General features: G+C 60.4%; 49 protein-coding genes and 2 pseudogenes (2 of these 51 only partly in view). 29 read left to right on the top strand and 22 right to left on the bottom strand.

Translation table 11 applies throughout. The features are described from left to right. The 14 genes and pseudogenes from JIO00_RS01800 to JIO00_RS01865 all read left to right on the top strand — a co-directional run. Nucleotides 1-646, top strand: partial view of an ABC transporter substrate-binding protein gene (locus tag JIO00_RS01800; protein WP_010464521.1) — the 3' portion only. It extends 323 nt beyond the left edge of the window; 646 of the gene's 969 nt are visible here — the last part of the coding sequence; its start codon lies off the left edge, out of view; the stop codon is at nt 644-646. 70 nt (nt 647-716) lie between these two features. After that, a complete protein-coding gene (locus tag JIO00_RS01805; RefSeq protein WP_010464518.1) occupies nt 717-1,568 on the top strand; it encodes an ABC transporter permease in 852 nt (283 codons plus the stop codon). Continuing rightward, nucleotides 1,565-2,395, top strand: a complete 831-nt coding sequence (locus JIO00_RS01810; protein WP_010464516.1) for a quaternary amine ABC transporter ATP-binding protein — start codon at nt 1,565-1,567, stop codon at nt 2,393-2,395. Before JIO00_RS01805 ends, JIO00_RS01810 begins: the two co-directional genes overlap by 4 nt. 133 nt (nt 2,396-2,528) lie before the next feature. Continuing rightward, nucleotides 2,529-4,052, top strand: coding sequence for a histidine ammonia-lyase (hutH, locus tag JIO00_RS01815; protein ID WP_200667497.1), 1,524 nt, complete (start codon nt 2,529-2,531; stop codon nt 4,050-4,052). Nucleotides 4,053-4,172: 120 nt separating this feature from the next. Beyond that, nucleotides 4,173-5,705: a histidine ammonia-lyase gene (gene hutH, locus JIO00_RS01820; RefSeq protein WP_010464511.1), complete on the top strand. Its 1,533-nt coding sequence runs from the start codon at nt 4,173-4,175 to the stop codon at nt 5,703-5,705. 132 nt (nt 5,706-5,837) lie between these two features. Continuing rightward, entirely contained in the window at nt 5,838-7,043 is a 1,206-nt protein-coding gene (gene hutI / locus JIO00_RS01825) for an imidazolonepropionase (RefSeq protein ID WP_102593472.1), read from the top strand. A 10-nt stretch (nt 7,044-7,053) separates the two neighbouring features. Then, nucleotides 7,054-7,857, top strand: coding sequence for an N-formylglutamate deformylase (gene hutG / locus JIO00_RS01830; protein WP_010464507.1), 804 nt, complete (start codon nt 7,054-7,056; stop codon nt 7,855-7,857). Nucleotides 7,858-8,168: 311 nt separating this feature from the next. Further along, complete coding sequence (locus tag JIO00_RS01835) at nt 8,169-9,125, top strand: choline ABC transporter substrate-binding protein (protein WP_083375236.1); 957 nt, start codon at nt 8,169-8,171, stop codon at nt 9,123-9,125. A gap of 137 nt (nt 9,126-9,262) precedes the next feature. Continuing rightward, nucleotides 9,263-10,180 (top strand): alpha/beta hydrolase, encoded by a 918-nt coding sequence (locus JIO00_RS01840; RefSeq protein ID WP_200667499.1) that lies wholly within the window; start codon nt 9,263-9,265, stop codon nt 10,178-10,180. 105 nt (nt 10,181-10,285) lie between these two features. Beyond that, the gene (gene pip / locus JIO00_RS01845; RefSeq protein WP_010464501.1) at nt 10,286-11,257 is read left to right on the top strand and encodes a prolyl aminopeptidase; all 972 of its coding nucleotides are present in this window, start codon (nt 10,286-10,288) and stop codon (nt 11,255-11,257) included. Then, nucleotides 11,254-11,691 (top strand): D-aminoacyl-tRNA deacylase, encoded by a 438-nt coding sequence (gene dtd, locus JIO00_RS01850; RefSeq protein WP_010464499.1) that lies wholly within the window; start codon nt 11,254-11,256, stop codon nt 11,689-11,691. The genes pip and dtd overlap by 4 nt, the downstream gene beginning before the upstream one ends. 276 nt (nt 11,692-11,967) lie before the next feature. After that, nucleotides 11,968-13,797: a glucan biosynthesis protein G gene (locus JIO00_RS01855; protein ID WP_010464497.1), complete on the top strand. Its 1,830-nt coding sequence runs from the start codon at nt 11,968-11,970 to the stop codon at nt 13,795-13,797. Continuing rightward, nucleotides 13,790-16,360, top strand: coding sequence for a glucans biosynthesis glucosyltransferase MdoH (gene mdoH / locus JIO00_RS01860; protein WP_010464496.1), 2,571 nt, complete (start codon nt 13,790-13,792; stop codon nt 16,358-16,360). The genes JIO00_RS01855 and mdoH overlap by 8 nt, the downstream gene beginning before the upstream one ends. Before the next feature lie 114 nt (nt 16,361-16,474). Continuing rightward, nucleotides 16,475-16,642, top strand: a pseudogene (locus JIO00_RS01865) (peptide ABC transporter ATP-binding protein); the annotation flags it as partial. Between the two features lie 126 nt (nt 16,643-16,768). Here JIO00_RS01865 and JIO00_RS30050 read toward each other — a convergent pair. From JIO00_RS30050 to ubiE, 11 genes and pseudogenes are all read right to left on the bottom strand, one after another. Next, nucleotides 16,769-17,641 carry a methyl-accepting chemotaxis protein gene (locus tag JIO00_RS30050; protein ID WP_370655189.1) on the bottom strand — a complete coding sequence of 291 codons (873 nt, stop codon included), beginning with the start codon at nt 17,639-17,641 and terminating at the stop codon, nt 16,769-16,771. 33 nt (nt 17,642-17,674) lie between these two features. Continuing rightward, a pseudogene (locus JIO00_RS30055) lies at nt 17,675-18,685 on the bottom strand (methyl-accepting chemotaxis protein); the annotation flags it as partial. Between the two features lie 238 nt (nt 18,686-18,923). Continuing rightward, nucleotides 18,924-19,631 (bottom strand): 16S rRNA (uracil(1498)-N(3))-methyltransferase, encoded by a 708-nt coding sequence (locus JIO00_RS01875; RefSeq protein ID WP_200667501.1) that lies wholly within the window; start codon nt 19,629-19,631, stop codon nt 18,924-18,926. Next, on the bottom strand, nt 19,628-20,434 hold the full coding sequence (gene tatC / locus JIO00_RS01880; RefSeq protein WP_010464487.1) for a twin-arginine translocase subunit TatC: 807 nt from the start codon (nt 20,432-20,434) through the stop codon (nt 19,628-19,630). The genes JIO00_RS01875 and tatC overlap by 4 nt, the downstream gene beginning before the upstream one ends. After that, a complete protein-coding gene (gene tatB, locus JIO00_RS01885; protein ID WP_077747609.1) occupies nt 20,431-20,880 on the bottom strand; it encodes a Sec-independent protein translocase protein TatB in 450 nt (149 codons plus the stop codon). The genes tatC and tatB overlap by 4 nt, the downstream gene beginning before the upstream one ends. A gap of 10 nt (nt 20,881-20,890) precedes the next feature. Beyond that, on the bottom strand, nt 20,891-21,169 hold the full coding sequence (locus JIO00_RS01890) for a twin-arginine translocase TatA/TatE family subunit (RefSeq protein ID WP_010464483.1): 279 nt from the start codon (nt 21,167-21,169) through the stop codon (nt 20,891-20,893). 25 nt (nt 21,170-21,194) lie between these two features. Next, the gene (locus tag JIO00_RS01895; RefSeq protein WP_008047820.1) at nt 21,195-21,527 is read right to left on the bottom strand and encodes a phosphoribosyl-ATP diphosphatase; all 333 of its coding nucleotides are present in this window, start codon (nt 21,525-21,527) and stop codon (nt 21,195-21,197) included. After that, nucleotides 21,520-21,921 carry a phosphoribosyl-AMP cyclohydrolase gene (gene hisI, locus JIO00_RS01900; protein WP_010464478.1) on the bottom strand — a complete coding sequence of 134 codons (402 nt, stop codon included), beginning with the start codon at nt 21,919-21,921 and terminating at the stop codon, nt 21,520-21,522. The genes JIO00_RS01895 and hisI overlap by 8 nt, the downstream gene beginning before the upstream one ends. A gap of 81 nt (nt 21,922-22,002) precedes the next feature. Beyond that, a complete protein-coding gene (gene ubiB, locus JIO00_RS01905) occupies nt 22,003-23,607 on the bottom strand; it encodes a ubiquinone biosynthesis regulatory protein kinase UbiB (protein WP_010464476.1) in 1,605 nt (534 codons plus the stop codon). Further along, on the bottom strand, nt 23,604-24,227 hold the full coding sequence (locus tag JIO00_RS01910; RefSeq protein ID WP_010464473.1) for a ubiquinone biosynthesis accessory factor UbiJ: 624 nt from the start codon (nt 24,225-24,227) through the stop codon (nt 23,604-23,606). Before JIO00_RS01910 ends, ubiB begins: the two co-directional genes overlap by 4 nt. Next, on the bottom strand, nt 24,227-24,997 hold the full coding sequence (gene ubiE, locus JIO00_RS01915; RefSeq protein ID WP_007948968.1) for a bifunctional demethylmenaquinone methyltransferase/2-methoxy-6-polyprenyl-1,4-benzoquinol methylase UbiE: 771 nt from the start codon (nt 24,995-24,997) through the stop codon (nt 24,227-24,229). The genes JIO00_RS01910 and ubiE overlap by 1 nt, the downstream gene beginning before the upstream one ends. A 155-nt stretch (nt 24,998-25,152) precedes the next feature. Here ubiE and JIO00_RS01920 point away from each other — a divergent pair, with 155 nt between their 5' ends. The 3 genes from JIO00_RS01920 (at nt 25,153) to JIO00_RS01930 (ending at nt 26,986) form a co-directional block, all read left to right on the top strand. Continuing rightward, nucleotides 25,153-25,428 (top strand): polyhydroxyalkanoic acid system family protein, encoded by a 276-nt coding sequence (locus JIO00_RS01920; protein ID WP_010464468.1) that lies wholly within the window; start codon nt 25,153-25,155, stop codon nt 25,426-25,428. A 243-nt stretch (nt 25,429-25,671) separates the two neighbouring features. Further along, nucleotides 25,672-26,094 (top strand): phasin family protein, encoded by a 423-nt coding sequence (locus tag JIO00_RS01925; RefSeq protein ID WP_010464467.1) that lies wholly within the window; start codon nt 25,672-25,674, stop codon nt 26,092-26,094. A 10-nt stretch (nt 26,095-26,104) separates the two neighbouring features. Beyond that, nucleotides 26,105-26,986 carry a phasin family protein gene (locus JIO00_RS01930; protein ID WP_200667503.1) on the top strand — a complete coding sequence of 294 codons (882 nt, stop codon included), beginning with the start codon at nt 26,105-26,107 and terminating at the stop codon, nt 26,984-26,986. A 200-nt stretch (nt 26,987-27,186) separates the two neighbouring features. On the opposite strand, the gene JIO00_RS01935 is transcribed toward JIO00_RS01930, so the two are convergent. From JIO00_RS01935 to JIO00_RS01980, 10 genes are all read right to left on the bottom strand, one after another. Next, nucleotides 27,187-27,807 (bottom strand): TetR/AcrR family transcriptional regulator, encoded by a 621-nt coding sequence (locus tag JIO00_RS01935; protein ID WP_010464462.1) that lies wholly within the window; start codon nt 27,805-27,807, stop codon nt 27,187-27,189. Nucleotides 27,808-27,866: 59 nt separating this feature from the next. Beyond that, a complete protein-coding gene (gene phaC / locus JIO00_RS01940; protein WP_200667505.1) occupies nt 27,867-29,549 on the bottom strand; it encodes a class II poly(R)-hydroxyalkanoic acid synthase in 1,683 nt (560 codons plus the stop codon). A 115-nt stretch (nt 29,550-29,664) separates the two neighbouring features. After that, entirely contained in the window at nt 29,665-30,519 is an 855-nt protein-coding gene (gene phaZ / locus JIO00_RS01945; protein ID WP_200667507.1) for a poly(3-hydroxyalkanoate) depolymerase, read from the bottom strand. 151 nt (nt 30,520-30,670) lie between these two features. Next, nucleotides 30,671-32,350 carry a class II poly(R)-hydroxyalkanoic acid synthase gene (phaC, locus tag JIO00_RS01950; RefSeq protein ID WP_200667509.1) on the bottom strand — a complete coding sequence of 560 codons (1,680 nt, stop codon included), beginning with the start codon at nt 32,348-32,350 and terminating at the stop codon, nt 30,671-30,673. A 256-nt stretch (nt 32,351-32,606) separates the two neighbouring features. Further along, nucleotides 32,607-32,978 (bottom strand): gamma-butyrobetaine hydroxylase-like domain-containing protein, encoded by a 372-nt coding sequence (locus tag JIO00_RS01955; protein ID WP_010464454.1) that lies wholly within the window; start codon nt 32,976-32,978, stop codon nt 32,607-32,609. A gap of 79 nt (nt 32,979-33,057) precedes the next feature. Further along, a complete protein-coding gene (gene hslU, locus JIO00_RS01960) occupies nt 33,058-34,395 on the bottom strand; it encodes an ATP-dependent protease ATPase subunit HslU (RefSeq protein WP_010464452.1) in 1,338 nt (445 codons plus the stop codon). 55 nt (nt 34,396-34,450) lie between these two features. Next, on the bottom strand, nt 34,451-34,981 hold the full coding sequence (gene hslV, locus JIO00_RS01965; RefSeq protein ID WP_007899242.1) for an ATP-dependent protease subunit HslV: 531 nt from the start codon (nt 34,979-34,981) through the stop codon (nt 34,451-34,453). Between the two features lie 232 nt (nt 34,982-35,213). Beyond that, nucleotides 35,214-35,921 carry an SPOR domain-containing protein gene (locus JIO00_RS01970; protein ID WP_010464446.1) on the bottom strand — a complete coding sequence of 236 codons (708 nt, stop codon included), beginning with the start codon at nt 35,919-35,921 and terminating at the stop codon, nt 35,214-35,216. A gap of 1 nt (nt 35,922) precedes the next feature. Continuing rightward, on the bottom strand, nt 35,923-37,659 hold the full coding sequence (argS, locus tag JIO00_RS01975) for an arginine--tRNA ligase (protein ID WP_010464443.1): 1,737 nt from the start codon (nt 37,657-37,659) through the stop codon (nt 35,923-35,925). A 236-nt stretch (nt 37,660-37,895) separates the two neighbouring features. Continuing rightward, complete coding sequence (locus JIO00_RS01980; protein ID WP_010464441.1) at nt 37,896-40,115, bottom strand: primosomal protein N'; 2,220 nt, start codon at nt 40,113-40,115, stop codon at nt 37,896-37,898. 288 nt (nt 40,116-40,403) lie between these two features. Here JIO00_RS01980 and rpmE point away from each other — a divergent pair, with 288 nt between their 5' ends. The 3 genes from rpmE (at nt 40,404) to JIO00_RS01995 (ending at nt 42,900) form a co-directional block, all read left to right on the top strand. After that, nucleotides 40,404-40,634 (top strand): 50S ribosomal protein L31, encoded by a 231-nt coding sequence (gene rpmE, locus JIO00_RS01985; RefSeq protein ID WP_010464439.1) that lies wholly within the window; start codon nt 40,404-40,406, stop codon nt 40,632-40,634. A 14-nt stretch (nt 40,635-40,648) separates the two neighbouring features. Then, nucleotides 40,649-41,452 (top strand): thermonuclease family protein, encoded by an 804-nt coding sequence (locus JIO00_RS01990; protein WP_083375229.1) that lies wholly within the window; start codon nt 40,649-40,651, stop codon nt 41,450-41,452. Between the two features lie 179 nt (nt 41,453-41,631). Continuing rightward, nucleotides 41,632-42,900, top strand: coding sequence for a malic enzyme-like NAD(P)-binding protein (locus JIO00_RS01995; protein ID WP_010464435.1), 1,269 nt, complete (start codon nt 41,632-41,634; stop codon nt 42,898-42,900). A 257-nt stretch (nt 42,901-43,157) separates the two neighbouring features. Here the strand turns inward: JIO00_RS01995 and JIO00_RS02000 are convergent, their stop codons facing one another. Next, nucleotides 43,158-45,602 (bottom strand): penicillin-binding protein 1A, encoded by a 2,445-nt coding sequence (locus JIO00_RS02000; protein ID WP_372241895.1) that lies wholly within the window; start codon nt 45,600-45,602, stop codon nt 43,158-43,160. A gap of 217 nt (nt 45,603-45,819) precedes the next feature. On the opposite strand from JIO00_RS02000, the gene JIO00_RS02005 reads away from it, so the two are divergent. The 9 genes from JIO00_RS02005 to gltB all read left to right on the top strand — a co-directional run. Further along, the gene (locus JIO00_RS02005) at nt 45,820-46,884 is read left to right on the top strand and encodes a pilus assembly protein PilM (protein ID WP_010464432.1); all 1,065 of its coding nucleotides are present in this window, start codon (nt 45,820-45,822) and stop codon (nt 46,882-46,884) included. Further along, a complete protein-coding gene (locus tag JIO00_RS02010; RefSeq protein WP_010464430.1) occupies nt 46,884-47,450 on the top strand; it encodes a PilN domain-containing protein in 567 nt (188 codons plus the stop codon). The genes JIO00_RS02005 and JIO00_RS02010 overlap by 1 nt, the downstream gene beginning before the upstream one ends. Continuing rightward, a complete protein-coding gene (pilO, locus tag JIO00_RS02015; RefSeq protein WP_010464427.1) occupies nt 47,447-48,070 on the top strand; it encodes a type 4a pilus biogenesis protein PilO in 624 nt (207 codons plus the stop codon). Before JIO00_RS02010 ends, pilO begins: the two co-directional genes overlap by 4 nt. Continuing rightward, entirely contained in the window at nt 48,067-48,594 is a 528-nt protein-coding gene (locus JIO00_RS02020) for a pilus assembly protein PilP (protein ID WP_010464425.1), read from the top strand. Before pilO ends, JIO00_RS02020 begins: the two co-directional genes overlap by 4 nt. A 13-nt stretch (nt 48,595-48,607) precedes the next feature. After that, a complete protein-coding gene (gene pilQ / locus JIO00_RS02025) occupies nt 48,608-50,689 on the top strand; it encodes a type IV pilus secretin PilQ (RefSeq protein ID WP_042932443.1) in 2,082 nt (693 codons plus the stop codon). Between the two features lie 4 nt (nt 50,690-50,693). Continuing rightward, nucleotides 50,694-51,212, top strand: coding sequence for a shikimate kinase AroK (aroK, locus tag JIO00_RS02030; RefSeq protein WP_010464421.1), 519 nt, complete (start codon nt 50,694-50,696; stop codon nt 51,210-51,212). Between the two features lie 151 nt (nt 51,213-51,363). Beyond that, nucleotides 51,364-52,464, top strand: coding sequence for a 3-dehydroquinate synthase (gene aroB, locus JIO00_RS02035; protein ID WP_102593630.1), 1,101 nt, complete (start codon nt 51,364-51,366; stop codon nt 52,462-52,464). 10 nt (nt 52,465-52,474) lie between these two features. After that, complete coding sequence (locus JIO00_RS02040) at nt 52,475-54,073, top strand: SPOR domain-containing protein (RefSeq protein ID WP_077747615.1); 1,599 nt, start codon at nt 52,475-52,477, stop codon at nt 54,071-54,073. A 351-nt stretch (nt 54,074-54,424) separates the two neighbouring features. Continuing rightward, nucleotides 54,425-57,671, top strand: the 5' portion of a protein-coding gene (gene gltB / locus JIO00_RS02045; protein WP_077747616.1) for a glutamate synthase large subunit. The gene runs 1,199 nt beyond the window's last position; 3,247 of the gene's 4,446 nt are visible here — the first part of the coding sequence; it begins with the start codon at nt 54,425-54,427; its stop codon lies off the right edge, out of view.

Here is a 57,671-nt window from a genome sequence, read left to right on the forward strand (position 1 = left end):
TGTCGGCGCTCCGGTCGTTGGCGCAATCGAAGGCTGGTACGTGCCGCGCTACGTGATCGAAGGCGACGCCAAGCGCAAGCTGGAGCCCAAGGCCCCGGACCTGAAAGCAATCGCCGACCTGGGTAAATACGCCGCCGTGTTCAAGGACCAGGAAGAGCCTTCCAAGGGCCGTTTCTACAACTGCCCGGCCGGCTGGACCTGTGAACTCGACAACAGCGAAATGCTGAAAAGCTACGGCCTGGAAAGTACCTACACCAACTTCCGTCCGGGCACCGGCCCGGCGCTGGATGCCGCGGTGCTGTCGAGCTACAAGCGTGGAGAGCCGATCCTGTTCTACTACTGGTCGCCCACCCCGCTGATGGGCCAGGTCGACCTGGTCAAGCTTGAAGAAAAACCAGGCGTGAACAAGGAAGTGACCATCAAGGTCGGCCTGTCCAAGACGTTCCACGAGCAAGCCCCGGAACTGGTGGCGGTGCTGGAAAAGGTCAACCTGCCGATCGACCTGCTCAACCAGAACCTCGGGCGCATGGCCAAAGAGCGGATCGAGTCGCCAAAACTGGCCAAGATCTTCTTGAAGGAACATCCTGAAGTCTGGCACGCATGGGTAAGCGAAGACGCAGCCAAGAAAATCGACGCGGCCTTGTAGGTTGGGCCTCTCCGACTGTCGGCAACGGCAGTCGGGTGCTTGATCGCAACCCCTTGATTGAGAGTCTCTTATGTTTCCCGAAAGCTTTACCTTTTCCATCGCCGACTGGGTCAACGGTTGGGTCGATTCGCTGGTCACCAACTACGGCGATGTGTTCCGGCATATCTCCGACACCCTGTTGTGGGCCATCGTCAATCTTGAAGGGTTGCTGCGTGCGGCGCCCTGGTGGCTGATGCTGGCCATCGTGGCGGGCGTTGCCTGGCACGCGACTCGTAAAGTGGTGACCACGGCAGTCATCGTCGGCCTGCTGTTCCTGGTGGGTGCGGTCGGCCTCTGGGACAAGCTAATGCAGACCCTGGCGCTGATGATGGTGGCCACGGTCATTTCGGTGCTGATCGGCATCCCGCTGGGCATTCTCTCGGCACGCAGCAATCGCCTGCGTTCGGTGCTGATGCCGTTGCTGGACATCATGCAGACCATGCCGAGTTTCGTGTACCTGATCCCGGTGCTGATGCTGTTCGGCCTGGGCAAGGTGCCGGCGATTTTCGCTACCGTGATCTACGCTGCGCCACCGCTGATCCGCCTGACCGACCTGGGCATCCGCCAGGTGGACGGTGAAGTGATGGAGGCGATCAACGCCTTCGGTGCCAACCGTTGGCAACAACTGTTTGGCGTGCAACTGCCGCTGGCCCTGCCGAGCATCATGGCCGGGATCAACCAGACCACCATGATGGCCCTGTCGATGGTGGTGATTGCCTCGATGATTGGCGCCCGTGGCTTGGGTGAAGACGTGTTGGTGGGGATTCAGACCCTCAACGTCGGACGTGGCCTGGAAGCCGGTCTGGCGATCGTGATTCTGGCAGTGGTCATCGACCGCATTACTCAGGCGTATGGTCGGCCACGGCATGAGGTGAGCAAATGAACGACGCAACCGTGAGCAAAATCGAAGTCAAAAACGTCTTCAAGATTTTCGGCAACCGCTCCAAGGACGCGCTGGGCATGATTGGCCAGGGCAAAACCAAGGATCAGGTGCTGGCCGAAACCGGCTGCGTGGTCGGCGTGAACGACTTGTCGTTGAGCATCGGCACCGGCGAGATCTTCGTGATCATGGGCCTGTCGGGTTCCGGCAAATCGACCCTGGTGCGCCACTTCAACCGCCTGATCGACCCCACCAGCGGCGCGATCCTGGTGGACGGCGTGGACATCCTGCAATACGACATGGAAGCCCTGCGCGAATTTCGCCGGCACAAGATCAGCATGGTGTTCCAGAGCTTCGGCCTGCTGCCGCACAAGACCGTGATCGACAATGTCGCCTACGGCCTGAAAGTGCGTGGCGAGAGCAAGCAAATGTGCTCCGAGCGTGCGCTGCACTGGATCAATACCGTGGGCCTGAAAGGCTACGAAAACAAATACCCGCACCAGCTCTCGGGCGGCATGCGTCAGCGTGTTGGCCTGGCCCGCGCCCTGGCGGCAGACACCGACATCATCCTGATGGACGAGGCCTTCAGTGCGCTTGATCCGTTGATCCGCGCGGAGATGCAGGACCAGTTGCTGGAACTGCAAAAGACCCTGCACAAGACCATCGTCTTTATCACCCACGACCTCGATGAGGCCGTGCGCATAGGTAACCGCATCGCGATCCTCAAGGACGGCCGCCTGATCCAGGTGGGCACGCCGAGAGAGATCCTGCATTCGCCGGCGGATGAGTATGTGGACCGGTTCGTCCAGCGTCGGGCGGCGGTGGTTTAAAGGTTTGCGGCGGTTGTGCCGGCCTATTCGCGAGCAGGCTCGCTCCCACAATTGGAATGCGTACCCTGTGGGAGCGAGCCTGCTCGCGAAAGCGTCGGCAAAGCTGCATCAATATTCAGGTAAGAGGTCAAAGATGTCCCAGGCTGAAAAAATCGTTATCGCCGACGCCCCGTTGCGTTGGCAGGATGTGGTTGCCGTCGCCCGTCATGGCGCTCAGCTTGAGCTGTCGGCCCAGGCCTGGGCGCGGATCGAGAATGCCCAGGCGATCGTCCAGCGCATCGTCGCCAGCGGCGAGCGAGCGTATGGCGTCAACACGGGCCTGGGTGCGTTGTGCAACGTCTCGCTCAAAGACGAACAACTGAGCCAGCTGTCGCGCAACACCTTGCTCAGCCACGCTTGTGGCGTTGGCGCTCCGCTGGCCGACGAGCAGACCCGTGCAATCATGTGCGCGGCGATCCGCAATTACAGCCATGGCAAATCCGGCATTCATCGCCGGGTGGTCGAAGCCCTCCTGGCGCTGCTCAATCGCGGCATCACCCCGCAAGTGCCGTCCCAGGGTTCGGTCGGTTACCTGACCCACATGGCGCACATCAGCATCGCGCTGTTGGGTGTCGGCAATGTCAGTTATCGCGGGCAGATCGTTACCGCCCAGCAAGCCCTGGCCGAAGAAGGACTGCAACCGGTTCAGTTGGGGGCCAAAGATGGCTTGTGCCTGGTCAACGGCACGCCGTGCATGTCCGGCCTCAGCTGTCTGGCGATTGCCGATGCGACGCGCCTGGTGCAATGGGCCGACGTGATCGGCGCCATGAGTTTCGAAGCCCAGCGTGGCCAGATCGCGGCGTTCGATGCCGAAATTATTGCGCTCAAAGCGCATCCGGGCATGCAGCAGGTCGGCATCAATCTGCGAGCGTTGCTGGATGGCAGTGAAGTGATTGCATCGAGCAAAGGCATTCGCACGCAGGATGCGTTGAGCATCCGTTCAATCCCGCAAGTCCACGGTGCTGCACGGGATCAACTGACGCACGCGATCCGCCAGATCGAAACCGAACTCAACGGCTGCACCGACAACCCGTTGCTGCTGGGTACGCCAGACAACTTCCGTGTCATGTCCCAAGCCAACCCGCATGGCCAATCCGTGGCCCTGGCGGCGGATTTGCTGGCCATCGCCATGGCCGAAATCGGCTCCATCGCCGAGCGTCGCCTGGACCGCCTGATCAACCCGCACGTCAGTGGTCTGCCAGCGTTTTTGGTGGCCAACCCCGGGGTAAATTCCGGAATGATGATCGTCCAGTACGTCGCCGCGTCGCTGTGCGCGGAAAATCGCCAATTGGCGCAACCGGCCGTGCTCGACAACTACGTCACCTCGGGCCTGCAGGAAGACCACTTGAGCATGGGCACCAACGCGGCGCTGAAGCTGCATCGTGCCTTGGAAAACTGCACGCAGATCCTCGCCATCGAGTACCTGCTGGCGGCCCAGGCGTTTGAATTTCTCAAGGAACAGCGTTTTGGCGCAGGCACCGATGCCGCGTGGCGTCTGCTGCGTGAACGCGTCCCGGCCTATGACCAGGACCGCTGGCTGGCGCCGGACATCGCCGCCGCTGCCGGCGTGTTGAAAGATCCGATTTTGCTGCACAAGGCGTTACCGAACCTCAACTGATTCCTACATCAAACCAGCGTGCCAAGGCGCCAGCCCCCCACGAGGCGGGAAGCGACGGACAACGGACATTTCCGGAGCGTCTGGTTAGTTAACAAAAAGACTCTCAAAAGGAGAATAAAAGTGACTGCGCTAAATTTGATTCCCGGCCAACTGAGCCTTGCCCAACTGCGTGATATCTATCAGCAACCGGTCAAAATCACCCTCGACAACAGTGCATCAAAGCAGATCGAAGCCAGCGTTGCCTGCGTGGAACAGATCCTCGCCGAGAACCGCACCGCCTACGGCATCAACACCGGTTTCGGCCTGCTGGCTTCGACCCGCATCGCCAGCGAAGACCTGGAAAACCTGCAGCGCTCGCTGGTGCTGTCCCATGCCGCCGGTGTCGGCGAGCCGATCAGCGACGCGCTGGTGCGGTTGGTCATGGTGCTCAAGGTCAACAGCCTGAGCCGTGGTTTCTCCGGCATTCGCCGCGTCGTGATTGACGCGTTGATCGCGCTGATCAACGCCGAGGTTTACCCGCACATTCCATTGAAAGGTTCAGTCGGTGCGTCCGGCGATTTGGCGCCTTTGGCCCACATGTCCCTGGTGTTGCTGGGTGAAGGCAAGGCCCGCTACAAAGGCGAGTGGATGGAAGCGACTGAAGCACTGAAAGTCGCCGGCCTGACGCCGTTGACCCTGGCGGCGAAAGAAGGCCTGGCGCTGCTCAACGGTACTCAGGTGTCGACCGCTTATGCGCTGCGCGGTCTGTTCGAAGGCGAAGATCTGTTCGCCGGTGCCGTGGCGATTGGTGCCCTGACGGTCGAAGCCGTGCTGGGTTCGCGTTCGCCGTTCGACGCGCGCATCCACGCCGCCCGTGGCCAGAAAGGCCAGATCGACGCCGCTGCCGCCTACCGTGATCTGCTGGGCGAGCGCAGTGAAGTATCCGACTCGCATCAGAACTGCGAAAAGGTCCAGGACCCGTACTCCCTGCGCTGCCAGCCGCAAGTCATGGGCGCCTGCCTGACTCAGTTCCGTCAGGCGGCCGAAGTGCTGGCCGTCGAAGCCAACGCCGTTTCCGATAACCCTCTGGTCTTCGCCGCTGAAGGCGACGTGATCTCCGGTGGTAACTTCCACGCCGAACCGGTGGCCATGGCCGCTGACAACATGGCCCTGGCTATCGCTGAAATCGGTTCCCTGAGCGAACGCCGCATCTCGCTGATGATGGACAAGCACATGTCGCAACTGCCGCCGTTCCTGGTGGCCAATGGCGGGGTGAACTCCGGTTTCATGATCGCCCAAGTGACTGCGGCGGCACTGGCTAGCGAGAACAAGGCGTTGTCCCATCCGCATTCGGTGGACAGCCTGCCGACTTCCGCGAACCAGGAAGATCACGTATCGATGGCACCGGCTGCCGGCAAGCGCTTGTGGGAAATGGCTGAAAACACGCGCGGTGTGTTGGCGGTGGAATGGTTGGCGGCGGTTCAGGGGCTGGATTTGCGTGAAGGTCTGAAGACTTCGGCGAAGCTGGAAAACGCCCGTGGGATTCTGCGTAAAGAAGTGCCGTTCTATGAGAAGGATCGCTTCTTTGCGCCGGACATCAATGCGGCGACTGAACTGTTGGCCACGCGTTGCCTGAATGAACTGGTGTCGGCCAGGCTTTTGCCGAGCCTTTAACCCCCACCCACCGATCGCTCCCACGCTCTGCGTGGGAATGCCGCCCGTGACGCTCCGCGTCACCGGACGCAGAGCGTCCCTAGAGGCATTCCCACGTGGAGCGTGGGAACGATCAAAGACGAGGAACTCGGGATGAAAACTCTCTGGCAACACTGCCACGTCGCAACCATGGCGCAAGGCGTCTACTCGATCATCGAGGATGCGGCCATCGTGACGTCCGGTGCGCACATTGAGTGGGTCGGCCCGCGCAGTGAACTGCCGTCGGGTGAGTACCCGGCGGTCAATGATTTGAAAGGGGCCTGGGTCACCCCGGGCCTGATCGACTGCCACACCCACACGGTGTTCGGCGGTAACCGCAGCGGTGAATTCGAACAGCGCCTGAAAGGTGTCAGCTACGCGGAAATTGCAGCAGCCGGTGGCGGCATCGCCAGCACCGTGCGCGCCACCCGTGCAGCGACCGAAGATGAGCTGTTCGCCAGCGCCGCCAAGCGTCTGAAAAGCCTGATGCGCGACGGCGTGACCACGGTCGAAATGAAATCCGGCTACGGCCTCGACCTGGCCAGTGAACGCAAGATCCTGCGAGTCATCCGTCGTCTCGGCGCCGAACTGCCGGTCAGCGTGCGCAGCACGTGCCTGGCCGCTCATGCGTTGCCACCGGAATATGCGGATCGCGCCGACGACTACATCGATCACATCTGCGCTGAAATGCTCCCGGCCCTGGCCGCCGAAGGGTTGGTGGATGCGGTGGACGCGTTCTGCGAATACCTGGCCTTTTCGCCGGCACAGGTCGAGCGGGTGTTCATCACCGCACAAGAACTGGGTCTGCCGGTGAAGCTGCACGCCGAGCAATTGTCGTCGCTGCACGGTTCGAGCCTGGCGGCGCGTTACCACGCTCTGTCGGCCGATCACCTGGAATTCATGACCGAAGACGACGCCATCGCCATGGCCAGATCCGGCACCGTCGCGGTGCTGCTACCCGGTGCGTTTTACTTCCTGCGTGAAACCCAGTTGCCACCGATGGATGCCCTGCGCAAACACGGCGTGAAAATCGCCATCGCCAGCGACCTCAACCCCGGCACGTCACCGGCGCTGTCGTTGCGCTTGATGCTGAACATGGCCTGCACCTGTTTCCGCATGACCCCGGAAGAAGCCTTGGCGGGCGCGACCATTCATGCCGCCACCGCGCTGGGCATGGCTGACACTCACGGTTCGCTGGAAGCCGGCAAGGTCGCGGATTTCGTCGCCTGGCAAATCGATCGTCCCGCCGATCTGTCGTACTGGCTGGGCGGTGACCTGGAAAAACGCGTCGTGCGTCACGGCGTCGAAACGAGCGTTTAGGAGAGCAGTTGTGGATAAGGTTCTGAACTTCAAACAAGGTCGCGTGCCGCTGCTGATCAGCATGCCCCACGCCGGCCTGCGCCTGACTCCGGCGGTGGAAGCCGGGTTGATCCCCGATGCGCGCAGCCTGCCGGACACGGACTGGCACATTCCCCAACTTTATGAGTTCGCTGCCGAACTGGGCGCCAGTACATTGGCTGCCGAGTACTCGCGCTTCGTCATCGACTTGAACCGTCCGTCTGACGACAAGCCGCTGTATGTCGGCGCCACCACCGGTCTGTATCCGGCGACGCTGTTCGACGGTATTCCGTTGTTCCGTGAAGGGATGGAACCGTCGGCGGCGGAACGAGCGACGTATCTGGAGCAGGTGTGGACGCCGTATCACACCACCCTGCAGAACGAACTGGCGCGACTCAAAGCCGAGTTCGGCTACGCGCTGCTGTTCGATGCGCATTCGATCCGCTCGATCATCCCGCACCTGTTCGACGGCAAGCTGCCGGACTTCAACCTCGGCACCTTCAACGGCGCCAGTTGCGATCCACAGTTGGCTACTCAGCTGGAAGCGATCTGCGCCAGGCACACCGATTACAGCCACGTGCTGAACGGTCGCTTCAAGGGCGGCCACATCACCCGGCATTACGGCAACCCGGCCGAAAACATTCATGCGGTGCAACTGGAGCTAGGGCAGTGCACGTACATGGAAGAGTTTGAGCCGTTTCGCTATCGCCCGGACCTGGCGGCGCCGACGCAGGTTGTGCTCAAGGAATTGCTGCAAGGTCTGCTGGCCTGGGGCCAAAAGCACTACAACGCATAACCCTGTGGGAGCGCGCTTTTGTGGCGAGGGCGCTTGCTCCCGCTCGGCGGCGAAGCCGTCGTAAACCCGGCGAGTCGGGTGTATCTGATAACACTCGGTTGAATGGGTTGGGTACTGCTTCGCAACTCAGCGGGAGCAAGCTCCCTCGCCACAGGGTGGGGTTGGTCTCGCTACCTGAGCGGAACGGTCGCCACCGTGCAAATCTCGGTCGCTACAGTTCGCTTTTACCCTCTCGACGCTGCGTAATGTGCTGGTCACGGTGCAAGAAGACACCGGCCCTCACAATAATCTGCCGCACGAGAACGCTCTCTATGACAAGCACCAAAGGTTTGTTCACCCGCTGTCTCTCAATCCTCTGCGGCACCGCTCTTCTGAGCACTAGCGTCCTGGCCAGTGACGACGCGTCCTGCAAGGCCGTGCGCATGGGCGTGGTCAACTGGACCGACGTGATCGCCACCAGCGGCATGGCTGACGTATTGCTTAACGGCCTCGGCTACGAAAGCAAGCAAACCAGCGCCGTGCAGCAAATCATCTTTGCCGGCATCCGCGACAAACGCCTCGATATCTTCCTCGGTTACTGGAAACCGGCGATGGACAAGAACATCGCGCCGTTCCTCGATGCCAAACAAGTGAAGGTCCTGGATAAGCCGAGCCTGGCCGACGCGCAGGCAACGCTCGCGGTGCCTCAGTACGTTGCGGACGCCGGGCTGAAAACCTTCGCTGACATCGCCAAGTTCAAAGACAAGCTCGGCGGCAAGATCTATGGCATCGAGCCCGGCAGTGGCGCCAACACCACGATCAAAACCATGATCGAGACCAATCACTTCGGCTTGAAAGACTTCAAGCTGATCGAGTCCGGTGAGGCCGGCATGCTCGCGGCCGTTCAGCGGGCGGTGAACCGTAAAGAGTTCGTGGTGTTCGTCGGTTGGACCCCGCACCCCATGAACATCAACATGAAAATCGCCTACCTGACCGGCAGCGAAGACGTTTATGGCCCCAACGAAGGCGCAGCGACGGTCTCGACTGTGACGTCCCCGGACTATGCCGAACGTTGCCCGAACGTGAACCGTTTGCTGGAGAACCTGACTTTCACCGCCGCCCAGGAAAGCCAGTTGATGGTGCCGATCATGGAGCGCAAGACGCCTCAGGACGTTGCCCGGCAATGGCTGCGTGATCATCCCGAAGACCTTCAGCGCTGGCTGGCCGGTGTGACCAGCTTTGAGGGCAAGGAGGGCGTGGCGACCGTTCTGGCCAGCTTGAAGCCCTAAACGCAAAACCTGTGGGAGCGAGCCTGCTCGCGAAGACGGAGTGTCAGTCGACATCAATGTTGACTGACACTCCGCTTTCGCGAGCGGGGCTCGCTCCCACAGGGGTTGGCCCCATCTCCTGAACGGGCACCAGACCCATGAAGCCTTACCCGATTTCTGAAAAAATGTCGGCATTCGTCGAGAAAACCGTCAGCTTCAACAGCACCGACAGCAGCCTCGACGGTTTGCGCCAGGCCTACAGCGCGATGTGCCGGGCGTTCACTCCGCCACGTCCCGCCGGGCTCTACGTGGTCGATTTCGAGTTGGCCGGCGTGCCGGTGCGGTCTTATCAGCCGCCGGTTTCACCTCCGACCGGCGGTGGACCGTGCATCGTGTATCTGCATGGCGGTGGTTGGGTGGTAGGGGATCTGGAATCCCACGATTTCATCTGCGCCGAACTGGCGTCGACACTCGGCGCACTGGTGATCGCGGTCGATTACCGATTGGCACCGGAACATCCTTTTCCGGCGGCGTTCAATGATTGCCTGGGCGTCTGGCGCGCGCTGCGAAGCGGACCTTTTCGGCTTGATCCCGGACGAACGCTGGTGGCGGGGGACAGTGCCGGTGGCAATCTGGCTGCTGCGTTGTGTCTGGCGCTGCGGGATGCGGGCGAGCCGGTCCCGGCGGCGCAGGTTTTGATCTATCCGGGACTGGGCGGCGATCGCTCGTTGCCGTCGCGTAGCGAATGCATCGACGCGCCATTGCTCGCCAGCAGCGATGTGGATTGTTATCACGCCTTGTACCTGCGCGGCACCCGACAGCCGGGCGCCTATGCCATGCCGTTGCTCGTCGAAGACTTTGGCGGGCTGCCGCCGGCATTGATTGCCGTGGCGCAATTCGATCCGCTGCGCGATGACGGCGTGCTCTATGCCGAGCATCTCCAGGCCGCGGGTGTGCCCACCACGCTTTACTATGGAAAAGGGCTGGTTCATGGCTGTTTGCGGGCCCGGGGCCAGGTCGCCGAGGTCGACTTGCTGTATGAAACGCTGCTCGGGTTTTTGGCTGACAGGTTATGACGCTGCAAGGGGCATGCTCATTGGCGTAATTCGGGTTTATGATGCCGGACGGCAGAATAATAGAAGTCCCCCCAGGGATGACCTCGACCCCTTACGGAGCGCGCAATGCAGACTTTGTACCCGCAGATCAAACCCCACGCCCGGCACGATCTGGCCGTCGATGAAACTCACACCCTGTATGTCGACGAAAGCGGTTCACCGGAAGGTTTGCCGGTGGTGTTCATCCACGGCGGCCCCGGTGCCGGGTGTGATGCCCAGAGTCGACGGTACTTCGATCCGAACATGTACCGCATCGTGACCTTCGACCAGCGCGGTTGCGGGCGCTCCACGCCCCACGCCAGTCTTGAAAACAACACCACCTGGGATCTGGTCGCCGACCTTGAGCGCATTCGCAAACACCTGGGCATCGAAAAATGGGTGCTGTTTGGCGGCTCTTGGGGCTCGACCCTGGCGCTGGCCTACGCGCAAACCCACCCGGAGCGTGTACACGGTCTGATCCTGCGCGGGATTTTTCTCTGCCGGCCGCAGGAAATCGAGTGGTTCTACCAGTGTGGCGCCAGCCGTCTGTTCCCCGATTACTGGCAGGACTATGTCGCGCCGATTCCATTGGATGAGCGCGGCGACCTGCTCAGCGCTTTCCACAAGCGCCTGACCGGCAACGATCAGATCGCCCAGATGCATGCGGCCAAGGCCTGGTCCACCTGGGAAGGCCGGACCGCGACCTTGCGTCCGAATCCGCTGGTGGTTGATCGCTTCTCCGAGCCGCAGCGCGCATTGTCCATCGCACGTATCGAATGTCACTACTTCACCAACAATGCCTTCCTCGAGCCGAACCAGCTGATTCGCGACATGGGCAAGATCGCCCATTTGCCTGGCGTGATCGTCCACGGTCGTTATGACGTGATCTGCCCGCTGGACAACGCCTGGGAACTGCACCAAGCCTGGCCGAACAGTGAACTCCAGGTGATCCGCGACGCCGGCCACGCCGCGTCCGAGCCGGGCATCACCGATGCACTGGTGCGTGCCGCCGGGCAGATGGCTCGCCGCTTGCTCGACCTGCCGCCCGAAGAAGCATGAAAGGCCTGTTGCAACGCGTGCATGGCGCGCGAGTCGAGGTAGCGGGGGAGGTGGTGGGGGCGGTCGATCAGGGATTATTGGTGCTGGTGGCGGTAGAGCCCGAGGATACTCGTGCCAGCGCCGACAAACTTCTGCATAAACTGCTTAACTATCGAGTATTCAGTGACGCCGAGGGCAAGATGAATCTGTCTTTGGCGGATGTAGGCGGCGGGTTGCTGCTGGTCTCGCAGTTCACCCTGGCCGCAGACACCAAGAGCGGGTTGCGCCCGAGTTTTTCGACCGCTGCCCCTCCGGCCCTGGGCGAGGAGCTTTTCGACTATTTATTAAGCAAAGCGAAACAGGTGCATGGCACTGTGGCATCAGGTAGATTCGGCGCGGATATGCAGGTGCACCTGGTCAACGATGGCCCGGTCACCTTCCTGTTACAGACGTGAAAGCACTTGAAACATGTTTTTCAGGGCTTTTCGACTGAAAACAGGGGTTTTTCGCGATAAATACTTTGTTACCCCTGATGCGTTGTAACGCGGCCTACTAGATAATCGCGCGCTACGGGGATCAGCGTTCGTTGGTCCATTTTGACTTAGGTAGAGACTTGTCCGAGACCTGTTGGGGAATCATTTAGCCCCATAGGAGTCGGAACAATGCTCGCCAACCTGGCATATAGATAGCTGGCCGTTGGTTTTTTGATCTGTTTTCGGCGAGGGTTGCTCGTGATTGTTACTCCCTGTAATGCACCAAAATTGACTGCCAAACGGTTCCGAAGCGCTCTGGTAGCGGGCTCAGCACTGCTCTGCCTGCTCAGCGCCGGCCAGATTTGGGCATTCAATCTGGAGGATGTATCGGTCAAGGCGAAAGAGCTGGCCGGACAAAAATACGAAGCCCCGCGCAGTAACCTGCCGAACGAATTCCGCGAAATGAAATTCGCGGACTATCAAAAAATTCGTTTCCGCACTGAAAAAGCCGAGTGGGCCGATCAGAAAACCCCGTTCAAGCTTTCGTTCTATCACCAGGGCATGCACTTCGACACGCCGGTGAAAATCAACGAAATCACGGCTAACACCGTCGAAGAGATCAAATACGACCCAACTCGTTTCGATTTCGGCGATGTGAAGTTCGATCCTAAAGCTACCGAACAACTGGGTTATGCCGGTTTCCGAGTGCTTTACCCGATCAACAAGGCCGACAAGCAAGACGAAATCATGACCATGCTCGGCGCGAGCTACTTCCGCGTTGTCGGCAAGGGTCACACCTATGGCTTGTCCGCTCGCGGCATGGCCATCGATACCGCATTACCGTCCGGCGAAGAATTCCCGCGCTTCACCGAATTCTGGATTCAACGGCCAAAACCGGGTGACAAACACCTGGTGATCTTCGCGCTGCTGGATTCGCCACGTGCCACCGGTGCTTATCGTCTGACCCTGCGTCCTGGCAGCGACACCATTGTCGACGTCAAGGCCCGCATGTTCCTGCGTGACAAGGTCACCAAGCTTGGCGTTGCGCCGCTGACCAGCATGTTCCTGTTCGGCGCCAACCAGCCGTCGAAAGTGCTGAACTACCGTCGTGAGCTGCACGATTCCAGCGGTCTGTCGATTCATGCCGGCAACGGCGAATGGATCTGGCGTCCACTGAACAATCCAAAACACCTGGCCGTGAGCAACTACTCGATCGAAAACCCGCGTGGTTTCGGCTTGCTGCAACGTGGCCGCGACTTCAGCCACTATGAAGACCTCGACGACCGCTACGACAAGCGCCCAAGTGCCTGGATCGAACCAAAAGGCGATTGGGGCAAGGGTTCCGTCGATCTGGTAGAGATTCCGACTGCCGACGAAACCAACGACAATATCGTTGCGTTCTGGAGCCCGGAAAAACTGCCTGAGCCTGGTCAGCCGCTGGACGTCGCCTATCGCATGCACTGGACCATCGACGAAGCCGCACTTCACGCACCGGACAGCGCCTGGGTCCAACAGACCCTGCGTTCCACGGGTGACGTGAAACAGTCCAACCTGATCCGTCAGCCGGATGGCAGCGTTGCCTATCTGGTGGACTTCGAAGGTCCGTCCCTGGCAGCACTGCCGGAAACCGCGGACGTTCGCAGCCAGGTCAGCGTGGGCGACAATGCCGAGCTGGTCGAAAACAGCGTGCGCTACAACCCTGAAACCAAGGGCTGGCGCCTGACCCTGCGGATGAAAATCAAGGATCCGGGCAAGCCTACCGAGATGCGTGCGGCACTGGTTGAGAACATCGTGCCAGGCGACCTCGCCAAGAACTCGCTGCCAGTCTCCAACTCTTCGGTTGCCAAGGCCGATAAAGTGGCCGCCAAGCAACAAGAGAAGGCGGACAAGGAAGCCAAGGACGCCAAGCAAGCCGAAGCCAAGCAGGCCGACGCGAAGCCAGTTGCCGATACCAAGGAAAAGGACAAGGACAACAAAGACGCCAAGCAGCCTGTTGCTGCGGACGCGGCCCCAGCCACACCGGAATCGGCAGCGACGGAAGAAGTCCTGACCGAGACCTGGAGCTACCAGTTGCCTGCCGATGAGTAATTCTCAACTACAGCCAGAGACTCTTGCCGAGTATCTGGCGCATCTACCGATGACCGACCAGCAGCGCGCGGAACTCGCGGGCTGCCAGTCCTTCAGCGAATTGCACCAACGTCTGTCGTCTTCGACGTTCGACGCTCCGACCGAGGCTGCCCAAGCCTCGGTGGGCCGTCGCCTGACCCTGAGCACTGCTGAAGAACTGGAAGAAGCGGAAATGCTGGCGGTCGACGCCAGTGGTCGGGTTTGCCTCAAGGCCACCCCGCCGATTCGTCGGACCAAAGTCGTGCCGGAGCCGTGGCGCACCAACATTCTGGTGCGTGGCTGGCGGCGTCTGACCGGTCGCACCAACCCACCGGCCCCGCCGAAAGACGAGAATGTGCTGCCGGCGGCTCGCTGGCGCACCGTCGGTTCGATCCGCCGTTACATTCTGCTGGTCCTGATGCTTGGCCAGACCATCGTCGCCGGCTGGTACATGAAAGGCATCATGCCGTACCAGGGCTGGTCGTTCGTCGACCTGAACGAGGTTCTGCACCAGCCGATCCTGAAAACCGTCACGCAAGTGCTGCCGTATGCGCTGCAAACCAGCATCCTGATTCTGTTCGGGATTCTGTTCTGCTGGGTCTCGGCCGGTTTCTGGACGGCGCTGATGGGCTTCCTCGAATTGCTCACTGGCCACGACAAATACCGGATCTCCGGTAAAAGTGCTGGCAACGAGCCGATTGCCAAGGACGCGCGCACTGCACTGGTGATGCCGATCTGCAACGAAGACGTGCCACGGGTGTTTGCCGGTTTGCGTGCGACCTTCGAGTCGGTTGCAGCCACGGGTGACCTGGATCGCTTCGACTTCTTCGTCCTCAGTGACAGTAATGACGCGGACATTTGCGTGGCCGAGCAGCAAGCCTGGCTGGACGTCTGCCGTGAAGCCAAGGGTTTCGGCAAGATTTTCTATCGCCGTCGTCGCCGTCGTGTGAAACGTAAAAGCGGCAACCTCGACGACTTCTGCCGTCGCTGGGGCGGTGACTACAAGTACATGGTCGTGCTCGACGCGGACTCCGTGATGAGCGGTGACTGCCTGACCAGCCTGGTGCGCTTGATGGAAGCCACGCCGGACGCCGGGATCATCCAGACCGCGCCGCGTGCGTCGGGCATGGACACCCTTTATGCGCGTATGCAGCAGTTTGCTACCCGCGTGTACGGTCCGTTGTTCACCGCCGGCCTGCACTTCTGGCAGTTGGGTGAATCCCACTACTGGGGCCACAACGCGATCATCCGCATGAAGCCGTTCATCGAGCACTGCGCCTTGGCGCCGTTGCCGGGTAAAGGTGCTTTTGCCGGTGCGATTCTGTCCCACGACTTCGTCGAAGCTGCGCTGATGCGCCGTGCCGGCTGGGGCGTGTGGATTGCCTACGATTTGCCGGGCAGCTACGAAGAACTGCCGCCGAACCTGCTGGACGAACTCAAGCGTGACCGTCGCTGGTGCCACGGTAACCTGATGAACTTCCGCCTGTTCCTGGTCAAGGGCATGCACCCGGTGCACCGTGCGGTGTTCCTGACCGGCGTGATGTCTTACCTGTCGGCGCCGTTATGGTTCTTCTTCCTGGTGTTGTCGACGGCGCTGCTGGCGGTCAACACCTTGATGGAACCGCAGTACTTCCTTGAGCCGCGTCAGCTCTATCCGCTGTGGCCGCAATGGCACCCGGACAAAGCAATTGCGCTGTTCTCGACGACGATTGTGCTGTTGTTCCTGCCGAAGCTGTTGAGCATCATCCTGATCTGGGCCAAGGGCGCGAAAGAGTTCGGTGGCAAGTTCAAGGTGACCTTGTCGATGCTGCTGGAGATGCTGTTCTCCATGCTGCTGGCGCCGGTGCGGATGATTTTCCACACCCGTTTCGTCCTCGCCGCGTTCCTCGGCTGGGCCGCGACCTGGAATTCGCCACAACGTGACGACGACTCCACGCCATGGAGCGAAGCGGTCAAGCGCCACGGTCCGCAAACCTTGCTGGGCTTCTTCTGGGCCCTGCTAGTGGTCTGGCTGAACCCGAGCTTCCTGTGGTGGCTGGTGCCGATCGTCGGTTCGTTGATGCTGTCGATCCCGGTATCGGTGATTTCCAGTCGTGTCGGCCTGGGCCTAAAGTCCCGTGACGAGAGCCTGTTCCTGATCCCTGAGGAATACAATCCGCCGCAGGCGTTGCTGGCAACCGATCAGTACACCCACGAAAACCGTTGGCATGCACTGAACGACGGTTTCATCCGTGCGGTGGTCGATCCACAGCAGAACGCCTTGGCGTGCTCGCTGGCGACCTCGCGTCACGGTCAGGCCGAGCCGATCGAATGGTTGCGCATCGAGCGGGTGCGTCACGCCTTGAAAGTCGGGCCTGACGGCCTGAACAACAATGAGCGTGTGCAATTGCTGAGCGACCCGGTGGCATTGGCTCGCTTGCATGAGCAGATCTGGAATGAAGGCCATCCCGAGTGGCTGGCAGCCTGGCGCAAATCGGTGAAAGCCGATCCCCATGCGCCGCTGCTACCGCTCAAACCACTGAGTGCGCAGCCTCAGTTGGCCTGACGAGAAACCCCGCGAAAGCGGGGTTTTTTTTGCGCTGATGATCGTTCCCACACAGAGCGTGTGAACGATCAGCGTTAGAGCAACAATTCCTGCTTAAACCCTTGTGCAAACGGAGGCATGACCATGGTCTGCGTCACCCACGAGATGGGCTTTGCACGGGAAGTCGCGGATCGAGTGCTGTTCTTCGATCACGGCAAATTGCTGGAAGATGCCTCGCCGGCCGAGTTCTTCGATGCGCCGAAGGATCCGCGGGCGCAGGCCTTCTTGCGCCAGATTTTGTAGCTTGAGCACCTGTCCTGACGCCTTCGCGGGCAAGCCTCGCTCCTACAGTATTGTGTCGTGGCTCAATCGAGCGATACGCAAAGTCCTGTAGGCGCGAGGCTTGCCCGCGATGGCATCACCTCGGTTTCAAACCTTGAACCTGCCCACCAGCATCTGCAGATGAGTCCCCAGGCGCGCCAGCTCGACGCTGGACGCCGCTGTCTCTTCACTGGCTGCCGAGGTCTGCTCGGACACATCGCGCACGTTCAGCACGCTCCGGTTGATCTCCTCGGCCACTGCGGTTTGTTGCTCGGCAGCGGCGGCAATCTGCTGGTTCATCGACTGAATCGCCGACACTGTGCGGGTGATGCTTTCCAGCGAGCTACCGGCGCGGCGGGTCAGTTCGACGCTGCTGTCGGTCAGGCTGCGGCTGTTGTCCATGATGGTCGCCACTTGCTGGGTGCCGGTTTGCAGGCCGACGATCAGCTCTTCGATTTCCTCGGTGGACTTCTGAGTGCGCTGGGCCAGGCTGCGCACCTCGTCGGCGACCACCGCGAAACCACGTCCGGCCTCACCGGCACGGGCGGCTTCAATCGCGGCGTTGAGGGCCAGAAGGTTGGTTTGTTGGGCCACGGATTTGATCACGTCCAGCACGCTGCCGATCTTGTCGCTCTCGCGTTTCAGATCACCCATGGCCGCTGTGGAATTGCCAACCTCGAGGGCCAGGCGCTCGATCTGAGCGATGGCCTCTCCGACCACTTTGTCACCTTCGCGGGCCTGCTGATCGGCGGCGACGGCGGCTTCGGAGGCTTCTTCGGCGTTTCGCGCGACTTCCTGCACGGTGGCCGTCATTTCGTTCATTGCCGTGGCCACCTGATCGGTCTCGACCTTCTGGCTGTTGACCCCGGCGCTGGTCTGTTCGGTGACGGCGGACAGTTCTTCGGCGGCGCTGGCGATTTGCGTTACGCCATCGCTGATACCGCCGATCAGTTCGCGCAGGCCCAGAGTCATGTTCTGCATGGCACGCTGGAGCTGGCCCAATTCGTCGCGACGTTCGGAAACAAGGTTTTGCGTCAGGTCACCAGCCGCCACGCGTTCGGCGACTTTGAGGGTCTGGTTCAGCGGAACCACGATCTGGCGAGTGATCGCCCATGCCGCCAGCAAGCCAAACGCCAGGGCCAGAACGGTAGCCATCAGCAGCAGGTTCTTGGCGTGTGCGGCGTCGGTGTCGCGGACGATGGTTTGTGACACGGTGAGTTTTTTGCTGACGTCGAGCAAGATATCGCCTTGCGCGGCCATGCGCTTGAGGGCGGCGGCGCTGGCCACTTGCGAGTCGCGGAACTGGCTGACGGCGGCGCGATAGGCCTTGAGCGAATCGCTGGCCTGCTGCAGGTTGGCAATGTGCTGTTCCGGCAGTTTGGAGGGCAGGCTTTCGAGGTTCTTCAGAGCGTTGTCGATGGCGTCCAGTGCAGGTTGCTCGGCCTCGGTCTTGCCGCTGTAGGTGTAGCCGCGCACCTGGAAGCGTGCCTGCTGAATCAGTTTGCTCAGGTCGATCACGCTGTTGAAGTCGGCGACGCTGTCGCCTTGCAGCATGGACTTTTCGACTTCAGCGACGCGGGCCACGGCGTTATCGGCGGTCGCGCCCAGTTTGCTGCGGGCGTCTTCGCGGTTGGCACCGGCCTGGGTCATCGCGATGAAGGCTTGCTTGTACTGGCTGACGGCGGCCAGTTGCTGGTCGATCATCGCCGCATCAGCGGGCTGTTCGATCAATTTGCGTGCGGTTTGCAGGCCCGTGTCGAGTTGGCTCAACAGATCGTTGACGGCGCCCGGGCCTTGTTCGCCTCGGCGCATTTCGTAGTCCAGACGGGCCAGGCGCAGGTCTTTGGTCTGGTCGTTGAGGCTGGCAATGAACCCCAGCTTGTCGCCCCGGCTCATCACGCCCGTCAGGCCGGTCCAGGCGGTGAAGGTGATCAGCAGCGTCAGCAGCAGCACCAGACCGAAACCGATCCCCAGTTTGCGATTGACGCTTACGTTTCCCAGACTCTCGGTTAGCCAACGGTACATGCTGCTACTCCCTCGGACTACAAATTGGTTTTATGGGAGCTGTATCGGCCGGCGGCCGGGAATCTGTAGGTACAGCGCGGTATTCAGGTCGAGTAAAGCCCTGTGGCGAGGGAGCTTGCTCCCGTCCGGCTGCGAAGCAGTCGCAAATCAGGTTGATACGGTTTTGCAGGAAAAAAGCGGAGGCCGCTGCGCGCCCAAACGGGAGCAAGCTCCCTCGGCACAGAGACCGTGCTTGATCTTAAAAGAGGCGGGAGAGCAGGGCGGTGACGGCGGTTTCGACGCGCAGGATGCGCTCGCCGAGTTGTACCGGTTGCAGGCCAGACTTGGCCAGGAGGTCGATTTCGTAAGGGATCCAGCCGCCTTCAGGGCCGATGGCCAGGGTCACCGGTTCATTCAGGCCGCGAGGGCAGGGCGGGTAATTGCCCGGGTGGCCCACCAGGCCGAGGGTGCCTTGAGAAATGGCCGGCAGCCGATCTTCGACGAACGGCTTGAAGCGCTTCTCGATGACGATTTCCGGCAGCACGCTGTCCCGGGCCTGTTCCAGGCCGAGGATCAATTGCTCGCGAATCGCTTCAGGTTCCAGAAACGGCGTCTGCCAGAAGCTCTTCTCGACGCGATAGCTGTTCACCAGGATGATTCGTGGCACACCCATGGCCGCCACGGTCTGAAACACCCTGCGCAGCATTTTCGGCCGTGGCAGGGCCAATATCAGTGTCAGGGGCAGCTTGGTCGGCGGCGGCTGGTCAAGGGTGACGCGCAATTCGGCTTCATCAGCGTCCAGGCGCAACACTTCGGCCGCACCCATCAGGCCGCCGATACGCCCGACGCGCATGCTGTCACCCACTTCACAGCGGTGGACTTCCTGCATGTGCGTCAACCGGCGATCACGCAGGATCACCCGGTCGGCCGCAATGAAATCGGCCTCTTCGAGGAGCAGCAGGTTCACGGCTGGGTCGCTGGCGGCTGGTCGTTGTGATCGTCTGCCGGCTGGTTGTCCGGCTGATCGTCTGGATGATCGCCGCGCTTGCTGATCAGACCGCCGAACAGGATGCCGATCTCGAACAACAACCACATCGGTACAGCCAACAGCGTCTGCGAGAAGATGTCCGGTGGTGTCAGGATCATGCCGACCACGAAGCAGCCGATGATCACGTAGGGGCGGATTTTCTTCAGGTATTTGACGTCGACCACGCCGATCCATACCAGCAGCACCACAGCCACCGGGATCTCGAACGCCACGCCGAAGGCAAAGAATAGCGTCATGACGAAGTCGAGGTAGCTGCTGATGTCAGTCATCATTTCCACGCCGGCCGGGGTGGCGGCGGCGAAGAATTTGAAGATCAGCGGGAACACCAGGTAATAGGCGAATGCCATGCCGGCATAGAACAGCATGATGCTGGACACCAGCAACGGCACGGCGATGCGCTTCTCATGCTTGTACAGGCCCGGCGCGATGAAGCCCCAGATCTGATGCAGGATCACCGGGATTGCCAGGAACAGCGAGACCATCATGGTCAGCTTCAATGGCGTCAGGAACGGCGACGACACGTCGGTGGCGATCATCGTTGCGCCCACGGGCAAATACTGGCGCAGCGGCGTCGAAACGAAGGTATAGATCTGCTGGGTGAAGGCGAACAACCCGGCGAAGATGATGAAGATCGCCGCTACGCAACGCAGCAGGCGGGTACGCAACTCGGTGAGGTGCGAAACCAGCGGCATGTGCTGGTCGTTTTCAGGAAGATCGCTCATGGGGCTCGCGGCGCCAGTGTTGGGTCATGAGGGGCCGGCGCAACAGGCGCAGCCGCAGGCGTGGCAGGTTCAACCGGTGGCGTTGCAACAACGGGTGCAGGTGCTTCTACGGCGACGACAGGTGCTGGCTCGGCGGCGGGGGCATGAATCGTTTGCTCCGCGATCGGTTCAACAGGCTGAACGGGCGTGGCCTCCTGCTGGGTCGGCGTGAAAATCTTCCGCGCCTCCTGTTCCAGCGACAGGATGTGCTCGTTGTGCAGTTGCCGACGAATCTCGTCGGCACCGATTTCACGTTCAACTTCCTGTTTGATCGCGTTGAAGCTGCGCTTCAGGCGACCGACCCACAGGCCGGCGGTGCGCGCAGCGCCCGGCAGGCGCTCGGGGCCCAGCACTAGCAGGGCGACGAGGCCGACGAGCAGCAGTTCAGAGAAGCTGATACCAAACATTAGTCAGTGCTCACACGTCTTTGCGGATCGGCTCTTCGACTTTTTGCGCCTGCACGTCGATGGTGTGCGGCTGGTTCACGGACTGCGTGGTCTGTGGCTGAACAGGTGGAACCGGTTGCGCCGGGGTCACGGTAGGATCGGCCGGTTTCTCGTCATCGTTCATGGCTTTCTTGAAACCCTTGATCGACTCGCCCACGTCAGTGCCGAGGTTTTTCAGTTTCTTGGTGCCGAACACCAGCACGACAACAACCAGGATGACGATCCAGTGTTTCCAGTCAAAAATGCCCATGTTGCTGCTCCTCTCTAATAGTTGTTCAGGCGGACGGGCGCGAGGCTTTCTCGGCGTGTCCGGACAGACCGAAACGACGGTCCAGTTCATCGAGTACAGCCTGTGGATGCTGCCCCAGTTGGGCGAGCATGACCATGCTGTGGAACCACAGGTCGGCGGTCTCGTAGATCACATCGCTGCAGTCGCCACTGATGGCGGCATCCTTGGCGGCAATGATGGTTTCGACCGACTCTTCGCCGACTTTTTCCAGAATCTTGTTCAAGCCCTTGTGGTACAGGCTGGCGACATACGAGCTGTCAGCGGCAGCGCCTTTGCGCTCTTCCAGCACCTCGGCCAGACGGGTCAGGGTGTCACTCATGGCTGTGTCCTGCGGAATAAATGGCGTGCGGGTCCTTGAGCACGGGATCGACGGTTTTCCAGTCTCCGTTCTCGAAGACGCGGTAGAAGCAGCTCTGCCGACCGGTATGGCAGGCAATGTCGCCGATCTGCTCGACCATCAGGATGATCACGTCGGCGTCACAGTCCAGGCGCATCTCATGCAGCGTTTGCACGTGGCCGGACTCCTCGCCCTTGCGCCACAGCTTGCCACGGGAACGTGACCAGTAAATGGCACGGTTCTCGGCAGCGCTCAGTTCCAGTGATTCGCGGTTCATCCAGGCCATCATCAGGACGCGCCCGGTCTTGTGATCCTGGGCAATCGCCGGCACCAGGCCGTCTGCGTCCCACTTGATCTCGTCCAGCCAGTTTTTCATCTTCGACTCCGACAGCGGGTTCCACACTTCATGAGCAGAACCCAAGCGTTCAAACAGTGTGCCAGCGTGCGGGGGCGCTGGCTATCGGCGAACGACCAGATACAAACCGACGGCCACCATGATTCCGGCCGGCCAATGACCCATATCGCTCAATGGCCCGCCGGCCAGCAGAATGGCGCCGCCCGCCAGGTGAGCGCAGCCGAGCAGGCGCAGGAACCAGTCGTCCTTGCGCTTGTGCCACGGTGGCGGCGGATCGTTGGCGTGGGGCTGGGACATGCGTTCGAGCAGGTCACGGGCCATGTTGGCCAGGTGCGGAATCTGTTCGAACTGGCTCTGCACGTTGCCGAGCAAGGCTTTGGGGCTGACGCGCTCACGCATCCAGCGTTCGAGGAACGGCTGGGCGGTGTTCCACAGATCGAGATCCGGGTACAGCTGACGGCCGAGGCCTTCGATGTTCAGCAAGGTTTTTTGCAGCAACACGAGTTGCGGCTGCACTTCCATGTTGAAGCGGCGAGCGGTCTGGAACAGGCGCATCAGCACTTGGCCGAATGAAATATCTTTTAACGGTTTTTCGAAGATCGGCTCGCACACGGTGCGGATCGCTGCCTCGAATTCGTTGAGCTTGGTTTCTGCCGGTACCCAGCCCGAATCGATGTGCAATTGCGCCACACGACGGTAGTCACGCTTGAAGAACGCGAACAGGTTACGCGCCAGGTAATCCTGGTCTTCAGGGGTCAGGCTGCCGACGATGCCGCAGTCGATCGCAATGTATTGCGGGCTCCACGGGTTGACGGTGCTGACAAAGATGTTGCCGGGGTGCATGTCGGCGTGGAAGAAACTGTCGCGGAACACTTGGGTGAAGAAGATTTCCACACCCCGTTCGGCGAGCATCTTCATGTCGGTGCGCTGGTCGGCCAGGGTCGCGAGGTCGGTGACCTGAATCCCGTAGATGCGCTCCATTACCAGCACTTTCGGCCGGCACCAGTCCCAATAGACTTGTGGCACATACAGCAGCGGCGAGCCTTCGAAGTTGCGCTTCAACTGGCTGGCATTGGCCGCTTCGCGCAGCAGGTCGAGTTCGTCGTAGATGGTTTTTTCGTAGTCCTGGACCACGTCCACCGGGTGCAGCAAACGTGCATCGGCCGAGAGTTTTTCGGCGGCGCGGGCGAGGATGAACAGCCACGCCAAGTCCTGGGCAATGATCGGTTTCAGGCCCGGGCGTATCACCTTGACCACCACTTCTTCGCCGGTCTTCAGTTGCGCGGCATGCACCTGCGCCACCGAGGCTGAGGCCAGCGGTTCGACGTCGAAACGGCTGAACACTTCACTGATCTTTTTGCCGAGCTGCTCTTCGATCAGGTTGACCGACACTTGCGAGTCGAACGGCGGCACACGGTCCTGCAGCTTCATCAACTCATCGGCGATGTCTTCGGGCAGCAGGTCGCGGCGCGTCGAAAGGATCTGCCCGAACTTGATGAAAATCGGCCCAAGGTCCTGCAACGCCAGGCGCAATCGCGCACCACGGCTCAGGTCCAGCGTCTTGCGCGGGAACCAGCGCCACGGCAAGGCGTAGCGCAGCGCCAGGAGAAACCAGGGCAGCGGCAGGGCGAACAGCAGGTCATCGAGGCGGTAGCGAATCACAACGCGCTGGATGCGCAACAAACGGCGGACGGCAAGCAGCTTCATGCGTTATCGCTTGGGTCGAGGGATCGGGAAAGGCGCTCGAAACGCGCCTCGAGACGTTCCAGATCGAGCTTGATCTGGTCCAGTTCACTGAAACGGGCTTCGGCTTCGCGCTGACCGACGAGGGTGCGCGATTCTTCGGCCAGGTATTCGCCAAGATTCTGATTCAGGCTGGCGAAACCTTGCTGATACCAGCGTGCGCGGCTGCGCAGGTGACCGCCGACCAGTTGCGTGGCGACCGGGCCGAGCCAGCGCGAGAGTTCGTACTCCCAGTCCAGCTCAAGGTCCTGAAGGATCGCCGCCAGCTCCAGCAGCACGCCGCTGTCACCGTCGAGCTCGACTTCAGGGCCATGCAGCACCGAGGTCTTTTCCTTGCTCATCGCCAGTTTCAACAGGCTGGAGGCCGGTGCACGCAACGTGCAGTCAGCGCCGGTTTCCCAGTGGGAAGCGAGCATCAGGCCTTCGTCGCTGGGCAGGATGAACAGTTGCAGCGCCGGGCTGCGGCAGTCGACGGCAATCACCCTGCCGCTCAAATGCGCCAGTCGCGGTAGCGCCGTGCTGTCGAGACGCAGCACCCGGTTCAGACCGAGTTCAACGCTGGCGAGCAGGCCGGCCAGCAACATCAGGGTTTGATGCCGCGGTGCAGGGCGACGATGCCTGCGGTCATGTTGTGGTAGGTCACGCGGTCGAAACCGGCCTCGACCATCATCGACTTCAGGGTTTCCTGATTCGGGTGCATGCGGATCGATTCGGCCAGGTAGCGATAGCTTTCCGAGTCGTTGGTGATCAGCTTGCCCATCAACGGCATGAAGGCGAACGAGTAGGCGTCGTAGGCTTTGGACATCAGCGCATTGGTCGGCTTGGAGAATTCCAGCACCAGCAAACGGCCGCCCGGTTTCAGTACTCGCAGCATCGAGCGCAGGGCGTCTTCTTTATGGGTCACGTTGCGCAGACCGAACGCGATGGTCACGCAGTCAAAATGGTTGTCCGGGAACGGCAGCTTTTCAGCGTCGGCCTGAACGAACTCGACATTGCCGGCCACACCCAGATCCAGCAGGCGGTCACGACCGACCTTGAGCATGGACTCGTTGATGTCGGCCAACACCACCTGGCCGGTCGGGCCAACGAGGTGCGAGAACTTCTTGGTCAGGTCGCCTGTGCCGCCGGCGATGTCCAGCACGCGGTTACCGGTGCGAACACCCGACAGCTCGATCGCAAAACGCTTCCACAGACGGTGCATGCCGCCCGACAGGAGGTCGTTCATCAAGTCGTACTTGGCGGCTACCGAGTGGAAAACCTCAGCGACTTTTTCCGCTTTCTGGCTTTCCGGTACGTTTTTGAAGCCGAAGTGAGTGGTGGGTTCGGCATCGCTGCCTTTGCGCTGATCAGTCATATCGCTGTCACCAAAAGAGAATGCGGGACATTCTAATCCCGGTGGCCTGCTTTGTCTTGGCAAGGCTGAAGGTAAGATAGGCAACCACCGGGACGTTTTGCCGCAGCAGCGGTCAAGATGCTTCAGGAAAGTATCCATAAAGCAGGAGTCATTCGATGGCCCGTATTAGTGTTGAGCGTGCCCACGGCCTGGGCAAGGAAGCAGCCCGCGAGAAGGCTGATCTGTTGGCGCAGAAGCTGTCCGATCAATATGGCCTGGAGCCGCAATGGTCCGGCGACACCCTGAACCTCAAACGTTCCGGTGTGAAAGGCGCGGTACATGTCAGCGAAGATTCGATCCGCGTCGATGTGGAGTTGGGCCTGATGATGTCGGCCATGAGCGGCATGATCAAATCGGAAATCGAAAAAGCCCTTGATAAGGCCTTGGTCTGATTCCGGATTGAAATCCCTTCATCTGTAGGAGTGAGCCTGCTCGCGATAGCGGTCTGTCAGTCAACATTGATTTCGACTGACAGACCGCTATCGCGAGCAGGCTCACTCCTGCATTTGTTTTGTGTGAAGCCAAAGTTTTATGTCAGTTGTTAGGGTGCCGTTTCTAATTTTTCTCCCTACTTTGTGCCTGAGCCCGACACTTTCGCGGGCAGTTCCTCAAACCTTCTGCGCGTGAGGTGCACCATGGCCAAAGTTATTTTGAAGAAAAAAATCGACGCTTCGACTACTGCTCTGGGCGACGTCAAATCCTATGCCCGCAAGATCTGGCTGGCAGGCCTGGGGGCCTACACCAAGGTCGGTCAAGAGGGCAGCGAGTACTTTCAAGAGTTGATCAAGGCTGGTCAAACTGTTGAAACCAAAGGTAAAAAAGTAGTTGCCGAGAAACTTGAAGCGGCTAACACAGAGATTGAAGAAGCCAAGAGTGAAGTGAGCACTTTTAAAGGCAAGGTCGAAGTTCAACTCGACAAGGTCGAGAAGGCTTTTGACTCGCGTGTCGCAAGTGCCTTGAATCGTATCGGCATTCCGTCTAAACATGACGTTGAGACACTCTCTGCTAAGCTCGATGAGCTGACGGCATTGCTCGAACGCGTCGCGCGTAAATCTTAAGGAGAACGGGATGGCTGGTAAAAAGAACACCGAAAAAGAAGGCAGCTCGTGGATCGGGAAAGTCGAAGACTACTCCCGCAAAATCTGGCTTGCTGGTTTAGGCGTGTACTCGAAGATCGACACTGACGGCAGCAAGCTCTTCGATACATTGGTTAAAGACGGCGAGAAAGCCGAGAAGCTCACCAAGAGCGCTGTCGGCAAGAAAGTCGATGCCGCCAAGGACTCCGCTTCGTCGGCCAAGTCGCGCATCAGCGGCGTGAAAGATCGTGCACTGGGCAAGTGGGATGAGCTGGAGGGGGCTTTTGACAAGCGCCTGAACAGCGCCATTTCGCGCCTGGGTGTACCGAGCCGCAATGAAGTGAAAGCGCTGCACAGCAAGGTCGATACCCTGACCAAGCAGATCGAGAAACTCACCGGCGCCAAGGTTGCACCTGTTGCGGCGAAAACCGCAGCGGCCAAACCTGCTGCTAAACCAGCCGCCAAAAGCGCTGCCAAGCCACTGGTAAAAGCGGCTGCCAAACCGGTCGCCAAAGCCGCGTCGAAAGTCGCATCCGCCGCCAAGTCCGCTACCAAAACTGCCGCAGCCAAACCTGCAGCAGCCAAGACAGCGGTCAAATCGGTTGCTGCCAAAGCCGCCGCCAAACCAGCAGCAAAACCGGCTGCCAAAACTGCAGCGGCCAAACCGGCAGCCAAACCAGCGGTAAAACCTGCCGCAGCGAAGAAGCCAGCAGTGAAGAAACCGGCCACGCCTAAGGCTGCCGCGCCAAAACCAGCAGTGGCTGCCGCCAAACCGGCGACCCCGGTCAGCACGTCGAACTCCGCTGCTGCACCGACCCCTGCTGTAACCCCGACTGTCGCGCCAGCTCCATCGACGCCAACCAGTCAGTCCTGATTTTCAGGGCTCAAGAAAACGCCCGGCCTGCAAAGGTCGGGCGTTTTTGTTTGTGCACGATTTCATATACACCGCAGAACCCTTGTGGGAGTGAGCCTGCTCGCGATTGCGGTGTGTCATTCAACATTGATATTGACTGACCCGGCGACATCGCGAGCAGACTCGCTCCCACAGTGAAATGTGTTTATCCAGTGAAAGGGTTACTCGTGTTCTTCGAGGTATTGCAGGGCCAGGTGCTCGGTCGCCACTTTGATCGGCGGCAGCAAATGCGGCGCCACCAGCATCATGATCTGATACACCACCAACCTGACTTCACCCTCGCGATCAAGAATCCGCTGATAGTCCAGTGAGAACAGCAGCGTCATGGTGATCTGCTCCACCAACTGCCCCAGCGCTTGAGTGTCACTGACCAACTGCCCTTGCGCCTTCAATCGCGCCAGCAACGAAGCCAGCGTGCGCTTCAGTGCATTGAGCAGATTGCGGATGCCCTTGGCCAGTTTCGGCAGGCGCCCGGCCAGGTTTGACAGGTCCTGGAACAGAAACCGGTAATGGGCCAGCCGCTCGACGATCAAGTGCAGGAACAACCAGTAATCCTCCGGTGCCAGCTCCACGTCGGCCGGAGGATCAAGCAGTGGCGCAAGCTCGGCCTGGAAACGCTCGAACAAGCCGAGAATCAACGGTTCCTTGCCGTGGAAGTGGTAGTAGAGGTTGCCCGGGCTAATGCCCATTTCGTTGGCAACTTCCATGGTGGAAACGTTCGGTTCACCCTTCTGATTGAACAATTGCAGGGCACATTCGAGGATCCGGTCGCGGGTTTTCATCCAGTCTTCTTAATGGTCGGGTCATGCCACGGCAGGCGTGTGCTGTGGTTCGTTGTCAGTCAGCGCACACGCACGTAAGTACCGGGTGCCGCCTCCATCGGTGGATAGTTCTGGTTGCCGAGGGCCATGTGGGTTTCTTTTTGCGCGCCCGAGCGTTCCTGAATCCAGCTCAGCCATTGGGTCCACCAACTGCCGTCGACTTGCTTGGCGTCGTAATACCACGCTCGTGGGTCGCTACTTAGTTTCGCGCTCTCGACGAAGTTGGCCTTCGGGTTGCTCGGCGGGTTGAGGATGCTCTGCACATGACCGCTGTTGGACAGGACGAAACGTCGCTCGCCACCCAGCAGCAGCGTCGAGCGATACACCGCGTCCCACGGCGTGATGTGGTCGTTGATGCCGGCCACGCTGAAGCTGTCGACCGTGACTTTCTGCAAGTCGATCGGCGTGCCGCACACTTCAAGGCCGCCCGGATGACTCAGTGGGTTGTGCTTGAAGAAGTCCAGCAGGTCGCCATGCAAGGCTGCCGGCAACCGGGTGTTGTCGTTGTTCCAGTAGAGGATGTCGAACGCTGGAGGCTCCTTGCCCAACAGGTAGTTATTGACGAAGTAACTCCAGATCAAATCGTTGGGACGCATCCAGGCAAAGACCTTGGCCATGTCGCGCCCGTCCAGCACACCTTTCTGATAGGAGCGACGCTTCGCCGCTTCGAGGGTCTGTTCGTCAGCGAAAAGCGTCGCCGGAGAGTCCATCTGACTGTCGAGCAGGCTCACCAGATACGTCGCGCTGGATACCCGCCGCAGTTGTCGCTTGGCCTGCAAGTGGCCTTGCAGCGCGGCGATGGTCAGCCCACCGGCGCAAGCGCCCATCAAGTTCACTTCGCGAGCGCCGGTGATTGCCCGGCAAACGTTCATCGCTTCTTCAACCGCTTCGACGTAGGTCGACAGACCCCATTCGCGATGGCGCACATCCGGATTGCGCCAGCTGATCATGAAGGTCTGCAGGCCGTTTTTCAGGGCGAACTGGACGAAGCTGTTATGCGGGCTCAGGTCGAAAATGTAGTACTTGTTGATCTGCGGCGGCACCACCAGCAGCGGTTTGGAATACTGCTTTTCGCTCATCGGCTTGTACTGGATCAGCTCCAGCAGCTCGTTGCGAAACACCACGGAACCCGTGGTGGTGGCGACCGTTTTACCGACCTCGAACGCTTGCTTGGTGACTTGTCTGGGCAGGCCGTCGTTGTGCAGGAAATCGTCGACCAGATGGCTGATGCCACGCACCAGGCTGTTACCGCCGGAATTGAAGATTTCCTTGATCGCCAGCGGATTGAGCAGGGTGTTGGACGGCGCCACGGCGTCATTGAGCAGGGCGAACGCAAAGTGGGCGCGAGCGCGATCGTCCGGGGTCATGTTGCTTTCGTCGATCCAGCTTTTAACTTCTTTCTGCCAGCTCAGGTAGGCCTGCAAGCTGCGGCGATAAAACGGGTTGAGGCTCCACGCCGGGTCGGCAAAACGACTGTCCTGCGGGTTGGTCGGGTGCAGGGTTTCCCCCAGCATGACGCGACCCAGTTGGCCGCCCAGTTTCAAGGCATGCCGAACGCAGTGCACCGGGTTACGCAAGCCATGGGCGGCAACGCTGCGCAGGGTCGAAAACAGATCCCGGCCACGCAGGCCGGTGATCGCACTCTGCGCGTTGATGAACGCGGCGGGAGTGGGCAAAAAGTCCCTCGCTGGTTTGTCGCGCATGTGTCAACACTCCTTCGTCTTTCAGGCCAAATACAAACACATCGAACCAGAACACCATAGACGCTGTTATGGGTTGTTGCGCGGTGCGGCGTCCTGCCGACCGACAATGGGCCGGTTAACCGCCCAATGGCGCGGGATGCGGATGCATCACGGCGCGCTGACGTTCCTCCTCGAGGAATTTCATGATGATCGGTGCCACCGCTTCGGCGCGGGTAATCAGGAACAGATGCCCGTCATCGATGATGTGCAACTGCGCATTGGGGATCCGCCAGGCCAGCATGCGCATGTTGATCAGCGGGATCAGTGGATCGTCGTCGCCGGCCAGTACCAGCGTCGGCTGGTTGATCTTGTGCAGCCAGTGAATACTGGTCCAGCCAAGCCCGGCGAACAGCTGCCAGTAGTAACCGAGCTTGCCCGCCGAACGGACCTTCGCCGCATGGCTGGCGGCCAGGGTCGGATCGCGCCGGAAAGAGCCGCCGTAGATCATCGGCGCAATGCGGATCACGTGAGACGGCTGGATGTAGCGCCGCGGGCTGGCCATCATCCACAGCACTTTCGGTTTGCCCGGCACCATCACCGCGCCGGCCGCCGTGGCCGCCAGCACGAGTTTCTTGCAGCGCTCGGGATAGTCGTAGGCGAACTGCTGAGCGAGTGCGCCTCCCCAGGAAACGCCGATGACGTTGACTTGCCCGTAGTCGAGATAGTCGAGCATCCGCGCCGTGAGTTTCGCCAGGCCCGGAAAACGGTACGGCCGATTAGGCGTCGACGAACCGCCGACACCGGGAACGTCGAAGGCGATGACTTCCAGGTCCGGGTCCAGCGCTGCGACGAACGGAAACACCAGCTCCAGGTTGGCGCCGATGCCGTTGAAAATCAGCAAGGGCGTCAAGTGAGGCTTGCCGGGGCGTACCGCCGTGCGGATGGTCTGGCCATCCAGGTCGACGGTACGGAATATGAACGGTTGCGGCATGCTTCAGGCCCTGTGGGTTAATTCATCCCCGGTCCCCCTATCGGAGTGAAGCTTGCTCGCGAAGGCGTCAAGTCAGTCGACATCCATGTTGAATGAAAGACCGTTTTCGCGAGCAAGCTTCGCTCCTGCAGAGGGGCGCGGGGTGTGTCAGTTACCGCTCATGCACATAAGTGCCGGGTGCTGCTTCGCCCGCTGGATAGGCCTTGTTCCCCAGGCTCGCCGGGGACTTCTTCAGCTTGCCCGAACGCTCGGCCTGCCAGGCCTGCCAGTGCAGCCACCAGGAATCAGTGTGCTTGGTGGAGTTCTCTTGCCAGTCTTCGGCTTTGACCGGCATTTCGTTGCTGGTCATGTAGCGCGATTTCGGATTGCCCGGCGGGTTCAGAATGCTCTGGATATGCCCGCTGCTGGACAGCACGAACTCGACCTTGCCGCCAAACAACTGCGCCGACTTGTAGCAGGACTTCCACGGCGTGATGTGGTCGTTGGTGCCGGCCAGGGAAAAGATGTCGGCCGTGACCTGCTTCAGGTCGATCGGCGTGCCGCACACTTCCAGTGCATCAGGACGGATCAGCGGGTTGTTTTTGAACATTTCGATCAGGTCGCCGTGGAATGCGGCGGGTAACCGGGTGGTGTCGTTGTTCCAGAACAGGATGTCGAATACCGGCGGCTCGTTGCCCAGCAGGTAGTTGTTGACCCAGTAGTTCCAGATCAGATCGTTGGGGCGCATCCAGGCAAAGACTTTCGCCATGTCGCGGCCTTCCAGCACACCGGCCTGATAGGAATGGCGCTTGGCGGCTTCGAGGGTCTGCTCGTCGACGAACAAGGCCACGTCGCTGTCCAGGGTCGTATCCAGCACGCTGACCAGCAGGGTGAGGGCGTTGACCTTCTTCTCGCCGATCGCGGCGTAGTGGCCCAGCAGCGCGGTGCAGGTGATGCCACCGGAGCAGGCGCCCAGCATGTTCACGTCTTTGCTGCCGGTGATCGCAGTAACCACGTCGACCGCTTCCTTGAGCGCTTCGATGTAGGTCGACAGACCCCACTCGCGCTGCTCCTTGGTCGGGTTGCGCCAGCTGACGATGAACGTCTGCACGTTGTTGCGCAGGCAGAAGCGCGCCAGGCTCTTGTCCGGGCTCAGGTCGAATACGTAGAACTTGTTGATCTGCGGCGGCACCACCAGCAGCGGACGCTCGTGCACCTGCTCGGTGATCGGGCGGTACTGGATCAATTCCAGCACGTCATTGCGGAACACCACCGCGCCTTCGGTCACGCCCAGGCTCTTGCCGACTTCGAACGCGCCCATGTTGACCTGGCTCGGCATGCCGCCGTTGTGTACCAGATCCTTGGCCAGGTGCGAGAGGCCGTCGAGCAGGCTTTTGCCGCCGGTCTCGAAGAACCGTTTGACCGCCGCCGGGTTGGCCGCACTGTTGGTCGGGGCCATGGCTTCGGTCATGAGGTTGATCACGAAATGCCCGCGACTGACGTCTTTGGGCGGCAGGTTGCTGTCGTCAATCCAGTCGTGGAGTTCCTTGCGCCACGCCAGGTAAGTTTGCAGATAACGTTTATAGAGCGGGTTCTGGCTCCAGGCCGGATCGGCGAAGCGACGGTCATCGCTGGTAGGTTGAAGTTCTGATTTGCCGAACAACACGTTCTTCAATTCAAGGCCGAAATGGGCGACATGCTTGGCACTGTGAATCGGTTGTTTGATGGCCTGCCTGAGCACCATTCGAGCAGAAGCCAGTAGATCCTTTCCACGCAGCCCAACGACAGGATTCAGCCCCAAGGTGTTTTCCGAGGCTTGATACTTCAAGTCATCGTTATTCTTGTTACTCATCTACGACGCTCCATTGTCCTGAGACGAGTACCTGGGCCCAGCTGTCATCACACAGCCAATGCCAGGTACTTATGCTCGGGTGACCGTTAATTCTGCATCGCTGCTTTTTACGGCAGAGAGCACTGCAGGGAACTTGCCAGCTCCATTGGTTACCCGAGTTTAATTTTTTTCGCAAGCGGGCCAATCATTGACCCAGGAGCGGAGCATTCAAACAGATGGAATTAGAAAATGCCCTCTAAAGAGCAAGAGGGCTGACCTAGAGCATCAGCTTGACGATGGATTCGTTCGGATCGCGGGTTTTTCCGGCGGCTTTGAGTTCGGCAAGATAATCGTTCCAGAGATCCTCTTGGCGCACGCCCAACTGGTACAGATATTCCCAAGTGAACAGGCCGCTGTCGTGCCCGTCGTCGAAGGTCAATTTCAGTGCGTACTGACCGGCCGGTTCTACCTTGGTCAGGCCTACGCCGATCTTGCCAAATTGCAGGATAGGTTTGCCGTGGCCCTGGACCTCGGCGGAAGGAGAGTGCACGCGAAGGAACTCGGCGGGCAGGTGATATTCCTCGCCGGACGCGTATTTCAGCGACAGGGTTTTCGAGGCTTTGTGCAGTTTGATGTCGGTGGGAAGCATAGGAAGAGCCTCGGGCAGAAAGCTACAAGCTGCAAGCTTAACTCGATAAGCTTGACGCTTGTAGCTTGCAACTTGAGGCTTACAGAATGTAGCGGGACAGGTCTTCGTTCTGTGCCAATTCGCCGAGGTGACTGTTGACGTAATCGGCGTCGATCAGGATCGCCTTGTCGTCATGGGCGCTGGCCAGGTCGCCGGCGCTGAACGACACTTCTTCGAGCAAGCGTTCGAGCAAGGTGTGCAGGCGACGGGCACCGATGTTCTCGGTCTTCTCGTTGACCTGCCAGGCGATCTCGGCAATACGCTTGATGCCGTCCGGCTGGAACTCGATGACCAGGCCTTCGGTTTTCAGCAGGGCGCAATACTGCTCGGTGAGCGACGCATGCGGCTCGCTGAGGATGCGCTCGAAATCTTCCGGCGTCAGCGCCTTCAGCTCGACACGAATCGGCAGGCGACCTTGCAGCTCCGGCACCAGGTCACTTGGCTTGCTCAGGTGGAACGCACCGGAAGCAATGAACAGGATGTGGTCGGTCTTGACCATGCCCAGCTTGGTGTTGACGGTGCAGCCTTCGATCAGTGGCAGCAAGTCACGCTGCACGCCTTCACGGGATACGTCGACGCCGCCGGAGTTACCGCGCTTGGCGACCTTGTCGATTTCATCGATGAACACGATGCCGTGCTGCTCGACCGCTTCCAGCGCCTTGGCCTTCAACTCTTCATCGTTGACCAGGCGGCTGGCTTCCTCGTCACGCACCAGTTTCAGCGCTTCCTTGACCTTGATCTTGCGGTTTTTCTTTTTGCCCTTGCCCATGTTGGCGAACAGGCTCTGCAACTGGTTGGTCATTTCTTCCATGCCCGGTGGCGCGGAGATGTCGACGCCGGCCATTTCGGCGACTTCGATTTCGATCTCCTTGTCATCCAGCTGACCTTCGCGCAAGCGCTTGCGAAACAGCTGGCGGGTGTTGGAGTCGGCTGACGGGGCGTCGTCATTGTTGAAGCCCATGCGTGCCGGTGGCAGCAAGGCGTCGAGGATGCGTTCCTCGGCGGCGTCTTCGGCGCGGTGGCGAACCTTGGTCATTTCCTGTTCGCGCAGCAGCTTGATCGCCGCGTCGGCCAGGTCACGAATGATCGATTCGACATCGCGACCGACATAGCCGACTTCGGTGAACTTGGTCGCTTCGACTTTGATGAACGGCGCGTTGGCGAGTTTGGCCAGGCGACGGGCGATCTCGGTTTTACCGACACCGGTCGGGCCGATCATCAGGATGTTCTTTGGCGTTACTTCAACGCGCAGCTCTTCGGGCAGCTGCATCCGGCGCCAGCGGTTACGCAGCGCGATGGCGACGGCGCGCTTGGCATCGTCCTGGCCGATGATGTGGCGATTGAGTTCGTGGACGATTTCACGGGGAGTCATGGACATAGTAATTGGCGGTCCTCAAGCAAAAGTGAGCCGTGGCACTAAGGCCGGAACAGGCTTACTCGGCGAGGTCCTGCTCCTCAATGGTGAAGGTGTGGTTGGTGAATACGCAAATGTCGCCGGCGATACCGAGTGCGGTTTCGACGATTTCCCGGGCCGACAGATCGGTTTTCTTCAGCAGCGCGCTGGCGGCGGCCTGGGCGTAACCGCCACCGGAACCCATGGCGATCAGGCCTTCTTCGGGTTCGACCACGTCGCCGTTGCCGGTGATGATCAGTGAAGCGTCTTTGTTCGCGACGGCGAGCATGGCTTCGAGGCGGCTGAGGGAGCGGTCAGTGCGCCATTCTTTGGCGAGTTCGACAGCGGCGCGAACCAGGTGGCCCTGATGTTTCTCAAGCTGGCCTTCAAAACGCTCGAAGAGGGTGAAGGCGTCAGCGGTGGCCCCGGCAAAACCGGCAATGACCTGGCCGTGGTACAGGCGACGAACTTTCTTCGCGTTGCCTTTCATCACGGTATTGCCGAGAGAAACCTGGCCGTCGCCGCCCATGACGACTTTGCCGTGGCGGCGAACTGAAACGATGGTGGTCAAGGGAGAGTCTCCACGCAGCGGGGCGAAAATGCCTTATGCCAACTCATATGGGGGTGGCGATGCGTTTTTCAACTGCGGGGCGGGAGAGGGGACGAGCGGTGTTGCGCGGGGAAGGGTGTGTTGGCTGTTCTGGCGCCTTCGCGGGCACGCCTCGCTCCTACAGGGAATCACGCAATCCTTGTAGGGGCGAGGCTTGCCCGCGAAGAACGATAACGCGGTGCCCCTGACGAAATCAGCGGTTCTGGCGTTGTTGTAACAACAGGTTGCTGAAGCCGGCGCCGGACAGTTGTTTCTGCGCCGTGGTCAGCTGTTCGCGATTGCTGAACGGCCCGACCAGCACTCGATACCAGGTTTCATCTTTGACTGTGCCGGATTCAACCGCCACCGCCTGGCCCAGCAGGATGATCTGCGCCCGAACCTTGTCCGCGTCAGCTTCCTTGCGGAACGAACCGGCTTGAAGGAAGAACTTGGTCACCGGAGCCGCCTTGGACACCGGTGGCGCTGGCGGCGGCGTGATCCCGGCCAGTGCCGCCTGGGCTCGCGCAGTATCAATCTTCGCTGCTTGCTCCGGCGTGACCGGCGTGGTCGGAATTGCCGGCACTTGTGGCGTCGGCAGGGTTTTCTCCGGCACGGCATCCGGCGGCACGATCACTTCCGATTCCGGCAGCAGGGTGTAGAAGTCGTACTTTGGCTTCACCGGTTGCGTCGGGCTCGGCGGGGTCTTGTTGGCCTCGGCGATCTTGGTGGCTTTCTGCTGTTCGATCTTCTCGCGCTTGACGCTCTCGCTGCCCTTGCCCGGTTCCAGTTTCATCAGGAACACAATAAACGCGCCGACCGTCAGGCCGATGGCCATCCACAGCCAACCCGGGATCGGTTGCTTTGCAGGAGCTTGGTAACGGCTGGCGCCACGCTTGGGTGCAGGTTTTTTCTTGGCAGCCAACTTACATACGCTCCAGAGTTTCCAGACCCAAGAGTTCCAGGCCTTGCTTGAGAGTGCGGCCGGTCAGCGCGGCGAGGCGCAGACGGCTTTGCATTTGCGCCGGGGTGTCGGCGCTGAGGATCGGGCAGTTCTCGTAGAAGCTGGAGAACAGGCCGGCGACATCGTACAGGTAGGTGCACAGAATGTGTGGCGTGCCTTTTTCGCACACGTTGTTCAGCACTTCGCCAAATTGCGCGAGCTTGGCTGCCAACTCGTGTTCGTGTGCTGCTTCGAGGACGATCTGGCCTTCGACTTCACTGAAGTCCTTGCCGAGTTTGCGGAATACACCGGCCACGCGGGTGTAGGCGTACAGCAGGTACGGAGCAGTGTTGCCTTCGAAGTTGAGCATCAGGTCGAAGTTGAAGCTGTAGTCGCTGGTACGGTGCTTGGACAGGTCGGCGTATTTCACTGCGCCAATGCCCACGACCCTGGCGATGTTGCGCAATTCGTTTTCGGCCAGCTCCGGGTTCTTGTCTTTCACCAGGGTGTAGGCGCGTTCCTGGGCTTCGGTCAGCAGATCGATCAGCTTCACGGTGCCGCCATCACGGGTCTTGAACGGACGGCCATCGGCGCCGTTCATGGTGCCGAAGCCCATGTGTTCCATTTCCATCGGGTGCGTCACGAAGCCGGCCTTGCGGGCGACTGCGAACACTTGCTGGAAGTGCAGCGCCTGGCGCTGATCGACGAAGTACAGCGCGCGGTCAGCCTTGAGTTTGCCGCTGCGATAACGCACGGCTGCCAGGTCAGTGGTGGCGTAGAGGTAGCCGCCATCGGCCTTGACGATGATCACCGGCAGCGGGTCGCCGTCGGCGTTCTTGAATTCGTCGAGGAACACGCACTGGGCGCCATTGCTTTCGACCAGCATGCCGGCGGCCTTGAGGTCGTTGACCACGTTGATCAGGTCGTCGTTATAGGCGCTTTCGCCCATCACGTCGGCCATGGTCAGTTTGACGTTCAGCAGTTCGTAGATTTTCTGGCAGTGCGACAGCGAGATGTCCTTGAACTTGGTCCACAGGGCCAGGCAGTCCGGGTCGCCGGCTTGCAGCTTGACCACCAGACCACGGGCGCGATCGGCGAACTCTTCGGATTCGTCGAAGCGTTGTTTGGCGGCGCGGTAGAAGTTTTCCAGGTCGGACAGTTCATCGCTGGTGATCGGGTTTTCTTGCAGATAAGCCATCAGCATGCCGAACTGGGTGCCCCAGTCGCCGACGTGGTTCTGACGGATGACGTCGTCGCCGAGGAACTCCAGAACGCGTGCCACGCCGTCGCCAATGATGGTCGAACGCAAGTGACCGACGTGCATCTCTTTGGCCAGGTTCGGGGCCGACAGGTCGACCACAGTGCGCTGCACCGGGCCAGCTTTGCGCACGCCGATGTGGTCGTCGGCGAGGGCGGCATCCAGGCGAGTGGCCAGGGCATCAGTGTTCTGGAAGAAATTCAGGAAGCCCGGGCCGGCGATTTCGGTCTTGGTGACGTTTTCATCAGCCGGCAGCGCAGCGATGATTTTCTCTGCCAGGTCACGCGGCTTCATGCCGGCCGGTTTGGCCAGCATCATCGCGATGTTGCTGGCGAAGTCGCCGTTCTTCTTGTCACGGGAGTTTTCCACCTGGATCGCCGGCGACAGGCCTTCAGGCAACACACCTTCGTTGACGAGTTGGGTGATGGCTTGTTGGATCAGCTGGCGAATGGTGTCTTTCATGGTGTTCTCTTTCGACCGCAAGCGCGGCGGCGCTTCGATGCGCTAGTGGAAAAACTGGGCATTATCCGTTGCGAAGACGGGCTTGCCAACTATAGCGGGCAGGTTATGGATATGTGGTGACAAATCGGGCCTCTTCGCGGGCCAGCCTCGCTCCTACAGTTTTTGTGTCGTTCACAGTATTGGCAAACGACTCTCCCCCTGTAGAGCGAGCCTTGCCCGCGAAGGCGATCGACCAATCAATACAAATCGACGGGATCCACATCCAGCGACCAACGCACCGCCCGCCCGCTCGGCATCTGCTCCAGCGCCAGCAACCAGCTACTCAGCAGCCGATGCAACGGCGCCCGGGCCGTGGCTTGCAACAACAACTGCGCACGATAACGCCCGGCCCGGCGCTCCATCGGAGCCGGCACCGGGCCGAGCAGCTCAATACCGGTCAGATTCTGCTCAGCCAGCAAGCGCTCGGCCTCGCTACACGCTTCATCGAGAAAACCTTCGGCCTGTCCCGGTTTATGCGCTTCGGCCCGCAGCAACGCCAAATGCGCAAACGGCGGCAATCCTGCCGAGCGGCGTTCGCTCAAGGCCTGTTCGGCAAAGGCGAAATAGCCTTGTTCGGTCAATTGCACCAGCAGAGGATGATCGGCCAGGTGCGTCTGGATAATCACCTTGCCCGGCTCTTCTGCCCGCCCGGCCCGGCCTGCCACCTGAACGATCAACTGTGCCATGCGCTCGCTGGCGCGGAAGTCGCCAGAGAACAATCCACCGTCGGCATCGAGAATCGACACCAGCGTTACCCGTGGAAAGTGGTGCCCTTTGGCGAGCATTTGCGTGCCCACCAGAATGCACGGCTGGCCTTTCTGGATGGTGGCGAATAACTGATTCATCGCGTCCTTGCGCGACGTACTGTCGCGGTCGACCCGCAGTACCGGGACGTCCGGGAACAGAATCGCCAGGCGCTCTTCTGCGCGTTCGGTGCCGGCACCCACCGGCCGTAAATCGACCTTGCCGCACTTCGGGCAATGCCGCGGCACGCGTTCCACGTAGCCGCAATGGTGGCAGCGCAATTCGCCGGAGCGCTGGTGCACGGTCATCCGCGCATCGCAGCGCTGGCACTCGGACATCCAGCCGCAGTCATGACACAGCAGCGTCGGCGCAAAGCCGCGACGATTGAGAAACACAAGGACTTGCTGACCAGCCGCCAGCGTCTGGCCGATGGCTTGCTGCATCGGCCCGGAAATACCGCTGTCCAGCGGACGGCTTTTTACATCGAGACGCAGGAATCGCGGTTGCTTGGCGCCGCCAGCCCGCTCGTTCAGGCGTAGGAGCCCATACCGACCGGTGTAGGCGTTGTGCAGGCTTTCCAGTGAAGGCGTGGCGGAGCCGAGGACAATCGGGATGTTTTCCTGCCGCGCGCGCACCAAAGCCAGATCGCGGGCGTGATAGCGCAGGCCTTCCTGCTGTTTATAGGAGCCGTCGTGCTCTTCGTCGATGATGATCAGGCCGGGATTTTTCATCGGCGTGAACAGTGCCGAACGGGTGCCGATAATGATGTCGGCGTCACCGTCCCGGGCCGCGAGCCAGGCCTCGAGGCGCTCCCGATCATTGACTGCCGAGTGAATCAGGGCGATGCGCGCATTGAAACGCTGCTCGAAGCGCGCCAGGGTTTGCGGGCCGAGGTTGATCTCCGGGATCAGCACCAGCGCCTGCTTGCCGGCTTCGAGGGTCTCGCGGATCAGCTGCAAATAGACTTCGGTCTTGCCGCTGCCGGTAACGCCGGCCAGCAGGAACGCATGATAACTGTCGAACCCGGCGCGAATCGCTTCATACGCGGCACGCTGCTCAGGGTTGAGCGGCAATTCCGGTTGCGCCAGCCAATGTTCGTGGCGGGCGCCGGGAGCGTGCTTGCGGATTTCCACCTGCACCAGATCCTTGGCCAGCAGCAGATCCAGGCTGTCCTTGCTCAGCATCAGTTTGCTCAACAACTGATGGGCCACGCCGTGAGGGTGCTGGGCCAACGTGGCCAGGGCTTCGCGCTGGCGCGGGGCACGGGCGATACGCGGATCATCCAGGCTGGCACCGGGCGCGGCGGACCAGAAGCGTTCCTGGCGCGCCTCGGCCAATTCGCCTTGGCGCAGCAACACCGGAAGCGCCCAGCTCAAGGTGTCACCGAGGCTGTGCTGGTAATACTGCGAGGTCCACAGGCACAGCTTGAACAGTGCTGGTGGTAACGGCGGGGTGGCGTCGAGCAGGGCCAGCGCCGGTTTGAGCTTTTCCACCGGGACTTCGCTGGTGTCGGTGACCTCCACCAGAATCCCGATCATCTCCCGCCGGCCAAACGGCACCCGCAGGCGCATGCCCGGTTGCAACTGGGCGCGCAGGATCCCGGCCGGGGCACGGTAATCGAACAGGCGGCGCAGCGGCGAAGGCAGGGCGAGGCGCAAAATGGCGTCGGGCACGCGGGGATCTCGATAAACGGGCAGTAAAAGAAGTCGGACGCATACTAATTGTGGGAGTGGGCTTGCTCGCGAATGCGTTGGGTCAGACACCTCATCGCTGGCTGGCAGGCCGTATTCGCGAGCAAGCCCGCTCCCACAAGGGGCACATATCAGGCAGGGAGCCTAGCAGACGGTCGGTAGAAGCGACAGCTTGCGCGATTGGCATTGTCTGGTAGAATCCGCGGCCTAATTACGTGCGGTATTCAACAATAGTGTTGAGTGGCGGCACGCTAGCTCGAGGAAGACACCATGAAAGCCGAAATCCATCCAGATTATCCAGTCATTGCTGTTACTTGCAGCTGTGGCAACAAGTTCGAAACCCGTTCGACCTTCGGCAAAGCTCTGCCGATCGACGTTTGCAACGAATGCCACCCGTTCTACACCGGTAAGCAGAAGACTCTGGATACTGGCGGTCGTGTACAGCGCTTCGCAGACCGTTTCGGCGCTTTCGGCAAGAAAGCTCCTGCTGCTGCAGAGTAAGGTTGAAAAGCCCCATGGGCTTTACCTTGCTAACGAAAAAGGCGTCCCTCGCGGGCGCCTTTTTTGTGTCCGCGATTTGGCTGTCCGGCGCCCAGGCCTTCTGCCCGGTGCCGAGCGGGCTTACACCCGTCGCGGTGCAGCGTGTGGTGGATGGCGACACTTTGCGCCTGAGCGATGGCCGCAGTGTGCGCATGATCGGCTTGAATACGCCTGAGCTGGGCAAGCAGGGCCGTTCCGACGAGCCGTTCGCCGTGGTCGCGCACAAACGCCTGGAAGCGCTGGTGGCGGCCAGCGACGGGCGCGTGGGTTTGCGTCCCGGTAAAGAGAGCAAAGATCATTACGGTCGCACGCTGGCCCATGTCTATGGCGCCAATGGCGCCAACCTCGAAGCGCAGATGCTCGCCGAGGGCCTTGGTTTTCAAGTGGCGGTCGCGCCGAATGTCGATTTGGTCAGCTGTCAGCAAGCCGCCGAACGCAGTGCCCGTCAGGCCGGCCTTGGCCTGTGGCGGCAATCCCCTGTACTGAAAGCGGAGCAGATCAACGCCTCCGGTTTCGCCGTGCTCAGTGGTCGTGTGAGCAAGGTTCAGCGCAATCGCGGCGGAGTTTGGATTGAGTTGCAGGACGCGGTTGTATTGCGCGTTGCACCCAATTTGCTCGGGCAGTTCGATGTTGCATCGCTTGAGCGGCTGAAGGGCAAGCAGATTGAGGCGCGTGGCTGGGTCGTGGATCGATCGCGTCGGGGCGGCTTGAAACCCGGGCAGGCACGCTGGCTTCTGCCGCTGACCGATCCGGCGATGCTGCAAGCGGCGCCTCGATAAAAAATTGTAGACATTTTTTATGGCGATTGTGAACAGTCTATCCCTTGTGTTCCGCGGCTCTTGGCCCAAAGTCGTAGGGCAGGGCGCTTGACAGGGGTGACCGGTCAGTCTTGTGGGGACTTTGCGACACGCGTATCCTCGGCGGTCCGTCTGTCCAACAGTAAAAGCGGAATGCCCACATGTCTGATTTGAAAACTGCCGCTCTCGAATATCATGCCCATCCTCGTCCAGGGAAGCTGAGTGTCGAGCTCACCAAGGCCACCGCTACCGCCCGCGACCTGTCGCTGGCCTACAGCCCCGGCGTAGCCGAACCAGTACGCGAAATCGCCCGCGATCCTGAACTGGCCTACAAATACACCGGCAAAGGCAACCTGGTTGCAGTCATTTCCGATGGCACCGCGATTCTCGGCCTGGGTAACCTCGGCCCATTGGCTTCCAAGCCAGTCATGGAAGGTAAGGGCGTGTTGTTCAAGCGCTTCGCCGGCATCGACGTTTTCGACATCGAAGTCGACTCCGAAAGCCCGCAAGCCTTCATCGACACCGTCAAGCGTATCTCCATCACCTTCGGTGGCATCAACCTGGAAGACATCAAGGCACCTGAGTGCTTTGAGATCGAGCGCGCTCTGATCGAGCAGTGCGACATTCCAGTGTTCCACGATGACCAGCACGGCACCGCAATCGTTACCGCGGCCGGCATGATCAACGCCCTGGAAATCGCTGGCAAAACCCTCGCTGACGCCAAGATCGTCTGCCTGGGCGCCGGTGCGGCCGCCATCTCCTGCATGAAATTGCTGGTGAGCATGGGCGCCAACATCGAAAACATCTTCATGGTTGACCGTACCGGTGTGATCCACTCCGGCCGTGACGACCTGAACCAGTACAAGGCTGTCTTCGCCCACGCGACCGACAAGCGCACCCTGGCTGACGCCCTGACCGGTGCTGACGTGTTCGTTGGCCTGTCCGGCCCGAACCTGCTGAGTGCTGAAGGCCTGAAGTCCATGGCGGCCAACCCGATCGTGTTCGCCTGCTCGAACCCGGATCCGGAAATCGCCCCGGAACTGGCGCACGCCACCCGTGACGACGTGATCATGGCGACCGGCCGTTCGGACTACCCGAACCAGGTCAACAACGTATTGGGCTTCCCGTTCATCTTCCGCGGTGCCCTGGACGTTCGCGCCAAGCGCATCAACGAAGAAATGAAAGTGGCAGCGGCCAACGCCCTGCGCGAACTGGCCAAGCTGCCGGTTCCTCAGGAAGTGTGCGACGCCTATGGCGGCATCAAGCTGGAATTCGGTCGTGAGTACATCATTCCGAAGCCAATGGATGCCCGCCTGATCACCGTGATCTCCGATGCCGTGGCCAAGGCCGCCATTGAGACCGGCGTAGCGACCCTGCCGTATCCGAAGAACTACCCGCTGAAAAGCGTGGATGACGTGTTCAACGGCTAAGCCGTTGTAGCGCTTCAACCGAAAGCCCCGGCTCATTTGAGTCGGGGCTTTTTTTTTTGTCTGTGGTTTTTGTGGTGTCTGTAAGGATCTCTTCGCGGGCAAGCCTCGCTCTTACAGGGGCAAGCGCTGGGAACTTTCCATGTCCGTAGGAGCGAGGTTTGCCCGCGGAGAGGCCCTCAAGGACAAAGCAAAACCTGCAGGCCATAAAAAGCCCCGCTCTTCTTGAGAAGGCGGGGCTTTTGCGTTGCGCTACGCGATCAGAACAGATCGATTGGCGCTGCTTCGTCCGCTGGCAGCGGGCTGCCCGGCGCATTGCCGTTACCCAGTTCATTCACCGACGGAGGCGTGTCCTCGGCCTTGAACAGCTCGAAGTACGCGCCAGGCGTGCCTGGGCTGGCCGCACGGCCGCTGACGGGGTCAACCCGCAAACTGAGAATGCCTTCCGGCTCTGGTTGAGTGTGAGGCGGCTTGTCCTTGAGCGCGGCCGCCATGTAGTTCATCCAGATCGGCAGCGCGACGGTGCCACCGAACTCGCGCTTGCCCAGGCTTTCAGGCTGATCGAACCCGGTCCAGACGGTGGTTACGTAATCGGCGTTGTAGCCGGAGAACCAGGCGTCCTTGGATTCGTTGGTGGTACCGGTCTTGCCCGCAATGTCACTGCGACCCAAGGCCAGTGCGCGGCGGCCGGTGCCGAGTTTGATCACGTCCTCAAGCATGCTGTTGAGGATGTAAGTGGTGCGACCGTCGACGATGCGTTCGGCCACGGCAGGCGTTTGCGGCGCAGCGCCGGGTGCGGCTGGAGCTTCCCCTGGAGTCGCATTGACCGTGAATGCCTGGGCGTCGGTCGGTGCGGCGATGCCGTTGGTCACTGCGGCGCCCTGAGGAACGCTCGGCGGGTTGGCGACGAACAGCGTGTCGCCATTGCGGCTTTCAATCTTGTCGATGATGTACGGGCTGATTTTGTAGCCACCGTTGGCGAAGGTGCTCCAGCCGGTGGCGATTTCCATTGGCGTAAGGGTTGCGGTGCCCAAGGCCAGGGACAGGTTGCGCGGCAGGTCCTGCTTGTTGAAGCCGAACTTGCTGATGTAGTCGATGGTGCGATCGATGCCCAGCGCCTGCACCAGACGGATCGACACCAAGTTGCGCGACTTGTACAGCCCTTCGCGCAGGCGGATCGGGCCGAGGAAGGTGTTGGTGTCGTTCTTCGGGCGCCAGACCTTGTCCAGGTATTCATCGACGAACACGATCGGCGCATCGTTCACCAGGCTGGCGGCGGTGTAGCCGTTATCCAGCGCGGCGCTGTACACGAAGGGCTTGAAGCTCGAACCCGGCTGACGCTTGGCCTGCATGGCGCGGTTGTAGTTGCTCTGCTCAAAGGCGAAACCACCGACCAGTGAGCGAATGGCGCCGTTCTGCGGATCAAGGGATACCAGCGCGCCTTGCGCTTGCGGGATCTGGCTGAACTTCAGCGAATTGTCCGGTTGGCGCTGCACGCGAATCAGGTCGCCGACCTGAGCCACGTCCGAGGGCTGCTTCGGATTGGCGCCCATGCTGTTGGTGTTCAGGAACGGACGCGCCCATTTCATGCTGTCCCAGCCGACGTGTTCTTCGCCGGTGCGGGTCAATACTTGCAGGCCAGTCTTGTCGACCTGAGTGACGATGGCGGGCTCAAGGCTGCTGATGGTCCGCTGTTTGGTCAGTTCGGTGGCCCAGGCCTCGCGAGTCTTGCCCGGCAGGCGCGACTCGGGACCGCGATAGCCGTGACGCTGATCGTAGGTCATCAAGCCTTCGTGCAGCGCGGTGTTGGCCATTTCCTGGAGATTGCTCGGCACCGTCGTGGTCACGCGAAAACCTTCGGTGTACGCATCGCTGCCATAGCGGCCGACCATTTCGGCACGGGCCATTTCAGCAATGTACGGCGCGTTCACTTCCGGCGTCGGCACGTGGTAGCTGGCGTTCAGCGGTTCGTTGATCGCAGTGGTGTAGTCGGCTTCGGTGATTTTGCCGAGCTTGTACATGCGCCCCAGGATCCAGTCGCGACGTTCCTTGCTGCGGGCCGGATTGGCCAGCGGGTTGAAGCGCGAAGGGGCTTTTGGCAGGCCGGCGATCATCGCCATCTGCGCCAGGCTGACATCACGAATCGATTTGCCGTAGTAAACCTGCGCGGCGGCTTCGATGCCATAGGCGCGGTTACCCAGGTAGATCTTGTTGACGTACAGCTCCAGGATTTCGTCCTTGGTCAGCTGCCGTTCGATCTGCAGGGCCAGGAGGATTTCGGTGGTTTTGCGCGAGAAGCTGCGTTCGCTGGTCAGGAAGAAGTTCTTCGCCACCTGCATGGTGATGGTGCTGCCGCCGGACTGGATGTGTCCGCTTTTTACCAACTGGGTTGCAGCGCGCATCAAGCTGCTGGGATCGACGCCGTAGTGGTTGGCGAAATTATCGTCTTCAGCACTTAGTAACGCATTGATGAAATTGGGGGGAATGTCGGCGAAACGGATTGGTGTGCGGCGCATCTCGCCAAATTCTGCGATCAACTTGTTGTCGCTGCTGTATACCCGCAATGGAATCTGCAACTGGATGCTTCGCAGAGCCTCCACAGATGGCAATCCCGGACTAAGGTAAAGAAACGCGCCGCTCAGACCAAGGAGCAGTCCGCAGAAAACGGCGACGATGGACCAACCGAAAAATTTCAGCAGACGAATCAAGGCTTTGGGATATCCAGGGCAAAGAATGAATTGGGCAACAGGGTTCAGATAACAGGGAACGACCCGCGCTTGCAGTAAAAACCGGAAAAAATCGCTGGGCATTATAAGCATTTTTCCGTCGAGGGCGTCATTTGCGCTGCTGTCAAGACGGGTGGTTTGAACGCAATGGGTATTACAGAGTCCGTAAGACACGGATAGTCATAGGGAATTGGTAGTGCTAGGACTCTTCAATAAAAAAGCCAATACGCTTCTGGGCATCGACATCAGCTCCACGTCGGTGAAGTTGCTTGAGCTAAGTCGCCAGGGTGAGCGTTATCGGGTCGAGGCCTATGCGGTCGAGCCCTTGCCTACCAACGCAGTGGTCGAAAAAAATATCGCCGAGCTCGAAGGCGTGGGCCAGGCACTCGCGCGCGTGCTGCTCAAGGCCAAAACCAACCTCAGGAATGTCGCCGTGGCCGTCGCCGGTTCGGCAGTCATCACCAAAACCATCGAGATGGACGCAGGTCTTTCCGACGACGAGATGGAAAACCAGCTGAAGATCGAGGCCGATCAGTACATCCCCTATCCATTGGATGAAGTCGCCATCGACTTCGAAGTCCAGGGCGTGTCGGTGCGTAACCCCGAACGGGTCAATGTGCTGCTGGCGGCCTGTCGCAAGGAAAACGTGGAGGTGCGTGAAGCTGCCCTGGCGCTGGCCGGCCTGACCGCGCGAGTGGTGGATGTCGAGGCCTATGCGCTGGAGCGGTCGTTCTCCTTGCTGGCGGGGCAACTGGCGGTCTCTCAGGAGGGGTTGACCGTGGCGGTGGTCGACATCGGTGCGACCATGACCACCCTGAGCGTGCTGTACAACGGGCGGATCATCTACACCCGGGAACAATTGTTCGGTGGTCGTCAGCTCACGGAGGAAATCCAGCGTCGTTATGGCCTGACCGTCGAACAGGCGGGGCTGGCGAAGAAGCAGGGCGGGTTGCCGGATGACTACGTCAGCGAAGTCTTGCAACCGTTTCGCGATGCGCTGGTGCAGCAGGTTTTCCGGTCGTTGCAGTTCTTCTTCGCATCCGGTCAGTACAACGCGGTCGATCACATCCTGCTGGCTGGCGGTACCGCGTCGGTCCCGGGGCTTGATCGCCTGATCGAGCAGCGGTTGGGCACGCCAACCCAGGTGGCCAATCCGTTCTCCGACATGGCATTGAGCAGTAAGGTCAACGCCGGGGCCCTGGCGAGCGATGCGCCAGCACTGATGATCGCTTGCGGGCTCGCCCTCAGGAGTTTCGACTGATGGCACGGATCAATCTTTTACCCTGGCGCGAAGAGCTGCGTGAAGAGCGCCGCAAGCGCTTTTTGCTGGCACTGGTCGGCGTATTGGTGTGCTCGGTGGGCGCGATTTTTATCGCGGACCAGGTCATCAGCAGCGCCATTGACCGACAAGTGGCCCGTAACGAATACATCGGCAAACAGATTGCCGTGGTCGACGAGCGTATCAAGCAGATCAGCGACCTGAAGTCCCGTCGCCAGCAGCTCGTCGAGCGCATGCGCATCATTCAGGACCTGCAAGGTAACCGTCCGATCAGTGGACGGATTTTCGACCAGTTGGCGCGTACCCTGCCTGACGGGGTGTATTTCACCGAAGTGAAAATGGCCGGAAAAACCCTGTCCATTACCGGTGCAGCGGAATCGAACAATCGTGTTTCGGACCTGATGCGCAATCTGGATGCGTCCGACTGGTTCGATGCGCCGAGTCTCACGGAAGTCAAAGCCACCACCGCCGGTCAGCTGGATCAGGCCAACGTCTTTCAGTTGACCGTCCGTCAGACTCAGCCCGCCGTTGTGGAGGCTGGCAAATGAGCCCCTCGGAATGGTTCGAAAGCCTGCGCAAGATCGACATCAACGATCTGGACACCAACAACATGGGTTCCTGGCCGCCAGCGATCAAGGCCCTGGCGGGCGTCTTGCTCATGGTTCTGGTGTTGACCCTCGGCTACACCTTTTACATCAGCGATCAGGAAGATCACCTCGGACTCAAGCGTGAAGAGGAGTCGACCCTCAAGGAGCAATTCGCGAACAAGGCGCACATGGCGGCAAACCTGGAGCTGTATACCCAGCAGATGAAAGAGATGGAGAACTCTTTTGGCGTGTTGCTGCGGCAATTGCCCAGCGATACCGAGGTGCCCGGGCTGCTGGAGGACATCACCCGCACCGGCCTCGGTAGCGGGCTGGAGTTCGAAGAGATCAAGCTGTTGCCGGAGGTTGCCCAGCAGTTCTACATCGAACTGCCGATCCAGATCACCGTGACGGGTGCCTATCACGACCTGGCGACGTTCGTCAGTGGCGTGGCCGGGTTGCCGCGGATCGTTACGCTGCATGATTTCGACCTTGCGCCAGCCGACCCCGAGGGCGGGCCGAAACTACGCATGAGCATCCTTGCCAAGACCTATCGCTACAACGACAAGGGGTTGCAGAAATGAACCCGATTCGTTGCGTGTCGATGGTTGTGTTGCTCGCCGGCCTGGCCGGTTGCGGCAACGGCAATGACGTCGGCGACCTCGACGCCTTCATGAATGAAGTCCGTCTGCGGCCGCCGGGCAAAATTGAACCAACGCCGACATTCCGGTCTTACCCAACGTTCACCTATAACGCTGCCAACCTGCGCAGCCCGTTTTCTCGGCAGGTCAGGGTCGATCTGGCGGGGCAGAAGCGCGGCTCGCGCAACGTCAAACCCGACCCCAACCGGGCCAGGCAATACCTCGAAGGTTTCAACATCGAGCAGTTTGAAATGGTCGGCACGATCTCCAATGCCACCGGCTCCTTTGCGCTGTTGCGCGGGGCAGGCGGGGTGCATCGGCTGAAAGTCGGCGATTACCTGGGGCGTAACGATGGACGGATCGTCGCCATCAGCGGCTCGCAAGTCGATGTGGTCGAAATCGTTCCCGACGGCGAAGGCGCCTGGCTGGAACGGCCACGAACCATCCCTTTGAAAGAGCACTCATAGTGGAACTCGAATAATGAACAGGATTTTCTCAACCCTCGGTATCTCGCTATGGATAGCGTTGCTGTCGCCGATGGTACAAGCGGCCAACCTCAAAGCGCTGGATGTTGCTGCGCTGCCGGGTGATCGTGTCGAGTTGAAGTTGTCTTTCGATGGCCCGCCCCCACAACCTCACGGTTATACGACCGAGTCGCCGGCACGAATCGCGCTGGATCTGCCCGGGGTGGTCAATCAGCTTTCGAGCAAGAGTCGTGAGCTGGGTGGTGGCAATGCCCGTAGCGCGACGGTGGTGGAAGCCAAGGACCGGACGCGGCTAATCATCAATCTGACCCAGTTGACCCCGTACAGCGCCCGTGTCGACGGCAACAACCTGATTGTGGTGGTCGGGCAAGGCGCCAATAACAAAACGCCTCGGCCGACTACCCGCGCGCCTCGCGCCGCGACTGCAATGCCCGCCCCGACGAAAGCCTATGCGCCCGTGGGCAAAGCCATTCGCGGTGTGGATTTCCAGCGCGGTACGCAGGGTGAAGGCAATGTAGTGATTGATCTGTCGGATCCGTCCATCGCCCCGGACATCCAGGAGCGCGACGGAAAGATCATCCTGGGATTCGCCAAAACCCAATTGCCAGAACCGTTGCGCGTGCGCCTGGACGTCAAGGATTTCGCCACCCCGGTGCAGTTCGTCAATGCCAGCGCCACGGGGGATCGGGCCACGATCAGTATCGAGCCTAGTGGAGCCTTCGATTATTCGACCTACCAGACCGACAACAAGCTGACGGTCAGCATTCGGCCAATGACCGTCGACGACCTGCAAAAGCGCAACGCCGAACGTTTTGCCTATACCGGTGAAAAACTCTCGCTGAATTTCCAGGACATCGATGTGCGTTCGGTGCTGCAACTGATCGCTGATTTCACCAACCTCAATCTGGTGGCCAGCGACACGGTGCAGGGCGGCATCACCTTGCGTTTGCAGAACGTGCCGTGGGACCAGGCGCTGGACCTGGTGCTGAAAACCAAAGGCCTGGACAAGCGCAAGATCGGTAACGTCCTGCTGGTGGCGCCGGCCGATGAAATCGCCGCGCGTGAACGTCAGGAACTGGAATCGCAGAAGCAGATTTCCGAGCTCGCGCCTTTGCGTCGCGAATTGCTGCAGGTCAACTACGCCAAGGCCGCCGACATCGCCAAGCTGTTCACGTCGGTGACCAGTGCCGAAGCGAAAATCGACGAGCGGGGTTCGATCACAGTTGATGAACGGACCAACAACATCATTGCCTACCAGACCCAGGACCGACTCGACGAACTTCGTCGCATCGTCGCGCAACTAGATATCCCGGTGCGTCAGGTGATGATCGAGGCTCGAATCGTCGAAGCCAACGTCGACTACGACAAAAGCCTCGGCGTGCGCTGGGGCGGTTCGGTGCAGAACAAGGGCAACTGGAACACATCCGGCGTCAGCAATGGCTCGTCGACCACTATTGGTACTCCGGGCAGCACCAGCACCAACTCGCCGTTTGTCGACCTGGGCGCTGCGGGCAACACCTCGGGGATCGGCATCGCCTTCATCACCGATAACGTGTTGCTGGACCTGGAGCTGACCGCAATGGAGAAGACCGGTAACGGCGAAATCGTCTCACAACCCAAGGTGGTCACGTCCGACAAGGAGACCGCGAAAATTCTCAAGGGCACCGAGATTCCCTATCAGGAAGCCAGTTCCAGCGGTGCCACGTCGGTGTCGTTCAAGGAAGCGTCGCTGTCCCTTGAGGTCACGCCGCAGATCACCCCAGACAACCGGATCATCATGGAGGTCAAGGTGACCAAGGATGAGCCGGACTACCTGAACAAGGTCCAGGATGTACCCCCGATCAAGAAAAACGAGGTCAATGCCAAGGTCCTGGTCAATGATGGCGAGACCATCGTGATTGGTGGGGTTTTCTCAAATACTCAGAGCAAGGTTGTAGATAAGGTGCCATTTCTCGGTGATGTGCCGTATCTTGGCCGCCTTTTCCGGCGTGATGTGGTTTCGGAGAAAAAATCCGAGCTGCTGGTATTTCTCACTCCGCGTATCATGAATAACCAGGCGATTGCTGTGAGTCATTGATTCTGTGCGAAATTTGATTCTTGTTGGACCGATGGGGGCTGGAAAAAGCACCATCGGCCGGTTGCTGGCCAAAGAGCTGCGCCTGCCGTTCAAAGATTCCGATAAGGAAATTGAATTGCGCACGGGCGCCAATATCCCGTGGATTTTCGATAAAGAAGGCGAACCGGGCTTTCGTGACCGCGAGCAGGCGATGATTGCCGAGCTGTGCGGCTGCGATGGCGTGGTGTTGGCGACCGGTGGCGGCGCGGTGATGCGCGAAGCCAATCGTCGGGCGTTGCACGCCGGCGGTCGGGTGGTCTATCTGCATGCCTCTGTCGAGCAGCAGGTCGGCCGCACGTCCCGCGATCGCAATCGCCCCTTGTTGCGCACCGCTGATCCGGCCAAGACCCTGCGGGATCTGCTGGCGATCCGCGACCCGCTGTATCGGGAAATCGCTGACCTGGTGGTTGAAACCGATGAGCGGCCGCCGCGAATGGTCGTGCTCGATATTCTCGAACGCTTGCAGCAACTACCTCCCCGTTAAAGCGAGGCGCGAAATGCGCTATCCTCGGCGTCCTGTCACGACTGCTCATGGTTGTGGCGGATGGCTACCGAACGGCGTCACACCAGCAGACGCCGTGGACATTCGTTAATTCAAGGCAGGACGCCTGATTCCATCTTCACTGTGGGGACACATGCAGACACTCAAGGTCGATCTAGGCGAGCGCAGCTACCCGATTCATATTGGCGAAGGTTTGTTGGATCAGCCGGAACTGCTGGCACCGCACATCCGCGGACGGCAAGTGGCGATCATCTCAAACGAGACCGTTGCGCCGCTCTATCTCGAACGTCTGACCCGCAGCCTCGCGCAGTTCTCGGTGATTTCCGTGGTGCTGCCCGACGGCGAAGCCTTCAAGACCTGGGAAACCCTGCAACTGATTTTCGACGGCCTGCTGACTGCACGCCACGACCGCCGTACCACGGTGATCGCCCTCGGTGGCGGTGTGATTGGTGACATGGCCGGTTTCGCGGCTGCCTGCTATCAGCGCGGTGTCGATTTCATCCAGGTCCCGACCACGTTGCTGTCGCAAGTCGACTCCTCGGTGGGCGGCAAAACCGGGATCAACCATCCGCTGGGCAAGAACATGGTCGGCGCGTTCTATCAGCCGAACGTCGTGCTGATCGATACCGCGACCCTCAACACCCTGCCGGCCCGCGAACTCTCTGCGGGGCTGGCGGAAGTCATCAAGTACGGGCTGATCTGCGACGAGCCATTCCTGACCTGGCTCGAAGAAAACGTCGATCGCCTGCGCGCCCTGGACCAGGTCGCCCTGACGTATGCCATCGAGCGTTCCTGCGCCGCCAAGGCTGAAGTGGTCGGTGCCGACGAGAAGGAAACCGGTGTTCGTGCCACGTTGAACCTGGGCCACACCTTCGGCCACGCTATCGAAACCCATATGGGCTATGGTGTCTGGCTTCATGGTGAAGCCGTCGCTGCTGGCACCGTAATGGCTTTGGAAATGTCCGCGCGATTGGGCTGGATCAGCGAGCAAGAACGCGATCGCGGCATTCGCCTGTTTCAGCGTGCCGGCCTGCCGGTCATCCCGCCTGAAGAGATGACTGAAGCCGATTTTCTAGAACACATGGCAATTGACAAGAAAGTGATCGACGGTCGTTTACGCCTGGTGCTGCTGCGCCACATGGGCGAAGCGGTGGTGACCGACGATTATCCGAAAGAAGTTTTACAGGCCACGCTGGGAGCGGATTACCGCGCCCTGGCTCAGCTTAAAGGTTAATAAGATCCCGATGACTAGTTTGCATGCCGACGAGGCTTTCCTCGGCCATTACCAGTTGAGTCATGACCCTTTTGCTCCACGGGTGCCTGGCTTCAAATTCTTCCCGGCCCAGCGCAAACCGGTGCTGGGGCAGCTGCATCATCTGGCGCGCTATAGCCAGTTGCTGCTGGTGGTCACCGGCCCGCAGGGCAGCGGCAAGACCCTGTTGCGCCAGGCCCTGGTGGCCAGCACCAACAAGCAATCGGTGCAAAGCGTGGTGGTTTCCGCCCGTGGCGCTGGCGATGCGGCCGGCGTGCTGCACCAGGTGGCCCAGGCGCTGAACGTTGCCCAGGCGGAGGTCAATGCGATTCTGTCGCAGGTCGTGCAGCTGGCGCTGACCGGGCAGGAAGTCTATTTACTGGTCGATGACGCCGAGCAGCTCGACGAATCCGCGCTGGAGGCCTTGCTGGCCCTGGCTGCTGGTGCGCCGGAAGGTCGTCCGCATGTGTTCCTGTTCGGTGAGTCGTCGCTGATTGCGCAACTGGACGCGCTGAGCCTCGAGGAAGAACGCTTCCACGTCATCGAGTTGCAGCCTTACACCGAAGAAGAAACCCGCGAATACCTGGACCAGCGGCTCGAAGGCGCCGGCCGGGGTATCGAACTTTTTACCGCAGATCAGATCTCTGATATTCACGAAAGCTCCGACGGCTGGCCTGGCAACATCAACCAGGTTGCCCGCGATGCAATGATCGAAGCCATGATTGCCAGCCGCTCAGCGGTCAAGCGTCCAAGTATGGGGTTCAACATGCCGAAGAAACACGTATTGGCGATTTCCGCCGTCGTCGTGGTCGCGGTAGCCGCCGCCTGGTTGATGCCGGGCCGCAGCAAAGCACCGACCACCGGCGCGCCGGCCAACGAACAGGCGCAACTGCCGCTCGGCCAGGGCACGCCACAACCTAATAGCGGCGGAGCACCTTCCGTCGAATTCGCCGGTAATTCGCAGCCGATGCCATTGCCGCTGGTCGGCAATTCGCAACCGGTCATGCGCGGTCCGCTGGCCGAAGCCGCCGGTGGCATCACCGAAGGCGACGACGGTGTGCCGGTCGAAGGTTCCAGCGCTACACCGCCAACCGTGACCACCACTGCGCCGCCGGCGGGCATCCAGCCTGGCCCTGCGCCGACGCCTGCCGCCAAACCGGTGCCTGCGCCGACTCAGGTTGCGACCGCCAAGCCAGTCCCGACTGCGCCAGCCGTGAAGCCGGCCCCAGCGCCAGCCAAGCCAGCCGCCGTGGCCACCGCCAAGCCTGTCGAGAAGCCAGCCGCCGCTCCTGCGAAAGGCGCTGGTGGCACCTGGTACGCCGGGCAGCCTACCAGCAACTATGTGGTGCAGATCCTCGGCACCAGCTCCGAAGCGACCGCGCAAAACTTCGTGAAAGAGCAGGGCGGCGAGTACCGTTACTTCAAGAAAGTCCTCAACGGCAAGCCGCTTTACGTCATCACCTACGGTAACTTCGCCAACCGCGATGCAGCCCTGACCGCCATCAAGGCCTTGCCAGCGAAGGTTCAGGCTGGTAAACCTTGGCCTCGCACTGTCGCCAGCGTCCAACAGGAACTGGCAACAACTCGCTGAAGATTCGGCGGCCTTACCCAGGCCGCCTCTCCAAGCACCTCAAAATTTCTACAAGTGCATGCCGCCTCTACAGACCGCGTGCCTTGTGGTGTCTGCGTCACAGTAGTCTTTGAGTCGTTGCGGTCAAAATTAAAAAAGTTTTGACTAGCACAGCAGATCGCTTTAAACCTTTCACAAATGCGACATAGATTTGCGACAGTTCGTCGTCAAATTTGTGAGCCTCTGTGTCGCTGTGTACAATGACCACCCTTTTGCCCCCGCTAAAGCCGGCGAACGTTCGGCGCGGAACGCAAGTGGTTGAATTGAAAAGAAATTTGCCTCGAAAAGAGGCAGCCTGGTGAGAAAGTGTCTATGAAAGCAGGTCTGTACCAACCAGATGAATTCAAGGATAACTGCGGTTTCGGCCTGATAGCCCATATGCAGGGCGAGCCCAGTCATACCCTTTTGCAAACGGCCATCGAGGCCCTGACCTGCATGACCCACCGCGGTGGGATCAACGCCGACGGCAAGACCGGTGACGGTTGCGGTCTGCTGATTCAAAAGCCGGACGTGTTCCTGCGAGCCATCGCCCAGGAAACCTTCGGCGTCGAACTGCCCAAGCAATATGCCGTGGGCATGGTCTTCTTCAACCAGGACCCGGTCAAAGCCGAAGCCGCTCGCGAGAACATGAACCGCGAGATTCTGGCCGCTGGCCTGCAGCTTATCGGCTGGCGCAAAGTGCCGATCGATACCAGCGTCCTCGGCCGTCTGGCCCTGGAGCGCCTGCCGCAGATCGAACAGGTGTACATCGGCGGTGAAGGCCTGAGCGACCAGGACATGGCGATCAAGCTGTTCACCTCCCGTCGTCGCTCGTCCGTGGCCAACGCTGCCGATGCCGATCACTACATCTGCAGCTTTTCGCACAAGACCATCATTTATAAAGGCCTGATGATGCCGGCGGATTTGACCGCCTTCTATCCAGACCTCAGCGATCAGCGCCTGCAAACCTCGATTTGTGTGTTCCACCAGCGCTTCTCGACCAACACCCTGCCGAAATGGCCGTTGGCGCAGCCGTTCCGCTTCCTCGCCCACAACGGCGAGATCAACACCATCACCGGCAACCGTAACTGGGCCGTGGCCCGTCGCACCAAGTTCACCAACGATCTGATGGACCTGGAAGAGCTCGGCCCGCTGGTCAACCGTGTCGGTTCCGACTCCTCCAGCATGGACAACATGCTCGAGCTGATGGTCACTGGTGGCATCGACCTGTTCCGTGGCGTGCGGATGATCATTCCGCCTGCGTGGCAGAACGTCGAAACCATGGACCCGGATCTGCGGGCGTTCTACGAATACAACTCGATGCACATGGAACCTTGGGACGGCCCGGCCGGCGTGGTAATGACCGATGGTCGTTACGCGGTGTGCCTGCTCGACCGTAACGGTCTGCGTCCGGCGCGTTGGGTCACCACCAAGAACGGTTTCATCACCCTGGCCTCGGAAATCGGCGTCTGGAACTACCAGCCTGAAGACGTGATCGCCAAGGGACGTGTGGGCCCGGGCCAGATCTTCGCCGTGGACACCGAAACCGGTCAGATCCTCGACACCGATGCCATCGACAACCGCTTGAAGTCCCGTCATCCGTACAAGCAATGGCTGCGCAAGAATGCCCTGCGCATCCAGGCGACCATGGAAGACAACGACCACGGTTCGGCTTTCTACGATGTCGACCAGCTCAAGCAATACATGAAGATGTACCAGGTCACGTTCGAAGAGCGCGACCAGGTATTGCGTCCGCTCGGCGAGCAGGGCTACGAAGCTGTCGGCTCGATGGGCGACGATACGCCAATGGCCGTGCTGTCCCAGCGCGTGCGCACGCCGTACGACTATTTCCGCCAGCAGTTCGCGCAGGTCACCAACCCGCCGATCGACCCGTTGCGTGAAGCCATCGTCATGTCGCTGGAGATCTGCCTCGGTGCCGAGCGCAACATCTTCCAGGAGTCGCCGGAACACGCCTCGCGCGTGATCCTAAGCTCGCCGGTCATTTCGCCGGCCAAGTGGCGTTCGCTGATGAACCTGGATCGTCCGGGCTTCGAGCGCGCGATTATCGACCTCAACTACGACGAAAGCGTCGGCCTCGAAGCGGCCATCCGCAACGTCGCCGATCAGGCTGAAGAAGCCGTGCGCTCCGGCCGCACCCAGGTCGTGCTGAGTGACCGCCACATTGCCCCGGGCAAGTTGCCGATCCACGCTTCGCTCGCCACCGGCGCGGTGCACCACCGCCTGACCGAGAAAGGCCTGCGTTGCGACTCCAACATCCTCGTGGAAACCGCCACCGCTCGTGACCCGCATCACTTTGCGGTGTTGATCGGTTTCGGCGCCTCGGCGGTCTATCCGTTCCTGGCCTACGAAGTGCTGGGCGACCTGATCCGTACCGGTGAAGTGCTGGGCGACCTCTATGAGGTGTTCAAGAACTACCGCAAAGGCATCACCAAAGGTCTGTTGAAGATCCTGTCGAAGATGGGTATCTCGACCATTACGTCGTACCGCGGTGCGCAGTTGTTCGAAGCCATCGGCCTGTCTGAAGAAGTCTGTGAGCTGAGCTTCCGTGGCGTACCGAGCCGCATCAAGGGTGCGCGTTTCGTCGACATCGAAGCCGAGCAGAAAGCCCTGGCGGCCGAAGCCTGGAGCCCGCGCAAGCCGATCCAGCAGGGCGGTCTGCTGAAGTTCGTCCACGGTGGCGAATATCACGCGTACAACCCGGACGTGGTCAATACTCTGCAAGCCGCTGTGCAGCAGGGCGACTACAGCAAGTTCAAGGAATACACGGCGCTGGTGGATAACCGTCCGGTGTCGATGATCCGCGATCTGTTCAAGGTGAAGACCCTGGACACGCCGCTGGACATCAGCGAGATCGAACCGCTGGAATCGGTGCTCAAGCGCTTCGACTCTGCGGGCATCTCGTTGGGCGCATTGTCGCCAGAAGCCCACGAAGCCCTGGCCGAAGCCATGAACCGCCTCGGTGCGCGTTCCAACTCCGGCGAAGGCGGCGAAGACCCGGCGCGTTACGGCACCATCAAAAGCTCGAAAATCAAGCAAGTCGCGACTGGCCGTTTTGGTGTAACCCCGGAATACCTGGTCAACGCTGAAGTGCTGCAGATCAAAGTCGCTCAGGGCGCCAAGCCCGGTGAAGGGGGTCAGCTGCCAGGCGGCAAGGTCAACGGTCTGATCGCCAAGCTGCGTTACGCGGTGCCGGGCGTGACCCTGATTTCGCCGCCGCCGCACCACGACATCTATTCGATCGAAGACTTGTCGCAGTTGATTTTCGACCTGAAACAAGTCAACCCGAAGGCCCTGGTCTCGGTGAAGCTCGTTGCAGAAGCGGGCGTCGGCACCATCGCCGCCGGTGTGGCCAAGGCCTACGCGGACTTGATCACCATCTCCGGCTACGACGGCGGCACCGGTGCATCGCCGCTGACGTCGATCAAATACGCCGGTGCTCCGTGGGAGCTCGGCCTGGCCGAAACCCACCAGACCCTGCGTGGCAACGACCTGCGCGGCAAAGTCCGGGTGCAGACCGACGGCGGGCTGAAAACCGGCCTCGACGTGATCAAGGCCGCGA

The sequence above is a fragment of the Pseudomonas sp. SW-3 genome, assembly GCF_016615645.1.
GTDB classification, from domain to species: domain Bacteria; phylum Pseudomonadota; class Gammaproteobacteria; order Pseudomonadales; family Pseudomonadaceae; genus Aquipseudomonas; species Aquipseudomonas mandelii.

What these genes read in the sequence shown, in the direction of transcription:
- JIO00_RS01805 (WP_010464518.1), top strand. Translation starts at nt 717, where the DNA reads ATGTTTCCCGAAAGCTTTACCTTTTCCATCGCCGACTGGGTCAACGGT.
- JIO00_RS01810 (WP_010464516.1), top strand. Translation starts at nt 1,565, where the DNA reads ATGAACGACGCAACCGTGAGCAAAATCGAAGTCAAAAACGTCTTCAAG.
- hutH (WP_200667497.1), top strand. Translation starts at nt 2,529, where the DNA reads ATGTCCCAGGCTGAAAAAATCGTTATCGCCGACGCCCCGTTGCGTTGG.
- hutI (WP_102593472.1), top strand. Translation starts at nt 5,838, where the DNA reads ATGAAAACTCTCTGGCAACACTGCCACGTCGCAACCATGGCGCAAGGC.
- JIO00_RS01835 (WP_083375236.1), top strand. Translation starts at nt 8,169, where the DNA reads ATGACAAGCACCAAAGGTTTGTTCACCCGCTGTCTCTCAATCCTCTGC.
- JIO00_RS01840 (WP_200667499.1), top strand. Translation starts at nt 9,263, where the DNA reads ATGAAGCCTTACCCGATTTCTGAAAAAATGTCGGCATTCGTCGAGAAA.
- pip (WP_010464501.1), top strand. Translation starts at nt 10,286, where the DNA reads ATGCAGACTTTGTACCCGCAGATCAAACCCCACGCCCGGCACGATCTG.
- dtd (WP_010464499.1), top strand. Translation starts at nt 11,254, where the DNA reads ATGAAAGGCCTGTTGCAACGCGTGCATGGCGCGCGAGTCGAGGTAGCG.
- mdoH (WP_010464496.1), top strand. Translation starts at nt 13,790, where the DNA reads ATGAGTAATTCTCAACTACAGCCAGAGACTCTTGCCGAGTATCTGGCG.
- JIO00_RS30050 (WP_370655189.1), bottom strand. Translation starts at nt 17,641, where the DNA reads ATGCAGAACATGACTCTGGGCCTGCGCGAACTGATCGGCGGTATCAGC.
- tatC (WP_010464487.1), bottom strand. Translation starts at nt 20,434, where the DNA reads ATGAGCGATCTTCCTGAAAACGACCAGCACATGCCGCTGGTTTCGCAC.
- tatB (WP_077747609.1), bottom strand. Translation starts at nt 20,880, where the DNA reads ATGTTTGGTATCAGCTTCTCTGAACTGCTGCTCGTCGGCCTCGTCGCC.
- JIO00_RS01890 (WP_010464483.1), bottom strand. Translation starts at nt 21,169, where the DNA reads ATGGGCATTTTTGACTGGAAACACTGGATCGTCATCCTGGTTGTTGTC.
- JIO00_RS01895 (WP_008047820.1), bottom strand. Translation starts at nt 21,527, where the DNA reads ATGAGTGACACCCTGACCCGTCTGGCCGAGGTGCTGGAAGAGCGCAAA.
- hisI (WP_010464478.1), bottom strand. Translation starts at nt 21,921, where the DNA reads ATGAAAAACTGGCTGGACGAGATCAAGTGGGACGCAGACGGCCTGGTG.
- ubiB (WP_010464476.1), bottom strand. Translation starts at nt 23,607, where the DNA reads ATGAAGCTGCTTGCCGTCCGCCGTTTGTTGCGCATCCAGCGCGTTGTG.
- JIO00_RS01910 (WP_010464473.1), bottom strand. Translation starts at nt 24,227, where the DNA reads ATGTTGCTGGCCGGCCTGCTCGCCAGCGTTGAACTCGGTCTGAACCGG.
- ubiE (WP_007948968.1), bottom strand. Translation starts at nt 24,997, where the DNA reads ATGACTGATCAGCGCAAAGGCAGCGATGCCGAACCCACCACTCACTTC.
- JIO00_RS01920 (WP_010464468.1), top strand. Translation starts at nt 25,153, where the DNA reads ATGGCCCGTATTAGTGTTGAGCGTGCCCACGGCCTGGGCAAGGAAGCA.
- JIO00_RS01925 (WP_010464467.1), top strand. Translation starts at nt 25,672, where the DNA reads ATGGCCAAAGTTATTTTGAAGAAAAAAATCGACGCTTCGACTACTGCT.
- JIO00_RS01930 (WP_200667503.1), top strand. Translation starts at nt 26,105, where the DNA reads ATGGCTGGTAAAAAGAACACCGAAAAAGAAGGCAGCTCGTGGATCGGG.
- JIO00_RS01935 (WP_010464462.1), bottom strand. Translation starts at nt 27,807, where the DNA reads ATGAAAACCCGCGACCGGATCCTCGAATGTGCCCTGCAATTGTTCAAT.
- phaC (WP_200667505.1), bottom strand. Translation starts at nt 29,549, where the DNA reads ATGCGCGACAAACCAGCGAGGGACTTTTTGCCCACTCCCGCCGCGTTC.
- phaZ (WP_200667507.1), bottom strand. Translation starts at nt 30,519, where the DNA reads ATGCCGCAACCGTTCATATTCCGTACCGTCGACCTGGATGGCCAGACC.
- phaC (WP_200667509.1), bottom strand. Translation starts at nt 32,350, where the DNA reads ATGAGTAACAAGAATAACGATGACTTGAAGTATCAAGCCTCGGAAAAC.
- JIO00_RS01955 (WP_010464454.1), bottom strand. Translation starts at nt 32,978, where the DNA reads ATGCTTCCCACCGACATCAAACTGCACAAAGCCTCGAAAACCCTGTCG.
- hslU (WP_010464452.1), bottom strand. Translation starts at nt 34,395, where the DNA reads ATGTCCATGACTCCCCGTGAAATCGTCCACGAACTCAATCGCCACATC.
- argS (WP_010464443.1), bottom strand. Translation starts at nt 37,659, where the DNA reads ATGAAAGACACCATTCGCCAGCTGATCCAACAAGCCATCACCCAACTC.
- rpmE (WP_010464439.1), top strand. Translation starts at nt 40,404, where the DNA reads ATGAAAGCCGAAATCCATCCAGATTATCCAGTCATTGCTGTTACTTGC.
- JIO00_RS01990 (WP_083375229.1), top strand. Translation starts at nt 40,649, where the DNA reads ATGGGCTTTACCTTGCTAACGAAAAAGGCGTCCCTCGCGGGCGCCTTT.
- JIO00_RS01995 (WP_010464435.1), top strand. Translation starts at nt 41,632, where the DNA reads ATGTCTGATTTGAAAACTGCCGCTCTCGAATATCATGCCCATCCTCGT.
- JIO00_RS02010 (WP_010464430.1), top strand. Translation starts at nt 46,884, where the DNA reads ATGGCACGGATCAATCTTTTACCCTGGCGCGAAGAGCTGCGTGAAGAG.
- pilO (WP_010464427.1), top strand. Translation starts at nt 47,447, where the DNA reads ATGAGCCCCTCGGAATGGTTCGAAAGCCTGCGCAAGATCGACATCAAC.
- JIO00_RS02020 (WP_010464425.1), top strand. Translation starts at nt 48,067, where the DNA reads ATGAACCCGATTCGTTGCGTGTCGATGGTTGTGTTGCTCGCCGGCCTG.
- pilQ (WP_042932443.1), top strand. Translation starts at nt 48,608, where the DNA reads ATGAACAGGATTTTCTCAACCCTCGGTATCTCGCTATGGATAGCGTTG.
- aroB (WP_102593630.1), top strand. Translation starts at nt 51,364, where the DNA reads ATGCAGACACTCAAGGTCGATCTAGGCGAGCGCAGCTACCCGATTCAT.
- JIO00_RS02040 (WP_077747615.1), top strand. Translation starts at nt 52,475, where the DNA reads ATGACTAGTTTGCATGCCGACGAGGCTTTCCTCGGCCATTACCAGTTG.